General features: G+C 46.5%; 51 protein-coding genes, 2 tRNA genes and 1 riboswitch. Of the genes, 43 read left to right on the top strand and 10 right to left on the bottom strand.

The window, feature by feature from the left end; genetic code table 11:
- Positions 1 to 95: 95 nt before the first annotated feature.
- From tnpC to BM184_RS13265, 3 genes are all read right to left on the bottom strand, one after another.
- Positions 96 to 1697 carry an IS66 family transposase gene (gene tnpC, locus BM184_RS13275; protein ID WP_093365116.1) on the bottom strand — a complete coding sequence of 534 codons (1602 nt, stop codon included), beginning with the start codon at positions 1695 to 1697 and terminating at the stop codon, positions 96 to 98.
- Between the two features lie 100 nt (positions 1698 to 1797).
- Complete coding sequence (gene tnpB, locus BM184_RS13270; RefSeq protein WP_093365113.1) at positions 1798 to 2151, bottom strand: IS66 family insertion sequence element accessory protein TnpB; 354 nt, start codon at positions 2149 to 2151, stop codon at positions 1798 to 1800.
- A complete protein-coding gene (locus BM184_RS13265) occupies positions 2148 to 2342 on the bottom strand; it encodes a hypothetical protein (RefSeq protein WP_086941848.1) in 195 nt (64 codons plus the stop codon). The genes tnpB and BM184_RS13265 overlap by 4 nt, the downstream gene beginning before the upstream one ends.
- Positions 2343 to 2521: 179 nt before the next feature.
- Between BM184_RS13265 and BM184_RS13260 the strand changes: the two genes are divergently transcribed.
- A complete protein-coding gene (locus BM184_RS13260; protein WP_086941849.1) occupies positions 2522 to 3175 on the top strand; it encodes a hypothetical protein in 654 nt (217 codons plus the stop codon).
- Positions 3176 to 3493: 318 nt separating this feature from the next.
- Here the strand turns inward: BM184_RS13260 and BM184_RS13255 are convergent, their stop codons facing one another.
- Positions 3494 to 3901, bottom strand: coding sequence for a PTS sugar transporter subunit IIB (locus BM184_RS13255; protein WP_086941850.1), 408 nt, complete (start codon positions 3899 to 3901; stop codon positions 3494 to 3496).
- Positions 3902 to 4086: 185 nt separating this feature from the next.
- Between BM184_RS13255 and BM184_RS13250 the strand changes: the two genes are divergently transcribed.
- Positions 4087 to 5415 (top strand): DUF2254 domain-containing protein, encoded by a 1329-nt coding sequence (locus BM184_RS13250; protein ID WP_086941851.1) that lies wholly within the window; start codon positions 4087 to 4089, stop codon positions 5413 to 5415.
- Positions 5416 to 5490: 75 nt separating this feature from the next.
- Here BM184_RS13250 and BM184_RS13245 read toward each other — a convergent pair whose 3' ends face one another.
- Together BM184_RS13245 and BM184_RS13240 are read right to left on the bottom strand one after the other, a co-directional pair.
- Entirely contained in the window at positions 5491 to 6906 is a 1416-nt protein-coding gene (locus tag BM184_RS13245) for an alanine/glycine:cation symporter family protein (RefSeq protein ID WP_086941852.1), read from the bottom strand.
- 67 nt (positions 6907 to 6973) lie between these two features.
- Complete coding sequence (locus BM184_RS13240; protein WP_086941853.1) at positions 6974 to 8194, bottom strand: MFS transporter; 1221 nt, start codon at positions 8192 to 8194, stop codon at positions 6974 to 6976.
- Between the two features lie 347 nt (positions 8195 to 8541).
- Between BM184_RS13240 and BM184_RS13235 the strand changes: the two genes are divergently transcribed.
- The gene (locus BM184_RS13235) at positions 8542 to 9204 is read left to right on the top strand and encodes a TVP38/TMEM64 family protein (protein ID WP_245830554.1); all 663 of its coding nucleotides are present in this window, start codon (positions 8542 to 8544) and stop codon (positions 9202 to 9204) included.
- A 47-nt stretch (positions 9205 to 9251) separates the two neighbouring features.
- Here the strand turns inward: BM184_RS13235 and BM184_RS13230 are convergent, their stop codons facing one another.
- The gene (locus BM184_RS13230; protein WP_086941854.1) at positions 9252 to 9839 is read right to left on the bottom strand and encodes an ECF transporter S component; all 588 of its coding nucleotides are present in this window, start codon (positions 9837 to 9839) and stop codon (positions 9252 to 9254) included.
- A 180-nt stretch (positions 9840 to 10019) separates the two neighbouring features.
- Here BM184_RS13230 and yidD point away from each other — a divergent pair, with 180 nt between their 5' ends.
- The 12 genes from yidD (at position 10020) to BM184_RS13170 (ending at position 19044) form a co-directional block, all read left to right on the top strand.
- On the top strand, positions 10020 to 10301 hold the full coding sequence (gene yidD / locus BM184_RS13225; RefSeq protein ID WP_086941855.1) for a membrane protein insertion efficiency factor YidD: 282 nt from the start codon (positions 10020 to 10022) through the stop codon (positions 10299 to 10301).
- 45 nt (positions 10302 to 10346) lie between these two features.
- Entirely contained in the window at positions 10347 to 10628 is a 282-nt protein-coding gene (locus BM184_RS13220; protein WP_086941856.1) for a phasin family protein, read from the top strand.
- 30 nt (positions 10629 to 10658) lie between these two features.
- Entirely contained in the window at positions 10659 to 12242 is a 1584-nt protein-coding gene (locus tag BM184_RS13215) for an ABC1 kinase family protein (protein ID WP_086941857.1), read from the top strand.
- A 127-nt stretch (positions 12243 to 12369) separates the two neighbouring features.
- Positions 12370 to 12453, top strand: a tRNA-Tyr gene (locus tag BM184_RS13210).
- A 1-nt stretch (position 12454) separates the two neighbouring features.
- Positions 12455 to 12526 (top strand) — tRNA-Gln (locus BM184_RS13205).
- A gap of 136 nt (positions 12527 to 12662) precedes the next feature.
- Positions 12663 to 14024: a metallophosphoesterase gene (locus BM184_RS13200; RefSeq protein ID WP_086941858.1), complete on the top strand. Its 1362-nt coding sequence runs from the start codon at positions 12663 to 12665 to the stop codon at positions 14022 to 14024.
- 210 nt (positions 14025 to 14234) lie between these two features.
- Positions 14235 to 14903, top strand: coding sequence for an amino acid ABC transporter permease (locus BM184_RS13195; RefSeq protein WP_086941859.1), 669 nt, complete (start codon positions 14235 to 14237; stop codon positions 14901 to 14903).
- A gap of 17 nt (positions 14904 to 14920) precedes the next feature.
- Positions 14921 to 15679, top strand: coding sequence for an amino acid ABC transporter ATP-binding protein (locus BM184_RS13190; RefSeq protein WP_086941860.1), 759 nt, complete (start codon positions 14921 to 14923; stop codon positions 15677 to 15679).
- 21 nt (positions 15680 to 15700) lie between these two features.
- Complete coding sequence (locus BM184_RS13185; RefSeq protein ID WP_086941861.1) at positions 15701 to 16786, top strand: iron-containing alcohol dehydrogenase; 1086 nt, start codon at positions 15701 to 15703, stop codon at positions 16784 to 16786.
- Positions 16773 to 17837 (top strand): pyridoxal phosphate-dependent aminotransferase, encoded by a 1065-nt coding sequence (locus tag BM184_RS13180; protein WP_177208668.1) that lies wholly within the window; start codon positions 16773 to 16775, stop codon positions 17835 to 17837. The genes BM184_RS13185 and BM184_RS13180 overlap by 14 nt, the downstream gene beginning before the upstream one ends.
- A 20-nt stretch (positions 17838 to 17857) precedes the next feature.
- The gene (locus tag BM184_RS13175; protein WP_086941863.1) at positions 17858 to 18682 is read left to right on the top strand and encodes a transporter substrate-binding domain-containing protein; all 825 of its coding nucleotides are present in this window, start codon (positions 17858 to 17860) and stop codon (positions 18680 to 18682) included.
- 161 nt (positions 18683 to 18843) lie between these two features.
- Positions 18844 to 19044: a hypothetical protein gene (locus BM184_RS13170; protein ID WP_086941864.1), complete on the top strand. Its 201-nt coding sequence runs from the start codon at positions 18844 to 18846 to the stop codon at positions 19042 to 19044.
- Positions 19045 to 19100: 56 nt separating this feature from the next.
- Here the strand turns inward: BM184_RS13170 and BM184_RS13165 are convergent, their stop codons facing one another.
- On the bottom strand, positions 19101 to 19523 hold the full coding sequence (locus tag BM184_RS13165) for a cupin domain-containing protein (RefSeq protein WP_086941865.1): 423 nt from the start codon (positions 19521 to 19523) through the stop codon (positions 19101 to 19103).
- A 221-nt stretch (positions 19524 to 19744) separates the two neighbouring features.
- Between BM184_RS13165 and cdaA the strand changes: the two genes are divergently transcribed.
- The 21 genes from cdaA to BM184_RS13055 all read left to right on the top strand — a co-directional run bounded on the left by cdaA (position 19745) and on the right by BM184_RS13055 (position 43748).
- On the top strand, positions 19745 to 20587 hold the full coding sequence (cdaA, locus tag BM184_RS13160; RefSeq protein ID WP_086941866.1) for a diadenylate cyclase CdaA: 843 nt from the start codon (positions 19745 to 19747) through the stop codon (positions 20585 to 20587).
- Positions 20584 to 21690 carry a CdaR family protein gene (locus BM184_RS13155; protein ID WP_086941867.1) on the top strand — a complete coding sequence of 369 codons (1107 nt, stop codon included), beginning with the start codon at positions 20584 to 20586 and terminating at the stop codon, positions 21688 to 21690. Before cdaA ends, BM184_RS13155 begins: the two co-directional genes overlap by 4 nt.
- A 64-nt stretch (positions 21691 to 21754) precedes the next feature.
- Positions 21755 to 23107, top strand: a complete 1353-nt coding sequence (gene glmM / locus BM184_RS13150; protein WP_086941868.1) for a phosphoglucosamine mutase — start codon at positions 21755 to 21757, stop codon at positions 23105 to 23107.
- A gap of 226 nt (positions 23108 to 23333) precedes the next feature.
- Positions 23334 to 25025: a PTS transporter subunit EIIC gene (locus tag BM184_RS13145; protein ID WP_086941869.1), complete on the top strand. Its 1692-nt coding sequence runs from the start codon at positions 23334 to 23336 to the stop codon at positions 25023 to 25025.
- Positions 25009 to 27042 carry a BglG family transcription antiterminator gene (locus tag BM184_RS13140; protein WP_086941870.1) on the top strand — a complete coding sequence of 678 codons (2034 nt, stop codon included), beginning with the start codon at positions 25009 to 25011 and terminating at the stop codon, positions 27040 to 27042. Before BM184_RS13145 ends, BM184_RS13140 begins: the two co-directional genes overlap by 17 nt.
- Positions 27043 to 27067: 25 nt before the next feature.
- Complete coding sequence (locus BM184_RS13135) at positions 27068 to 27502, top strand: PTS sugar transporter subunit IIA (protein ID WP_086941871.1); 435 nt, start codon at positions 27068 to 27070, stop codon at positions 27500 to 27502.
- Positions 27503 to 27894: 392 nt separating this feature from the next.
- On the top strand, positions 27895 to 29643 hold the full coding sequence (locus tag BM184_RS13130) for a PTS mannitol transporter subunit IICBA (protein WP_086941872.1): 1749 nt from the start codon (positions 27895 to 27897) through the stop codon (positions 29641 to 29643).
- A gap of 16 nt (positions 29644 to 29659) precedes the next feature.
- Positions 29660 to 30097, top strand: coding sequence for a PTS sugar transporter subunit IIA (locus BM184_RS13125; protein WP_068561278.1), 438 nt, complete (start codon positions 29660 to 29662; stop codon positions 30095 to 30097).
- A 12-nt stretch (positions 30098 to 30109) separates the two neighbouring features.
- Positions 30110 to 31258 (top strand): mannitol-1-phosphate 5-dehydrogenase, encoded by a 1149-nt coding sequence (locus BM184_RS13120; RefSeq protein ID WP_086941873.1) that lies wholly within the window; start codon positions 30110 to 30112, stop codon positions 31256 to 31258.
- A gap of 453 nt (positions 31259 to 31711) precedes the next feature.
- Positions 31712 to 33520 (top strand): glutamine--fructose-6-phosphate transaminase (isomerizing), encoded by a 1809-nt coding sequence (gene glmS / locus BM184_RS13115; protein ID WP_086941874.1) that lies wholly within the window; start codon positions 31712 to 31714, stop codon positions 33518 to 33520.
- A 382-nt stretch (positions 33521 to 33902) separates the two neighbouring features.
- A complete protein-coding gene (locus tag BM184_RS13105) occupies positions 33903 to 34706 on the top strand; it encodes a sorbitol-6-phosphate dehydrogenase subunit (protein WP_086941876.1) in 804 nt (267 codons plus the stop codon).
- A 15-nt stretch (positions 34707 to 34721) separates the two neighbouring features.
- On the top strand, positions 34722 to 36602 hold the full coding sequence (locus BM184_RS13100; RefSeq protein ID WP_086941877.1) for a BglG family transcription antiterminator: 1881 nt from the start codon (positions 34722 to 34724) through the stop codon (positions 36600 to 36602).
- A complete protein-coding gene (locus BM184_RS13095; protein WP_086941878.1) occupies positions 36603 to 37055 on the top strand; it encodes a transcriptional regulator GutM in 453 nt (150 codons plus the stop codon).
- 40 nt (positions 37056 to 37095) lie between these two features.
- The gene (srlA, locus tag BM184_RS13090) at positions 37096 to 37644 is read left to right on the top strand and encodes a PTS glucitol/sorbitol transporter subunit IIC (protein WP_068561270.1); all 549 of its coding nucleotides are present in this window, start codon (positions 37096 to 37098) and stop codon (positions 37642 to 37644) included.
- Positions 37645 to 37707: 63 nt separating this feature from the next.
- Entirely contained in the window at positions 37708 to 38715 is a 1008-nt protein-coding gene (gene srlE, locus BM184_RS13085; protein WP_086941879.1) for a PTS glucitol/sorbitol transporter subunit IIB, read from the top strand.
- A 73-nt stretch (positions 38716 to 38788) separates the two neighbouring features.
- Entirely contained in the window at positions 38789 to 39157 is a 369-nt protein-coding gene (locus tag BM184_RS13080; protein ID WP_086941880.1) for a PTS glucitol/sorbitol transporter subunit IIA, read from the top strand.
- Between the two features lie 6 nt (positions 39158 to 39163).
- Positions 39164 to 39826, top strand: coding sequence for a transaldolase family protein (locus BM184_RS13075; RefSeq protein WP_086941881.1), 663 nt, complete (start codon positions 39164 to 39166; stop codon positions 39824 to 39826).
- A gap of 96 nt (positions 39827 to 39922) precedes the next feature.
- Positions 39923 to 40049, top strand: a riboswitch (TPP riboswitch).
- Positions 40050 to 40196: 147 nt separating this feature from the next.
- Positions 40197 to 40871: a thiaminase II gene (tenA, locus tag BM184_RS13070; protein WP_086941882.1), complete on the top strand. Its 675-nt coding sequence runs from the start codon at positions 40197 to 40199 to the stop codon at positions 40869 to 40871.
- A gap of 35 nt (positions 40872 to 40906) precedes the next feature.
- Positions 40907 to 41485 carry an ECF transporter S component gene (locus tag BM184_RS13065; protein WP_086941883.1) on the top strand — a complete coding sequence of 193 codons (579 nt, stop codon included), beginning with the start codon at positions 40907 to 40909 and terminating at the stop codon, positions 41483 to 41485.
- 14 nt (positions 41486 to 41499) lie between these two features.
- Entirely contained in the window at positions 41500 to 42987 is a 1488-nt protein-coding gene (locus BM184_RS13060; RefSeq protein WP_086941884.1) for an ABC transporter ATP-binding protein, read from the top strand.
- Complete coding sequence (locus BM184_RS13055; RefSeq protein WP_086941885.1) at positions 42984 to 43748, top strand: energy-coupling factor transporter transmembrane component T family protein; 765 nt, start codon at positions 42984 to 42986, stop codon at positions 43746 to 43748. Before BM184_RS13060 ends, BM184_RS13055 begins: the two co-directional genes overlap by 4 nt.
- Before the next feature lie 310 nt (positions 43749 to 44058).
- Here the strand turns inward: BM184_RS13055 and BM184_RS13045 are convergent, their stop codons facing one another.
- Positions 44059 to 44415: a hypothetical protein gene (locus tag BM184_RS13045; RefSeq protein ID WP_086941887.1), complete on the bottom strand. Its 357-nt coding sequence runs from the start codon at positions 44413 to 44415 to the stop codon at positions 44059 to 44061.
- 166 nt (positions 44416 to 44581) lie between these two features.
- Here BM184_RS13045 and BM184_RS13040 point away from each other — a divergent pair, with 166 nt between their 5' ends.
- Both BM184_RS13040 and BM184_RS13035 read left to right on the top strand, forming a co-directional pair.
- The gene (locus BM184_RS13040; protein WP_086941888.1) at positions 44582 to 45283 is read left to right on the top strand and encodes a response regulator transcription factor; all 702 of its coding nucleotides are present in this window, start codon (positions 44582 to 44584) and stop codon (positions 45281 to 45283) included.
- Complete coding sequence (locus BM184_RS13035) at positions 45273 to 46811, top strand: sensor histidine kinase (protein ID WP_086941889.1); 1539 nt, start codon at positions 45273 to 45275, stop codon at positions 46809 to 46811. Before BM184_RS13040 ends, BM184_RS13035 begins: the two co-directional genes overlap by 11 nt.
- 18 nt (positions 46812 to 46829) lie before the next feature.
- On the opposite strand, the gene BM184_RS13030 is transcribed toward BM184_RS13035, so the two are convergent.
- The gene (locus BM184_RS13030; RefSeq protein WP_177208667.1) at positions 46830 to 47699 is read right to left on the bottom strand and encodes an Rgg/GadR/MutR family transcriptional regulator; all 870 of its coding nucleotides are present in this window, start codon (positions 47697 to 47699) and stop codon (positions 46830 to 46832) included.
- Positions 47700 to 48491: 792 nt separating this feature from the next.
- Here BM184_RS13030 and BM184_RS13025 point away from each other — a divergent pair.
- The 5 genes from BM184_RS13025 (at position 48492) to BM184_RS13005 (ending at position 52459) form a co-directional block, all read left to right on the top strand.
- On the top strand, positions 48492 to 48713 hold the full coding sequence (locus BM184_RS13025; protein WP_120488146.1) for an ATP-binding cassette domain-containing protein: 222 nt from the start codon (positions 48492 to 48494) through the stop codon (positions 48711 to 48713).
- Between the two features lie 121 nt (positions 48714 to 48834).
- Entirely contained in the window at positions 48835 to 49332 is a 498-nt protein-coding gene (locus tag BM184_RS13020) for a hypothetical protein (RefSeq protein WP_086941891.1), read from the top strand.
- A 2-nt stretch (positions 49333 to 49334) separates the two neighbouring features.
- Positions 49335 to 50579: an efflux RND transporter periplasmic adaptor subunit gene (locus tag BM184_RS13015; protein WP_086941892.1), complete on the top strand. Its 1245-nt coding sequence runs from the start codon at positions 49335 to 49337 to the stop codon at positions 50577 to 50579.
- The gene (locus tag BM184_RS13010) at positions 50580 to 51263 is read left to right on the top strand and encodes an ABC transporter ATP-binding protein (protein WP_086941893.1); all 684 of its coding nucleotides are present in this window, start codon (positions 50580 to 50582) and stop codon (positions 51261 to 51263) included.
- Positions 51260 to 52459: an ABC transporter permease gene (locus BM184_RS13005; protein WP_086941894.1), complete on the top strand. Its 1200-nt coding sequence runs from the start codon at positions 51260 to 51262 to the stop codon at positions 52457 to 52459. Before BM184_RS13010 ends, BM184_RS13005 begins: the two co-directional genes overlap by 4 nt.
- Positions 52460 to 53069 lie beyond the last annotated feature (610 nt).

Here is a 53069-nt window from a genome sequence, read left to right as displayed (position 1 = left end):
GTAAGCCCGAAATATAAAAAAACAGCGCACCTTGTGGTGCGCATCACGAATAGCCGTATACCATGCGATTTTTTCGCGAGTATCCGGCTATTTCTTTATTTGCTGCCACATGTCTCTTGGATATTTTTCGACCAAGGCATGTACTGCTCCAGCACGTCGTTACTTTGATGGATGTCCAGGTTCGGTAAATCCATGAGCAGCTTTTTGAGATATTCATAGAAATCAATCCCATTACTTTTGGCGGTCTCTGCCAGGCTCAAACAAATGGCGTTCGCCTTCGCTCCAGCTTCACTGAAAGAAAAAAGCCAATTTTTTCTCCCTAAAACATTGGGTCTTATGGCGTTCTCGGCAGCGTTGTTGTCGATTTCAATGCGCCCATCGTATAAGAATGCCTTTAATCCATCCGCTCGTTTCAATGTATATTCAGCTGCAGTCACTAAGGCACTTTTGCCAGTAAACCACGAGGTTTCAATCCATTTGAAAAATTCGTCTATGATCGGCTTCGAGTGTTTTTGGCGTTTTTTACGGCGTTTACTTGGAGATAGCTTCTTGAAAGACTTTTCCAGTCGATATAATTTATCGCAGTAATTCACGCCAATCCGTCCTTTTTTACTGTCTACTTTTAACCAGTAGCGGCGCACGTGTGCCCAACAATTCGCAAAAGTCACATCTTGAAGCTTGCCGTAGGCAGAGTAGCCATCACAAATGATCGTCCCCTTGTATCCTTGCGTGAAACGTTCAAGAACCGCACGCGAGCGTGACAAGGCGCTGTCGAACAAGACGATTGTTGGTCCTTGGATAGGTACACTGCGATAGACCCAGTTATAGGCATGCGTTTGTCCCTTTTTTCCGTCGGAACGCTTAATGATTTGGGCATACGTTTCGTCGACATGTAAAATGGATTTGGCCATTAGGCCTGCCTTCATTTGTTCATAAACGGGCAACAGCCAGTCAGTAGATGCCCGGATGACCCAATTGGAAAGATTTTTGTCATTGGTTTGCAGTCCATAGCGGTCCCATTCCTTTACCTGGCGGTAAAGGGGAAGGTATTGCACAAATTTATCATAGATAACTTTGGCGAGGACAGTAGGACCTGCGAGGCTGCGCTGGATTGCTGATTTTGGCGCTTTTCCGCGTTTGATTTTTGCTGACTGTAAGGTATCTCCTTTGCAGTTCTTGCACTCGTAGGCATGTTCAATATGCTGCACCCTCATCATCTTTGCAGGAATAAAGGCAGCTTCTTCACGGGCAAGCGTACTGCCGATTTCAGTCATCTGATGTTGGCAACAGTCGCAAATGGTGTTGTCCGGATGGTGGTGAATCGTCTCCGTCTCGACATCCCCACGAAGGGAGTCGTTTCTTTTCTTGTTGTGGAGTTTTCGTACAACAGTATAAGAAATCTCCTGTTGGCTTTGTTCTTCTGTATGCTCAGAATCTGAAAAAGACGAGGGATGCTCATCTTCAAATAAAGATCCTTGCCCGTCGGGCGTAATGTACTTGGATTTTTCCGTTTTGGATCCATATAAGAGCTTGGTTAACTGCTGTAGCTGTTGGTTTAAAAATTCGATCTGATCCAAGGCTTGATCCAGCTTTTGCGATAATGCTTTATTTTGTTCATTCGCATGGGCTAACTGATCTTCCAGCAATCGGATTAATTTCTCGGATTGATCTTCATTCTTAAAAGAACCATTTGTCACAACACTCACCACTTTCGTTCTGTTTCGTTCTTTCTATTATACGCAATTTCAGAAGTGAAAATAAAGAGTAAATTGACTATAAGTGTGATCTTAGAAGGATTTAGAAGGATCCTTTTAAAGAAGGCGGAATCGCCTTTGGTTGCTGAATGGATAGACCTTCCAATAACCAACGAAGTTCTTTCTGTGAAAGCAACCGCACTTCATTTTCGTCTTTGGGCCATTGCAGTTTCCCCGCATCCAACCGTTTGTAAAGCAAGGCGAATCCGTCTCCATCAAAATACAAGCATTTATAGCGGTCTTTGGATCTCCCAGAGAATAAGAAAATGGTGTCTTCATAAGGATCAAGTTCGTAAACGTCTTGAACAAGTGTAGCTAATCCATCGATGCCTTTCCTCATATCGGTCTTGCCGCAAACGATGTAGATATTTTTTACGCTGGTATAATCATATTTCATCGAGGCTCAATCCCCCTCATAATTACCTGCACGACGTGCGGATCTATGCCATCGAAGAACGATATTTCAACGGTGGGCGTTTTAATCGTACAAATTGGTTGTAAAGGTGGTAACGCAGAATGGGTGACAGGATGAAATTCTTGTTCGGGGTGTAATTGAACGAGGACAATAATGGGTTTTTGTTGTGGCATATGAAAAGCACCTCCTTAAATTGATACGATTATCATACCAGGAGGTGCGGATCATTTATATGCGTCTTTTGAATGCGGGCTTACGATATATCTGTTTTTTTTTTCCATATTTCTGAAAAGGAATTGCCTCCCAAATGCGTATCTATTGAGTGAAAGAAGACATAGGGGAGGCAGCAAATTTGGAAAAAAACGATCAGCAGCACTTATTGGTTAATATGGATAAGAAGAAAATCATGGAACCGGCCCGACTGACTTGGGCAGGGGACAGCACGATTACAGGAATGGCCGGGACGCATCCGCAGTTGGGCAATCCTTTTCAGTATGTGGTGTTCCAATTGTTGATGGACGAATGGAAAGGCGACAGGATCACTTTGGTTGTCGATTCCAAAGAAGTGAGAGAGTACTTGCTGAAGGAAGAGAACTACGCGTTCTACGAAGGAGACAAGAAAAAATTGTTGCGCCGGAACCGGAAAGAAGCGGGAATAGATGTTGTTTCGATTGATCCATCCGAAGCTGTTCGCTGGAAGAAACAGTGGGGGGAGTTCCTCAACCAATATGTGCTGATCAATTATGATTCGCACCTGTTCATGACCATCGATCGCCGTTTGTTCAAGCGTACGAAAAACATGATGCCTTATTTTGTTCTGGCGCAAGCGGAAGAACAAGCCGAACAAAAGGGCAGTTGGGCCGGGAACAGGATCGGGATTGAGCCGATTGATACGGATACGTTTGAAAGTGATGTTTATTTCGAAATGTTTCGGATGATAGGGGACAAATCAGCTTGCCAACTGGGAGTCGCAGATTTTCATCGGCGGCATGGCGGGCTGTGTTAGAACATACAAAGAGAACGCAAGACACTACAGTGAAGTGCATTTTGATGATCAAAATTGAACAGCCCCCACCTCCGCGCGGATGCATAGGCGGGAGCTGTTCAGTTTTTTCCTCGGAAAGAAGGGGACTGCAATCAAATGCCAGTACTCGATTTTTTCCCGTGTTTTCAATATCCACAATAATATTGCCATCAAAGTCTGTTGTGAGAAGCGCCTTTTCGGTTGTGGACTCGATCGATCCCTTCGCTAAGTCATGGCTTAGTGTGTTGGTATCATAATCGCTGATGACCCAACTCACCAAATTGTTGTTTTTAGATTTTTTCAGGAGACGCTGCTGCGGCGGTAGGCCACGGATCGGGTCACGCGCATGACGTTTTCTTCACCCGGAAAATGAACAGGGTTGATTGGGGTCTGTCTGTACATTTCGAGTACATCCAGGACATCGGTCGACAATTCGCGGATATCGATCAGGCCATACATGCGCGGCGACAAAATATAGATTGGTTTGTCGGGATTGGCGTTTTTGACCATCTTTTTGACGTCATAGGTCAGGTGCGGACAGCAAACGACGATATCAAACCGGTCCATTTTTTCTTTGGCAATCATGAATGGGGAGAATTCGATTTCAAATTTATCTTCCAAATGGTATTCTTGGATGTCTTTTTTTACTTTGGCCGCCAACGCACTGGATGAAAATCCGCCGCCGCAGCATAACAGGATATGGATCATATGGGTTCTCCTCCGTTTTTTTGATAGTTACATCATATCACTCGATGGAAGCGCTTGAAATGTTTTTGCGCTTTTTCGGGCGTGGATCCTTCTTTCCATAGCCTCGACTTTTTCAACGCAAGGGGCATATGGTATGATGGAGAAGAGAACAACAAATCGGGTTTTCCCTGAGAGGGGTGAGTGAGATGCTGCAGGCATTTCGACTGACTTTTGAAGAAAAACGGATGTGGATGACTTTGGGAGGCAGTGTCCTCTTTGCGTTCGTGCTGGCTATCGGGGTCATTCTGCTCGACACGCGCTTGATCACGGCGCTTGATTTTTTCCCGCCATTTTTGCTGACGAGCGTCAACTTGGCCAAGTCAATACTGAGCCTGTTGGCGGGGTCCCTCTTCTCGGTGGCTACCTTTACGTTTGCTACGATGCTGTCCGTCATTTCCTTCTACTCATCCAACTTCAGTCCGCGGACGGTGGAAAATTTTCTTCTGCACAAGACCTCTATGCAGACGCTGGGCATTTTTCTTGGTGGCTTCATTTATTGTCTTTCCTCCTTATTTTTTATGCGGAGTTCGGAAAATGAATACCTGGTCATTTCCGCGACGGTCGCCCTCGTTTATGCACTAGCCTGTGTCGTCTACTTCATAAAGTTCGTTTACAATGTCGCGACATCTGTTCAATTGGAAAAATTGGTGGATAAAATCTACAAAGATGCAGATGCGATATGTGAAGAGACGATCCGTTACTTCCGGGAAAAGCCAGCGTTTGACCATCTGCCTCAAATAGAGACTCTGCATCAGTACACAGTCCGTGCTGATAGGAACGGTTATGTTGAATACATCAATTTCGACCGTTTGGTTGAGCTGAGTACAGAATTTGACGGGATTACGGTACTGCGCTTCAGGATAGGCGATTTCCTTTCTGTCAATGAACCGTTGGCCATTTTTTACACGAACCGGAAATTGGAGGATGAGCCGCGGCTTCAGGAAGTGCTGAATCTCAGTTTGACCTACGAAACGGAGCCATCCACGATGTTCGATCCGAATTTTGCCCGTAAAAAATTGATTGAGATTGCGCTGCGGGCAGTTTCACCAGGAATCAATGATCCGAATACGGCGATTCACATCCTGCATTACAAGGCCTTGTTGGATGCCAAATTTGCGCGTTTGCCGGGAAGATTCATTTTGATGGGAAAGGAACAGGAGGGGGTCGATGAGGAAGCGTTGCGCTACAGCGGCTGCGTGTTCTATGATTTCAATAATTTCTCCAAAGACTTATACGAAAGCTACTGGCAGCTGATCCACTACATGAAGACAGATATTTCAGGAGTTGTGGCCCTGTTTGATTCGTTGCTGACGATCGCTTATGCCGCTCATCCGAAGAAACTGAGCTATATAAAGGATTACAGCAATTATCTGTCAAATCTGACGAGTCCGAATTTCACGGAAAGATTGGACCTGCAAAACATTGAGGAGCGGCAACAGCATATTCTGGGGATCACTTGCGATGAACAAAAATAAAGAGGAGGAATTCGAGCGTACTCGAGTTCCTCTTCTTTATGCTGTACGGCATCACTGAAGGGTGGTCTCAGGAATTCATTTCTCGTTCTTGTCGGATAGGTTATCGGGTTTGATTTGAAGGAGAGATGCATAGGATTGGTCCTTCGGCCGGATCGTTTCCGGATCAGCGAAGAAATCATTCGTCAATGCGACGATGGGTCCGACCAGGCCAATCAAAGCGATCAGGTTCGGGATGGCCATCAGCCCGTTGAACAGGTCGGAAATCTCCCAGACGACATCCAGGGTCGCGACTGCGCCGTAGACGATGGAGGCGACGAAAAAAATCCGATAGACAAGGATGGCTTTTTGGCCGGCGATGTATTCGATCGCTTTTTCGGAATAATAATACCAAGCGATGATGGTCGCGAAGGCGAACAGGACGATGCCGATCGAAATGATGTATTCCCCACCCGGGATGACGGCGCTGAATGCCCGGTTGGACATTTCCGTGCCATCGATAGAGGCATCCTTCCAGGTTCCACTGATGATGATCACCAAAGCGGTAATGGTGCACATGATGATTGTATCGAAGAAGACTTCAAAAGCCCCCCAACAGCCTTGACGTGCCGGATGATCGGTATTGGCGGTGGAGTGGGCAATCGGAGCGCTGCCGAGACCCGCCTCATTCGTGAACACGCCGCGTGCGACACCAATCCGGGCTGCATACATCAGCGAAGCTCCCGTAAAGCCTCCGACAGCGGCCGTGCCTGTGAAGGCATCCGTGAAAATCGTAGCGAGAGCGGAGGGAATCTGATTCCGCTGCACAATCAGGATAAAGATGGCCGCGCCTGTATAGATCAGCGACATGAAGGGAATCAATTTCTCCGCTACGCTTGCGATCCGCTTGATGCCGCCCACCACGACCAAGGCCACAAAGAAAGCCAGCAGCAGACCGCTTGCTAAGGCGGGTATGGAAATTGCGTCCTTCAAACTGCCGGCTACGGTATTCGCCTGGACGATGTTGCCGCCGCCGATTGAGGAAAAGGCAGTCAACAGGCAGAAAAGATAGGCCAGTTTCGGCCAACCCAGGCCTTTGCTGATGTAATACATGGGGCCACCTACATATTCACCCTTTGCATTTTTCTCGCGGTAGGCGAGCGCTAGAGTGGTTTCCGCATATTTTGTGACCATGCCGAGGATAGCGGAGGTCCACATCCAAAAGATGGCACCTGGCCCGCCGACGCTGATGGCCACGGCCACGCCAACGATATTGCCGGTCCCGACCGTTCCGGCCAGAGCCGTGCAGACAGCCTGAAAGGGGGTAATCGTGCCGGCCGCGATTTCCTTCGGCTTACGGAAAACCGTCTTCAGTGTGTTGGCCATCACTGTGCCGAAGCGGGTGAAGATAACGGCTCTGGTTTTGAACGTCAGGTACAGCCCTGTTCCCAGCATCAGGACCAGCATAGGGATTCCCCAGATGATCGTGTCATTCAGCCATTTTACGATTTCCATCGTGATTTCCTCCTTTGTCGGAGTGCCGGCAGGAACAATAAGTTACTTCAGCGGAAGGGTAGCTAATTCATATGCCTTTATTGTTGCGCCCATACAGGCTGCTGACGGTGAGCGAAGTTCCGACCAAGCCCAAAATGATGATATAACCGGCAATGAATCCGGCGGAGATGTACCCGCTGAGCGTCAATGCAAAAGCCGCCAACAAGTCAGCGCCTTGGTAAGAGAGCGAACTGAAAGCCAGATAAGAAGCTTGCTTATCTTCAGGCACGAGATCGACTTTGCGGGCATTGATGTTCGGGGAGGAAGCCAACTCGCCGATGGTCGCCAGAACCATCAATGGAATCAGGATGTAAATGTTGTTCATGACGGCAATCAATCCGTAACTGACGACATAGATCAAAAGGCCGTAAAGGATGGTCGCCTTTTCGGATCGCTTTTCGGTAAAGCGCGAGACGAGGAAAGTGAATCCGACGACGAGGAGTGTATTGAGGACCTGCAGCAGGCTGAGCATCCTGACGCCGTCGATCGGAACCGTGAACAGTGTCAGCGTTTCGAACTCTTTTGAAAGCCGGACGGCGGTGTAGGTCTTCAGCGAAAATTCGGCTGTGTTGAACAGCGCCATGCCAAGAATCAAGAAGAGCCAACGGGTATCTTTCGCGGCGATGCGGTAGTTCAAAAACAAGTCCTTCAGCCTGTTCTTATGCCGTTTCTCAGCTGTGGCATTGGTGTAGTCCAACTGGCTTTGAAACAGCAAAGCCATCGCTAGTTGTGCTATCCCGGCCACCAAGAACAGTTGGAACAGGAAGTGCTGAAACAGGAATCCGCCGATCGAAAAACCCAACGCCATGGACAAGTTGAAGGTCCAATATTGCCATTGGTATGCCTGCTTCCGGTTTTCGACGGTTGTGCAGTCCATCAGCACGGCGTCATATGCAGGCGAATAAAGATTGAAGGAAATACCGCAGACAAGGTAACCGAGAATCAACCACCCATCTGCCGAAAACAGCCCAAAAAATCTGAGGGCAATCAGCAAAAGGGATCCTCCGTAAAGGCTCTGGAAAAGATGAAGGATTTTCTTTCTTTGGAAATTATCGGCAAGATAACCCCCAACGATGCCAGCCAAGAAGCAGACGACCACATTTGTCATGACGAGCAGGCCGGTCATCCGTGCATTGAAGATGCCGGCCAGATAGATGACCAGAAAAGGGATCGTGCAGGAATAGATCAAACTGTTTATGAAAGAACTGGCCAAAGTCGATCGGATGTTCTTTGAGAATGTTGTTGCCATAAATCACCTGTCTTATTGAAGATTCTATATACTGAAAGTATCACAGCCAGCGGGATTTTTCCAGCCGGAGCCGCCCAGAGGGCAAGGCGGCCTTACTTTTCCCCATAAGAAAAACTTAACTTACTTTTTTATGGACAAACCGCAAGGAAGTGTTTATAATCGGGGAAGAAAATCCGACTTTAGTCAGAGGCCGATACACGCTGTTTGCGTTATACTGAAAACGCAGAAAAAGGAAGCGCTGCCAACTGACGGTTCACGGAATCGATAAGCTAAATTCACAGAAAATTTATGTTTGTCGGGTATAATCGAAAATAGGGCAACACCAAAAAGTGATAAGAGGTGAAGAAGTGGAATTGGAAAACACCACCCATCAAGGGATTGCATTCAACCGTAAGCTCGTCCAGATTTTGACGGTAGCGGGAACAGTTGCGACACTTATCTTAGGCATTTGGATCTATCGGACAGGCTTCTTTGAAGCTGAAGGCAGTTTTAAAGCATTGTTGGCCGGAATGGGCATTTATGCGCCCGTCATTTTCTTGCTGATCCAAATCATCCAAGTCGTCTATCCCATCATTCCGGGCGGAGTAACGGTCGTAGTGGCGCCGCTTGTTTTCGGTCCGCTTTGGGGATTCACATACAGTTTCATCGGTGTGCTGATCGGTTCGATCATCAATTTCATCTTGGCCCGTAAATACGGGAAGACATTCGTAAGAGCATTTGTTTCGGAAGAAACCTACAGAAAATATTATGGCTGGCTGACGAAAGGCAAACGTTTCGAATGGCTGATGGCTTCAGCCTTTGCTCTTCCGGGATTCCCGGATGATTTCCTCTGCATGGTCGCCGGTCTGACGAAAATGTCCATGAAGCGGTTCCTGGTCATCTTCCTCCTGTTCAAGCCGATCACCCTGTACTTCTACGGCATCAGCGGGGCATCGATTGTGACATGGGTGTTCCTGAATATGCCGACATTCATCAAAGGGTGGCTAGCCATCCAACCGGTATTGCAATAAAATCCAAAATAAAAACGATGAGCCACGGAGGCTCATCGTTTTTTTGCTTATTTTCTTCTGACCTTCATCAAGGCCGTGGCGATGAATGGGGCGATCAATCCGGCTGCGACGGCTTCGCCGATTCCGTTTGTTGCGACGATGCCGGCCAACACCTTCAACAGGTTGGACGGATCGACATTCAGGGCTGTGGCGTATTCATTGCCATAGAAAAGGGCGATGAATCCCAATACAAGCACTGTGTTGGTCAAGGATCCCAAAACGGCAGCGGTGACCATCCCGACTTTTTCCTGTTTGCGTTTCAGGAAAGCATGGAAAACAAGTCCTGCCACAAGCCCGACCATGACGCGCGGAACGACTGCGATGACCGGATTGGTCCAGAGCAGCAGATCCAATGGGGAAGCCGGCAGTGTGTAGGCCTTGACCATGCGCGCCAAGCCCCAGACGAGTCCGACAAGCATGCCGTCCTTCGTGCTCAGGACGAAAGCGGCCACGATGACCGTAATGTGGATGATCGTCGGATTCAATGGCGGAATCGGAATATTTCCAAGGAAGGGAACGAATGTCTGGATGATGATGAACGCAGACAGAATGCCCAAAATGGCGATGCGGTACGTTTTATTTTTTTGTGTTTGCATTTCGGCTCAACCTCTTTTTATATATGCATTTCGGCAAGCGCCGATATATAGGTATTCTACCAAATAGTTCCGGAAAAAAATAGCGGCAGCGGAGGTCCTTTCAATTTCAGGATACGGTATTATTTTATTTTAGGTGAAAAAAGGGTAAAATAGCAGTATAGAGCCAGAAAGGAAGCCGCCATGAAGAAAATTTTTATAGGTTTGATACGTGGTTACCAGAAAGTGATATCCCCGCTGTTCCCACCGAGTTGCCGGTACTATCCGACTTGCTCGAACTATGCGGTCCAAGCCATCCAAAAACATGGCGCAATCAAGGGCAGCCTAATGGGAATCGCACGCATTCTCAGATGCCATCCTTTCGTCAAAGGCGGATACGATCCGGTGCCTGAACAATTCAGCATCCGCCGCAACAAAGAAGACGAACACAGTCACCCAGAGCATGAACATTTCCATGAGCACTAAGATTTTCCGGATTTTCCCATTTCAACAATCAAAGGAGAGATTAAAATGGATGAATTAAAGAAGATTTTCTTAGCAGGTGTCGGCATGACTTCCACTTCGATCGAGAAGGCTGAAAAGCTGATCAATGAGATGGTCGAAAAAGGGCGCGTTACGGTCCAGGAAGGAAAAGAGCTGCAGACGGAGTTGACCCGCAAAGCCTCAGGCATCGTGCCGGCGACGAAAGCGGAGCTTGAGAATCTGCCGTTCGCCAAAAAAGAGGATGTGGAAGCGCTGGAAGCCAAAATGGATGCGATCAACGCCAAACTGGACCAATTGTTGAACAAATAAGAAATCGCAAAAGATGAAGGAGGGGTCAGGATGGCAAGAGACGAAAGGTTGCATGAAATAGTCCGGATCCTGTCCTCTTACGGGCTTCAATTCCTTTATCACAATCAGGTGAAGCCGAGCCGAAAAGATCAAGATCCGGAGAACCTTCGTCTTGCTTTCGAGAAACTCGGGCCGAGCTTCATCAAGATCGGCCAGATCCTTTCCACCCGCATCGATATTCTCCCGCAGGCATTCGTGGAAGAACTTGCCCATCTGCAGGACAAGGCGCCGGAATTCCCGTTTGCGGAAGTCGAACGCATCTTTATGGAAGAAACCAAACTGTCATTAGGCGAAGCCTTCCTTTCCATCGATGAAAAACCGCTCGCCAGCGCGTCGATTGCGCAGGTTCATCGGGCGGTTCTCCGGACAGGGGAGGAAGTGGTCGTGAAAGTGCAACGCCCGATCATCGATGATCTGTTGATCCGGGATTTGGATATCCTGATCCGCCTCAGCAGAAAAATCCCGAAGGAACTGGTTGAGGTAGTCGATCCCAAAGAAGCGTTGAAGCAGGTGAAGGCGAACACCTTGATCGAACTGGATTTCCGCAACGAAGCACAGCTCTTGCAACGTTTCCGGGACCTCAATGCCAACATCGCCTGCATCGGCGTCCCGAAGATCTATTCTGGGCTTACGACGCGCAGGGTATTGGTGGAAGAGTACATCGAAGGCACCAAGATCACCAACCGGGAACAGTTGGACTTGCTTGGCTATGATTCGGATGATATCAGCCGCAAACTGATGTTGGCTTATCTGAAACAAGTATTCCACGACGGCTTTTTCCATGGGGATCCCCATCCCGGCAACCTGATCATCAAAGAAGGCAAAATTTATTTCATCGATTTCGGCATCATGGGAGATCTGTCGGAGACCACGAAAAAATCGCTGAACGACATCCTCCAGGGATTGGCATCGAAAGATCTGGATCGGATGGTGAAAGTCTGTCTGGAATTGGGGACGCCGAAAGGACGGGTTGATAAACGCAATCTGTACGCCGACGTCGAGATGCTGTTCGATATGTACCTTTCGAACAATATGCTGAACGTGAACCTTGGGACGTTCATCACCGATTTCATCAGAATGTTCAAACGGCATAACATTGCCATTCCGAGCGATCTGACGATCCTCGCGAAATCTTTGTCGATACTGGAAGGCGTTTTTCTGGAAATTTCCCCTGAACTGAACCTGATTTCGATTGCAAAGGACTATCTGAAGGAGAGTTTCACGCTCACGACGCTGATGCAGAAATTTTCTGCGGAAAAGTTGGCTTTGAGGGGGTATGCCTTCATCAAGGACAGCAGTGAGATCCCAAGCAGTCTGCTGGCTCTGCTGAAGCAAACGGCAAGCGGCAGGACCATGTTGCGCATCGATGTCGATCAGCTGGACGATAAGTGGAAGGACGTCAAAAAGATGTCCAACCGCGTCGTCATCTCCTTGATTGTTGCCGGATTGCTGCTGTCATCTTCCATCATGTCCGGTACACCGGGAGGGCAATTCCTGGGGCAAGCGGGCTTTGTGATCGCAGGCCTGTTCAGCATCTGGTTGCTGATTTCCATTTTCCGGTCAGGGAACCTGTAAGCTTAAGGGCTTATGCTTTTAAAGAGTTGCGACTACATTAAAATATATTAAAAATTGAAAATAACCTCTTGAAAATCAATTGCCGCTGTTATATTATATGTTGGTCAGCTTTTTAAGGAAAGCTCATGGAGGGATAGCGAAGTGGCTAAACGCGGCGGACTGTAAATCCGCTCTTTCGGGTTCGGCAGTTCGAATCTGCCTCCCTCCACCATTGGGCTATCGCCAAGCGGTAAGGCAACAGACTTTGACTCTGTCATTCGTTGGTTCGAATCCAGCTAGCCCAGTTATAAAAACGAAGAAGCGTTCCGGAATCATACCGATGATTCCCGGGGCGCTTCTTTTTTGATAGCAAATAATTCGACAAGCAGCAAACAGAACAACTATAATGAGTCCAAATGATCCACAAGGAGCCAGAAATTGATGAAAAGAATATTCAGGGCATTGACTGTATTGCTGGTGGGTCTTTTTCTGTTTGGTTTGAACAATCAAAAAGACGAGGAACGCGCGGTGCAGCCGATCGCGCCTTTAGTTGGGAAAGACGAAAATTTAAATATCTGGATAGTGACGGATATCCACTACCTCTCCCCGGATCTGTTCGATGACGGCGAAGCGTTTGCCCGAATGCAAGCAACTTCTGCTGGTAAAGACCTGGAGCACGTCCCGGAAATGATGGAGGCGCTTGTGTGGGAAGCGGCGAAAGAACAGCCGGATCTGCTGATCGTCAGCGGCGATCTGACCTTCAACGGTGAATACCAAAGTATGGTGGAGTTGGCTGCTTTTTTTGAAAGAATCGAAAAAAATGGGACGCAGGTCAGCGTGATACCGGGAAACCACGATATCCACAGCGGCTGGGCCAGGAAATTTGAAGGGGAAGAAATGGCTGTCGTCGAGCAAGCAACACCAGAGGACTTCCAACAAATTTTTGCGGACTATGGCTATGATCTCGCCATCAGCAAAGACCCGGAGTCCTTGAGCTATGTGATGGAGCCGAAAGCGGGATTTCCTTTTTTGATGATCGACACCAATATATACAGCGAAACGAAGAGCACAAAAGCCCCGAAAACGGAAGGCAGAATCAAGGAAGAAACGTACGCCTGGTTGGATGAGTATTTTGCGCTGCAGCAAGAGAACCTGCAGACGATCCAACTGGTCGGGCATCATCCGCTGCTGAACCATACCGGCAGATTAGGCGGAGGGTTTGTCTTGGAAAATGCGGATGAGGCAACCGACTATTTTGCAGAAAAAGGCATCCAAACGAGCTTTGCTGGGCATATCCATGCACAAGATATTTCCGAGGCAACCGATCTGGAGGCTCCTTTCTATGAAGTCGTAACCGGAGCGCTTTCCATATTTCCAAACGCAATCGGGGAAATAACGTTATCCAATGAAGAATTATCCTACCAGCGCAAATCATTGGATGTTGAAGGCTGGGCGGAAGCTACTGGGGTCGAAGCACCTGAATTGCTTGCCTACACGCAGACTTCCCATGCCTTTTTCAAGCGCGATGGCGAGAATCTGGCTTTGCAGATGATGTTTGAAGAACAGTGGCACGAAGAGATCTATGAAGAGGCTGTGATGGATTATGTCGGAAGGATGAATGTCCGCTTTTTTTCCGGGGAGGATTACGTCGAGGATGAGAGTTCTTTGGGAGAATGGACCAGCCATGCCGGCTATCAAATCATTCAACAAAACAGTGATAATTTTCTTAAGAAATACACGAACCAATTGCTGCAGGATAAAAATCTGGATGATCGGCACATTGTGATTCCACAGCGGCAATAAGGAAGAGGTTGGGCGGGTTGCCTAGCCTCTTTCTTATTGCCGTTTTTTCTTTGTGCCGATGGATCGCTTTTGCCTATCACAGTTGTTCGGAAATCGGAATTATACGAAAGACTCCTATGATGGTAAGCTACTGTAAGTTGTTGAGACACACTTACAAAAGGAATGTATTCCAATATAGAGAGTGTTAAATAGAGCGGAAGGAGGAAAAAAATGATTGACTTAGGTTATTTGTTGGAAGCAATCAAAGGCATCATTCCCTTTGTGCCAAAGACATTACTGATTTCATTCACTGCGATGTTCTTTGCCATCATTCTGGGTGTCATCATGGCGCTTCTGCGCAGACAGGACAATAAAATCCTCTCTTCGCTTGCTGGACTGTATGTTTCGGTTTTTCGTGGATTTCCGACAGTTGTGCAACTGTTTATTGTCTATTTTGGTTTGCCGCAGATTTTTCCGGCTTTCAATTCGTTGGACGCCATGTATGCCGTCATTCTGACATTCAGTTTTAAAGAATCTTCTTACCTGACGGAAACATTCCGTGCAGGGCTGGATTCAGTGGACAAGGGTCAAATCGAGGCAGGGCTGGCAGTCGGTATGAAAAAATGGAAAATCTATCAAGAGATAGTCTTTCCGCAAGCGATCGTCAACGCATTGCCTGGCACGACCAACACGTTTGTTTCTCTGATCAAGGAAAGTTCACTTGCTTTTACATTGGGCATAACCGAACTGTTTGCTCAAGGAAAACTGATTGCAAGCGCCAATATGAAGTATTTTGAAACGTATCTGGCAGTGGGCCTTATTTATTGGTTCATGATCATCATACTCGGACGCCTTGAAGCAATTCTCGAAAACCATCTGGCAAAAGCTTATAAGCGATGAGAAAGGAGCAGAGCGATATGATTGAAGTTCGAAATTTATCCAAATCGTTCGGCGCAAACAAAGTGCTGAATGATATCTCCTTTCAGGTCAAGGAAGGGGAAGTCGTCGCCATCATCGGTCCCAGCGGATCGGGCAAATCAACTTTGTTGCGGAGTCTGAATTTATTGGAGGAGCCGGACGAAGGCGTCATCAAGGTCGGCGATGTGACGGTCGACACGAAGTTGTTGACGCACCAAAACCGTTATGAACTCAGACAACAGTCCGCTATGGTTTTTCAGCATTTCAATTTATTCAAAAATAAAACCGTTCTGGAAAACGTGACGCTGGCCTTGACGAGCAGCAAGCGAAAAACTAAAGCAGAAGCTTTACAGATTGCCGAGGATTTGCTTGAACAGGTCGGGCTGTCGGATCAAAAAAAACAATACCCGGCGACACTGAGCGGCGGGCAGCAGCAAAGGGTGAGCATTGCGAGAGCGTTGGCCGTGAACCCGAAAGTGATCTTCATGGATGAACCGACGAGTGCGCTCGATCCGGAATTGGTCGGCGAAGTCTTAAAAACGATCGAGCAACTTTCAAAGCGGAACATTACCTTGGTTATTGTCACGCATGAGATGAAATTCGCTAAGAAAGTGGCCGATAAAATTGTTTTCATGAATAACGGCGTAATCGTTGAATCTGGGGCACCCGAAGCTGTTTTTTCCCAGCCTAAAGAAGAAAGGACCCGGAAATTCTTGTTGTCCACCAGAGAAGATGCAACGCTTGAATATGTCATATAAGCTGTCAGAAGGAGGCAGAGGATGAAAATTATCAGTGGTTTTCCCAAAAAAATTGTTGAATATGCGCATGCATTGGAGCATCTTGCTGACCACCTTCCAAATGATGTGAAGCGCGTGCTGCTGGTGACAGGCGAAAATAGTTGGCAGGCAACCAAAGAAATCATTCAGCCGGCACTCTCAAGAGAGGAACGGATTTTTGAACGGGTGGTAGTGGCTACTTATCCGACACAGAAATTAATCGATGCCTTCAGTTCAGTCGTCAGGGAACAACAACTAGATGCGGTCATTGGGGTCGGTGGTGGCCGCGTGTGTGATGTGGCGAAAGCAGTCGCGAATGAAACATCTTCTTTTTTGATGGCGATCCCGACAATTGCTGCCACGAATGCCGCTTTTCGGAAGAATTCGATCCTGTACGAAGAAAATGGGGCCTATGCCGGCGGCAACCAAAATGCTTCCACGGCGGATGTATTGTTGATTGATACTGCGATCATCGGTGCGGCACCGAGACGTTATCTGATTGCCGGAATGATCGATTCAGTCAGCAGAAGTGTCGATACGCGACCCTACACGATTGATTCGGACAATTTCGTTTTGGCGTTCATTCATCAAAATGCGCAGCTGGCAACCGATTATTTGCTGAAAATTAGCGAAAGGTATGCTGAGGGTGAGTTGAGTGAGGCGGAGTTGGCTCAGGCAGTTGACGCCATCATCAATGTCGTCGGTGTGGCCGGTGCGAAAAGCAAGGGGCGGATGTATAGAGGTGTGACGCATCCGTTGCATAATGAATTGACAAAGCTTGTGCACCATCCGGATATCCTGCATGGCGAAATCATCGCCTTTACGACATTGGTTCAGTTGCTGCTTGAAGGTTCAGATTATGAGTGGTACTTGCGCTTTTTAAGGAACTTGAAGTTCCATTTTGACATCGATACATTGGGGTTGGCGGATGAGGAAACCATCCAAATATTGGCGCATCATTTTGTTGCGCATTTTACGGAGGAAGTGGCGTTCTTCATCACTGATCTGTCGGAAGAACGTGTCGTTGCAGCAATCAAGGAAGCCAAGCAGATATTGGTCACGGAGGTGTTTTCGGATGGTGGAAATTAGAAAAGCCTTGCAGGGCTTGCATCAGCCACAAGCATACCCGGAAAAAATCGCTTCAGAAAGATTGCCGCTCGACAGAAACGAAAGTCCGCTTTTGCCATCCGCTTTTGTTCAGGAAGCGATCATCCAGGAGTTTTCGCAATTGTCGCGCTACCCCGAGAACAGTGCTTTTGCATTGCGGCAGGCATTGGGGGAACGTTGGCAGTTGGCACCGGATCATTTCCTGATCGGCAACGGTTCATTTGAAATCCTGTCATTGTTGGCACAGGTGTTTCTTGACCAAACGAGCCAAGTCATCGTTCCGCAAGGTACATTTGTCTGGCACAAGAAATTCAGCCACTTTTCAGGAGCACAGGTCGAGACGGTTCCGCTTGACCCACATTACCAGGTTCCATTAGCCGCGATAAAGGCAGCCATCATTCCGGAAACAAAAATGATCTGGCTGACGGATCCATTCAATCCGACCGGGACAAAGCTTCGTCCGGAGGAATTGCATCAATTTTGTGGGGAGGTACCTTCGTCGGTAGTCATTGTGATCGATGAGGCCTATATGGAATTCGCGGACGGGGATACGATCGAAAATTCCCGAAAATTGGTGGCGGACTTTGATAACGTCATTCTTTTGAGGACTTTTTCAAAGTTTTATCGCTTGGCATCGGTGAGGATCGGGTACGCAGCAGCGCAACCGGCATTGATCCAAATGATCTTGCCTTACCGGATTCCGCCTAATCATAATCGGCTGGGAGTGGCTGCAGCCGTCGCGAGTCTGGCGGATGACGAAAGCCAACAAGAAACGCTTCGTTTCATGAAGGCGGAGAAAAGTCACTTAACGCAAGCATTCATGGAATTAGGCCTCAAAGTAATCCCGAGCCAAGCCAATTTTTTGTTCGTATCGCTTGAAAAGCATCCAAGTTCGCTGATCGATCAATTGGCCGAACAAGTTATTTTTAAGCCGGGTAAGTATTTTGGCTACCCTAGTCATTTTAGGCTGACAATCGGAACAGCCAATCAAAACCGTCAAGTGATTGAAATAGTAAAACAATTGATTAACTAAAAATAAAGGAGTGTTTATTTATGAAGAAATGGTCAAAACTGATTTTCAAAGCTGCCGCATTAACTGCAGTATTGGGTGGACTGACTGCCTGCGCTGATACGGAGACTGCTGATCAAACAAGTGAAGCGAGCGTGACAGAGGAAAAAGTAACCTTACAAGTAGGCGCAACCGGACAATCGTTCCCTAATTCCTATATGGAAGACGATAAATTAGTCGGGTACGATGTGGAAGTTTTGGAAGCGATCGCTGGCAACTTAGGTTATGAATTGGAATGGACTACGGGTGCGTTTGATGGTTTGCTGGCTTCATTGAATGCCGGAAAATTGGACACAATCGCCAACAACTTTGCGATTACCCCTGAGCGTGCGGAAGCGGTCGACTTCACGACGCCTTATGCCTACACGGCTTCAGGAATTGCCGTAAGGGAAGATAGTGCCTTCGAAAGTACCGAAGATCTGGAAGGCGAAACGATCGGCGGGGTGGCCGGAAGCAACAAACTGACGGAATTGGAAGCCTATATTGCCGAAACTGGGTTAGGCATTGAAATCCGTCAATACGATACACGTGAAGGCCCGCAAGAAGATACACTGAAAGGTCAAGTCGCAGGGTATGCCCAAGATAAGGCAGTGTTGGCTGCAACAATCAAAAAAGATAATCTGGAATTGCGTGTTTTACCAGAAAATATTGCGATCGGCCAAGTGGCTTTTCCATTTGCCAAGGATGAAGCAGGCGAAAAATTGCGTAAAGAGTTTGATGCAGAATTACAGAATCTGCTTGCGGACGGAACAATCAAAGCGTTATCTGAAAAGTACTATGGTGTTGACGTTACAGTAGCAACGGAATAGATCGTTCTTGCGACTTCTGTGTCGATCCGAATGTTTTTCTCGTTTTTGAGATAAAAGTTCATAATTTGGAAAAATGTTTCATCGGAAAAACGTGATATGATGGATGAGGCGTATGTTTCAAAAAAATAGACAATTATCGAAGAGAAAGCAGGGGAAATACAATGGCTAAATGCACAGATTGCAACGTTGATTTGATTGAAGGCTTAGGTTTGTATTCGCAAGGGGTTTATCTTGTTGAATTGGCGAAGGAAAAAACATTGAACGGACATACAAAAGCAGCTTTGGAAGCGGCTGTTTGCCCACAATGCGGCAAAGTGTCTTTCTACTTGCCTGAAGAAGAATTAGCGAAACTGGTTGATTGATCTTAATGAACAGAAAAAACGAGCCCGGGATTAATTTCTCTGGGCTCGTTTTGTATTTAGTGTTCGTTCGGGTCGTTTTTTGCATCTTCATGGGTCAGGTGGACGGTTCCGGGCACATGGTCAGGGCCTGCATAGATCGTATACAGTTTGAGTGGTTTGTCGCCTGTGTTGGTGATGTTGTGCCATTTGTCGGCAGGGACAAAGACAGCGTCATCGTCGGAAACTTTCTGTTTGAAGTACAGATCGTCCTCTGAGTCGCCCATCACGCACACTCCGTCGCCTTCTTCGATGCGGATGAATTGGTCGATGCCATGGTGGACTTCCAATCCGATGTCATCGTTCGGTTGGATTGTCATCACCGTCACCTGTAATTTTTCGCCGGTCCAGATCGTGGTGCGGTAATTCTCGTTCTGCAGGGTTGCATCCTCGATGTTCACTACATAAGGTTTTTTGCCGTGATCCTTAAAATCGATACTCATTTGAATTCCTCCTAATTTAAATTAATTATCTTATTGTAATAACTATAAACTAAGTGTAGCAAAGTGAGCCGGATTTGCAAACGATATGCTTCAGCTGGGATCGATTGCCCATCTGCTTCCATTGTAACGCTACTGAAGCGCTTTCTCAAGGAATCAATGCCATTCGGTCGGATTATTTGTGATATAATTGACGATATAACTTTGAACGTGGAGGTGCGCATGTGTCAATCGATTGGGGAGAAGTGATCACCTGGAGCAATGCCTTTGATATAGTGGATATCCTGTTGGTATGGTATCTGGTCTACAAATTAATCATGATTTTAAAAGGTACGCGTTCCATTCAATTGCTGAAAGGTATCGGGATCATCGTGCTGATCAAACTGGCTGCTGTCACCCTTCAGTTGCAGACCATAGATTGGATCATGAACCGCGTCATCCAATGGGGTGTTGTGGCGGTCATTATCGTATTTCAGCCGGAAATCAGAAGAGGTTTGGAGCATCTGGGAAAAACAGGATTCAGAAAGAAAGCCAAACGGTCGGTCAATATGAGCGAACGCTTGGTGACGGAGTTGGATAAGGCTGTCCAGTATATGGCAAAGCGAAAGATCGGAGCATTGATATCCATCGAGCAGCAAGGTTTGCTGGACGAGTACGCTGCCACGGGGATAAGGATCGGCGGAGAGGTAACCAACCAGCTGCTGATCAATATTTTCATCCCGAACACGCCATTGCATGATGGAGCGGTCATCATCCAGGATTACAAAATCGCGACCGCAGCCAGTTATCTGCCGTTATCAGAAAGTTCCTTCATCCCGAAAGAGCTGGGAACAAGGCACCGTGCCGCAATCGGTCTTTGTGAAGTCAGCGATGCCATCACCATCATCGTCTCGGAAGAAACCGGGGGCGTCAGCATTGCCCATAAGACGAGCCTTTTGCGCGAAATGAACCGTGAGGATTTTGTTGCCTACCTGACGGATCAATTGGTCGTGGAGGAAGAGGAAGAAAAGACTACCAATTTCATTCAGGATTTCTTTGACAATACGAAGTGGGGTGGTTCTGAATGAGAAAGCAGCAAGACGATAAGTTTTTGGAAAACAAGTGGGTCGTCAGAGGCCTCTCCTTCTTGATTTCCTTGTTGTTGTTCGCCTATGTCTACTCAGAAAACTATGGTTGGTCCACGAGCACCAGCAACAGTTCCATCAGCACCAGCAAGCGGGAAACCATTTCGAATGTCCCGATCCAGGTGAATATCGATACGGATGAGTATTTCATTTCAGGATTGCCGGAAACAGTGGTGTTGACCCTGACCGGTCCGGAGAGCGTACTCGTGCAGACGATTTCCGCTGCGGATTACCGCATCGTCACGGAGGATCTGGACGAATTGGGGCCAGGAACCCATACGATCCAATTGACGGCCGAGAATCTATCGAATGAAATCGATTATTCGATTACGCCATCGCGAGTGAATGTCGTCATTGAAGAGCGGGTTGCAATCGAGAGCCCGGTGGAAGTCCGATTCGATGAATCTTTGGTCGATCCGCAATATCTAGCAGGCATTCCGGAACTGAGTACGGATACCGTGACGTTGACCGGACCGGCCTCGACCATAAGCCGTGTGGATAGTGTTTACGTGACGGTCGCAGCTGAAAATGGCTTGACAAATACTGTGAATATGAATACTGTAGTACAAGTAGTGGACGCAAGTGGGAATAAGTTGAATGTTTCCGTCGATCCGCAAGAAATTTCCGTCAGGATTCCGATTTCTCTTTACGGGAAAGAAGTGCCTTTGGTCATCCAACAAATCGGTGTGCCGCTTGAAGGCAAAATCTATACGATTGAAGTGGATGGGGAATCCAGTGTGACCTTGACAGGCGATAGGTCTGTGCTTGCCGATATCGATGAAGTGATTCTGCCGGTGAGTGTTACGGGTGTAGAGAGCAACACCACCCAAACGCTCACGATTCCGGTCCCGAATGACACCTTAACGGCGACGCCGACCACAATCAAGGTAAATATCCGCGTGTCGGATGCTTCCGAGGCCGCAGCCGATTCGGAGGCCAGCAATGATGAAGGAGATTCCTCCTCCGCCGACGAAAGCGGAGCTATCGCATCTTCAGCTTCGGATAATCCAAACAGTGAAGAGGGTCAATCGGAGAGCAGCTCATAAAATTAAAAATCAAACAAATCCATGCAAAGAAAATAAATGAAAAATCTAAAGGAGATTACAGGTAATGGGTAAATATTTTGGAACAGACGGTGTCAGAGGCGTTGCGAACAGCGAATTGACGCCGGAATTAGCTTTCAAATTAGGCCGTTTTGGAGGATATGTCCTAAGACAGCACGCTAAAGATATCGCGCATCCGCTTGTGTTGGTTGCGCGTGATACTAGAATTTCAGGTCAATTGTTGGAATACGCATTGGTTTCCGGTTTGTTGTCAGTCGGTATCGAAGTATTGCAATTGGGAGTCATCCCAACACCAGGCGTCGCTTATCTGACACGTATTCAAGGTGCTGTCGCTGGTGTCATGATCTCTGCATCGCACAATCCTGCAGGCGACAACGGCATCAAATTCTTCGGAGCTGACGGTTTCAAATTGTCGGATGAACAGGAATACGAAATCGAAGCTTATTTGGACCAAGAAGGGGATGATTTGCCGAGACCTTCCGCAGACGGATTGGGTACGGTGGATGAATATCCGGAAGGCGTCCTGAAATACGCTCAATACCTGCAGACGACCATCCCGGATGACCTTTCCGGCATCACAGTCTGCCTGGATGCGGCAAACGGGGCAGCATCACCTGTCGTCAATCGTTTATTCGCGGACTTGGAAACAGACTTCTATACAATGGGTGCAAATCCTGACGGCATCAACATCAACAAAGGCGTCGGTTCGACCCATCCGGATGTCCTTGGTAAATTTGTCGTTGAGAAAAAAGCGGATGTCGGCTTGGCCTTCGATGGAGACGCCGACCGCTGTATCGCTGTGGATGAGAATGGACGCATCATTGACGGCGACCGGATCATGTTCATCTGCGGCAAATATTTGAAAGAGCGAAATAAATTGAACAAAAACACAATCGTCTCGACTGTCATGAGCAACCTGGGCTTCCATTTGGCTGTGGAAGCTGAAGGCATGACTGCCTTGAAGACGCAAGTAGGTGACCGTTATGTCGTGGAAGAAATGCGCAAAAATGGTTACAATTTGGGCGGCGAGCAATCCGGACACGTTGTCTTCCTGGAAATGAACACGACTGGGGATGGCCTTTTGACAGGTATCCAATTGTTGAATGTCATGAAACAGACCGGCAAAAAACTTTCCGAATTGGCTGACGAAGTGACGCTTTACCCGCAAGAATTGGTGAACGTACGCGTCTCCGAAAAAGACGGTGTAATGGAGATTCCGGCTGTGAAAGCTGTCATCGAAGAAGTTGAGGCCGAAATGGCAGGCAAAGGACGCATTTTGGTTCGTCCGAGCGGAACAGAGCCGTTGTTGCGCGTTATGGCTGAAGCTGAAACGGATGAAAAATGTCATGAGTACGTTATGCGCATCGTCGATGTCGTAAAAGCGGAAATCGGCATCTAAGCTAGAGAGCCTGTAAAACATTTTAGGTCGTGGAACACTGTAGCGGTGGTGTTCCACGGCATTTTTTGTTTAGCGGTTGGTGATGGATCATAGACCCCATGAGTTGTTTGGAGCCGTCATTCAGAACAATAATTGCAAATATACACAATCGTAAGTTTATGGTTATAATGTAAGCGAAACCAATGTGGTGCGAAATCGGCAGGTTAGTGATAGGGGAGGTGCAATCATGATAAAACCAAAACGATCCTATGTACAGGAAGACCTTTTTGAATTACCGAAAATAAGGCGGGTTGGTCATTACCTCAGCGGAATGATCATGCCGAACGTGAGTGTCTTCATCACGTGGGGAATCATTACGACGCTTATTCAATATCTTCAGGGTCCGCTCCAAAATTCTTTTCTTGAAATGGATCACCTCATGATTCAATTTCTCCTCCCTGTGCTGATCGCCTATACCGGGGGACGATTGATTGAGAATCGTGCCGGGGTTGTGGCGGCCATTGCGGTGATCGGGATGCTCGTGGAATCAGAAGACCCGCAAATTCTGGGTGCCATGGTAATCGGACCGTTGATCGGCTGGAACGTTTTTCTGTTCGATAAATATCTTTTGCCTAAAGTCAAAGCGGGTTACGAGATGTTGGTCCGTAATTTTTCGGCGGGAATCATCGGTATGTTGTTCGGCTATTTGAGTCTTGTTTTTATCGGGCCTTTCATTGCGGGCGTCACGCAGCAAATCAGTCTGCTTGTTGGCTGGTTGATCCAGCGGAATCTGCTCTTGTTGACGAACATTTTTATAGAGCCGCTGAAGGTTTTGTTCTTGAACAATACGCTCAACCACGGCATTCTGACGCCTTTGGGCATCGAACAGACGGAGACAGCAGGAACGTCGCTTCTGTTTCTGATCGAAACCAACCCAGGTCCGGGATTGGGTGTTCTGTTGGCTTTCATTCTGTTCAGCCGGAAAGAACTGAAGGCCAGCGCCAGTGGGGCCTTTATGATCCATTTGATCGGCGGGATCCATGAGATTTACTTCCCATTTGTCTTGTTGAATCCCAGGTTGTTTGCGGCAGTCATTTTTAGCGGGATGAGCGGCACGCTGATCTTTGAGCTGTTTCAAGTGGGTTTGATAGCACCAGCCTCCCCTGGATCAATTTTGACGATTTTGGCGAATACGCCGCAAGAGATGCTGCTGGGGGTTGCGAGCGGCATTGCAGGAAGCACACTGGTGAGTTTTTTGATCGCTGCCCTCGTGATCAGGAAAGACCAGACAAAAAAAGAAATTTCAGAAAAGGTGACGAAAGTGACGGAAATTCGGAAAATTTTATTCGCATGTGATGCAGGGATGGGTTCAAGCGCCATGGGAGCCAGCCTGATGCGGCAGCAATTGGAAACGAGCGGGATTTCGATTCCGGTGGACTACACGTCCATTTACCACGTGAACGATGATCCCCATCTTTTGCTTATCACCCAAAATGAGTTGAAGCACTTGGCTGAAATCCAAGCCCCGCACGCACAACTTGTCACAATCGGAAATTTTTTGGACCAGGAAGAGTATATGAAAGTTGTGGCACTGCTGACCGATGAACAAGAAATAAAAGGGATCCCGGAAGCGCTCGGAGAAACACTGCCGTATCAAAAAGTCGTCTTTTTGTATGCGGATGGTGTGCGGGGTTCCCAGACGATGGCCGTGCAAGCGTTCCGGAATCTAGCTGAAAAGCAAAATATCAGGGTCGACATCGAAAAGCAACCATTGGAACAGCTGATTGCGGACCAAAGTAATCTGTATGTCGTCACTGAAGACTTTGCTGCTGAGAACAATCTGCCGAAGGCTCCGCTGCTGATTGTTGAACATCTTATCGCAACGAATAAATACGAGAAACTATTAAGGGGAGACTTGTCAGATGTTTCTAACTCCTAGAGAGACCATCATTTTAAAAGAATTGCTGCATTCCGCCTCACCAGTTACCGTGGAACGCTTGATGAGCCTGCTGAAAGTCAGCAAGCGTACGGTCTACCGCGAATTGGCAAATCTTGAGCTTTCTTTGGAATCCATCGGCGCAAAGTTGGAGAAAGAGAGCCGGGGCCGTTTCCGCTTGCTTGCTGAGGATGCCGCAAAAGCAAAAATCCTTTCCATAGTGTCTGAGGATGAGCCTTCCGAATTATCCGCCACGGAACGCCAGCATGCCATTTTGCTGCAGTTATTGAACAGTGACGAGCCGATCAGCATGCAGACGTTTCTGGATGAATACTTGATCAGCAACACCACCTTTTTTGCCGACATCAAACAGTTGGAGCTGCGTTTGGCGCGGCTGCCATTAACGATCGCGAGAAATCGCGGCTATGAACTTGTAGGCAGCGAAAAGTATCGCCGGCTCCTGTTGGCCAATATTCTTGGAATCGAAATCAATGAGTACCACTTCTTTCACTTTTCCGAATTGGAAGATAAAGAAAGTTTCTTTATGCAATTCGTCAATCAGGAGCAGCTGCTTTTTGCTCAAAAATTGGTGCGGGAAATCGTCGAGCCGCGCTTTTCCGACTTGAGTGATCGGAAACTGGAGTTTTTGATTTTGATGTTGACAATTTCCATGGATCGCGTTCCGAGAGGCCGCCAATTGGTGGAAGAGTCCTATGCGGGACAAATCAATAAGGAACTTTTGGATTTGTCGAAGCAAATTTTTGCCAAAATCGCAGCGCATACGAAGCAATTGTATGCGGTCAGCGAAGTCGTCTTCTTCGCTAATCTGTTGGGTGATTTCTTCAGTGACTTGGATAACGATTTTTTTAACGAAAGCTTCGATCCGCGTTTGGCGTACCAAGTGAAGCAATTGATCGAAAACGTCAGCCAGGATGCTGAAGTCAATTTCTTTGAAGACAGCAATCTCTATAAAATGCTCTTGACGCATCTTTCCGCGGCGTTGAGCCGCGCCATCCTGAATCAAGGGAGCCTCAATAATCCCATCCTGGAGCGGATCATGGGGCAATATTCGGAAGTTGCGGGTGCGATCCGCAAGGCCTTGCCGAAGGTGTTCCCGCAGCAGGAATTCTCCGAAGAGGAGATCGCCTATATGGTGCTGCATTTTGCCAATTCCCTGGAACGCAGCCCGAAAGTCATCGCGGTGGATATTGCCGGCATTTCCCCGAGCGGCATGGCCTCTACGCGGATGCTGGAAATGCGTTTGCGGAAACATTTTCCTTTCATCAATGAAATCGTCTTTTTCCGGATAGCCGACCTCGGGAAACTGAATCTGGAAGAGAAGTTTGATTTGACCATCTCCACTTCATTGTTGCCGGGGTACAGCGGGAAATACTTATTGATTTCCCCGTTGCTTTTGGAGGATGAAATCAAGCAACTCAAAGAAGCATTCCGCGCAATCGATCATACGAAGCGGCGTGTTCAACCCGCAGCGAAGCCGCGCTTGCCTGAAAATGACGATTATCAGGAGGTCATGACCTTTATCGATGAAATCAACCAGTTGCTGAAGCACTTTTTCGTCAAGCCGTTGGAAAACAGCGCCAACATTTCCGAAACAGTCGCTTTAGCAGTAAACCATATTTCAACTGAAATCGTAGCCGACCCGGCAAAAGTCCGGGATAAATTGATGAATCGCTACCAGCAAGCGCCGATCGGGATTCCCAATACCCATTTTGCTTTGTTCCATGCTTCGCATGCAGCGGTTCTTCAGCCTTGCTTTTGTGTCTTTGATCTGCAGACGCCGCTGGAAATAGTCGGTATGGATAAGGAACCGATGACCTTGACGCGGATGTTGGTCATGCTGGCTCCAGATCCGATCGAAGAGAATGTCGCTAAGATGCTGGGGAAAATCAGTGGAGCGATCATCATGAACGATTTGGGGATGGAGATTTTCAATTCCGGCAATGAAGCGATCATCTACCAATTGCTGTCCGCCCTCTTGATTGAGGAAGTAAAGAAGTAGAGAAGTAAGGAAGTGAGGAGCCCATATGATTACGATCAAAGATGAGCATATTCTGTTGGATCAAACGTACAGCAACGCCGAAGCCGCGATTGTTGCCGCCGGGGAATTTCTGGTGGCGCAAGGGTTGGTGTCCCCGCCTTACATCCAATCGATGCTGGCGCGCCACCGTAAAGTGAGTGTCTATGTCGGTAATTTTGTCGCCTTGCCTCACGGAGACAGCGAGGGACAGCCCTATATTGAAGAAGAAGGCATCTGCTTGATTCAGGTGCCTGACGGCGTCAACTTCGGCAGCGGCAAGGAACCGCAAATCGCGACTATCCTATTTGTGGTGGCATTGAAGGAAAAACAATTGGAAGCTTTGCAGGACGTCGCTTTTTTCTGCTCGGATATCGAAAACGTGATGGCGTTGAGCGATGCCAAAGATCTGCGGGCGGTCAAAGACATTCTCCAAAACAGCTAGAAGACACAACTCAAAATAAATGCAAAAAGCAAGCAGCATCCCACTCGGTGGAAGGCTGCTTGCTTTTTTTGCGCGCCCGCTAACCTGAGAAGAAGGAAGGAATGAGGGCGCAGCTCCGATGAAGGATCTACTTCCCGGAGGACGCCGTTTATAATCCTTGCTTAACTCCGATGAAGCCATGCTTATCGGAGAACACAAGCAGAATGTGGGCCGAACTCCGGCGAAGCCTCCGTTCCCCGGAGAAGAGTGAAACAGATCTCGGCAACGGAGATCCGGATACGCGAATCAAGACCTGGCACAAATAAACGTGCCAAAGCACGACTATAAACCAGGAAGGGAAGCGCATACAATAAAGACATCAAAAGAAACAGTTTGAAGGGAGAAACAAAAAGATGGAACAGACACAACAAGCCTCGTTGAAGACAAAGGTTCAAAAGTTAGGCAGTACGCTCTCAAGCATGGTGATGCCGAATATAGGGGCACTCATCGCCTGGGGAGTTTTAACGGCACTATTCATCCCGGATGGCTACTTGCCGAATGAATCCTTCGCTTCGATGGTCGGCCCGATGCTTACGTATCTAATTCCCTTGTTGGTCGGCTATACAGGAGGAAAAGTGATCGCAGGCGAGCGCGGTGCGGTTGTCGGCGCCATCGCCACAATGGGTGTGATCGTAGGGACAGAAATTCCGATGATCATGGGTGCCATGATCATGGGACCGTTGGGCGGTTTCACGATCAAGAAATTTGATGCCATTTTCCAGAGCAAAATCAAGACCGGTTTTGAAATGCTGGTCAATAATTTCTCGGCAGGCTTGATCGGATTCGCTTTGGCACTTGTAGGGTTCCAGGCGATCGGACCAGTGGTTGACCGTTTAACACAAGCAATGGCAGCCGGGGTTGAAACGATCCTGAACGCACAATTGATTCCCTTAACAAATATCTTCATCGAACCAGCAAAAATTCTTTTCCTGAACAATGCAATCAACCACGGAATTTTGACTCCGTTAGGAACAGAACAAGTCAGCGAGACAGGTCGTTCGATCCTCTTCCTGCTTGAAGCAAATCCTGGTCCTGGTTTGGGCGTGTTGTTGGCTTTCACTCTGTTCGGCAAAGGCTCAGCGAAATCGACAGCGCCGGGCGCGATGATCATCCACTTCTTGGGTGGCATCCACGAAATCTATTTCCCTTACGTCATGATGAAACCGTTATTATTTCTCGCAGTCATCTCGGGTGGTGTTTCCGGAAGCTTTGTGTTCCAACTTTTAGGCGCTGGTTTGCGGGCTCCGGCTTCACCAGGTTCGATCATTGCGATTTTGGCTATGACGCCGATGGGTTCTTACCTGCCCGTCATTTTGGGGGTTGTCGCCGGTGCAGCAGCATCTTTTGCAGTAGCAACGGTCATTTTGAAGGCAGACTCCAAAGAAGCAGTCGATAATTTCGAAGAAAGCGTAAAAGCGACCCAAGCAGCAAAATTAAGCGCAAAAGGCTCAGCAGGACAAACAAGTCTTACAAACATGTCAGGCATCCAACACATCATTTTTGCTTGCGACGCAGGGATGGGATCCAGCGCAATGGGCGCTTCTATCCTGCGCAAAAAAATCAATGCAGCCGGGTTACCGCAAGACGTCACCAACCGCGCCATCAATAATCTGACGGATGCAGCCAACACGTTGATCGTAACCCAGGAAGAACTGAAGAATCGGGCCCAACAGAAAGCACCGAATGCAACTTTTGTAGCGATCGAGAATTTCCTGAACTCGCCAAAATACGATGAAATCGTAGCTACGCTGTCCGGAACCGATCTGAAAGAAACAGTCGTTGCACCTGCAGCATCACGCCTTGACGTTGACTTGGCGAATATCAATGAAATCGTCTTGGTCCATGATGACCGCAAAGGCTCCGCCACGATGGGACAAAAAGTAGTGGAACGGATTTTGGAGAGGGAAGCGCTGGATATACCTTTAAGAAAAATGCACATTGACGAGCTGAAGGCATCTCCGCAAACATTGGTGATCAGCAAAAACAGTCTGACGCAAGCGGCCCAGCAAAAAGTTCCTGCAGCGGTTCATCTGTCAGTAGACAGTTTGATCACGACATCGAAATACGAGAGCGTCGTCGCCAACTTGAAGCAAATAGCGTAAAGAGAGGAAGAATAAGATGAATAATTTAGATAAAGAAATGATCGTTTTGAATAAAGCGTTCGCTTCAAAAGAAGAAGCTATTCGTTTCTGCGGCCAAAAATTAGTGGACGCAGGCTGTGTGGATTCGGATTATGTGGAGGCTATGGTGCAACGCGATCGGATGTTGTCAGTGTATATGGGGAATTTCATCGCGATTCCCCATGGTACCGATGCAGCCAAAGAGCACGTGAAAAAATCAGGCATTTGTGTGGTGCAAGTGCCTGACGGGGTCGATTTCGGCGACGAGCAGGAAGAAAAAGTGGCAACCGTTTTGTTCGGCATCGCAGGAGTCGGCGATGACCACTTGGAATTGATCCAAAAAATCGCGCTGTATTGCAGCGACGTGGATAACGTCGTTACTTTGGCGGACGCTTTGACAAAAGATGAGATCACTGGCAGCTTAGCCATTGCATAAGGAGAGATGAAAATGAAAGCAGTACATTTTGGTGCCGGAAATATCGGCCGCGGCTTTATCGGGGAAATTTTGAATCACAACGGGTATGCAATCACTTTTGTGGATGTGAACGATACAATCATCGAAGCTTTAAAAACACGTGGCGGCTATACGATCGAGCTGGCGGACGAGTCACGCAAACAGATCCAGATCGAGAACGTCACTGGTCTCAATAATGCCAAAGAAGCAGAAAAAGTTGTGGAAGCGATCGTTGAAGCGGATCTCCTCACGACTGCCATCGGACCGAATATTCTGCCCAGAATCGCGCAATTGATTGCAGAAGGGATCAAGGCACGTGCAGTCCGGAACATCCAACAGCCCATCGACATCATCGCCTGTGAAAACATGATCGGCGGATCGACATTCCTGGCGGGTGAAGTCAAGAAATATTTCACGGACACGGCTTACCTTGATGCGTATGTCGGCTTCCCTGATGCAGCGGTGGACCGGATCGTTCCGATGCAACAACATGCTGATCCGCTCTTTGTGCAAGTGGAGCCATTCAGCGAGTGGGTTGTACAAGGGACAGCCTGCAAAAGCCCGATCCGACTGGAAGGCGTTGCCTATGTGAACGACCTGGAGCCTTATATCGAACGCAAATTGTTCAGCGTCAATACAGGGCATGCTACGGTAGCCTATACAGGCGCTCTGCAAGGCTATGAAACAATCGATGAAGCGATGCAGGATAATCTGGTCGTCATCCAACTGCGCTCCGTATTGCATGAGACAGGCAAATTGTTGATCGCTAAATGGGGATTCGATGCGGCGGAACACGAGAAATATATCGAGAAAATCATCGGCCGTTTCCAAAACAAATACATTTCCGACGCGATTTCCCGTGTGGCGCGCACACCTTTAAGAAAATTGGGCAACCATGAGCGCTTCATCCGTCCGATGGTTGAATTGACCCAAATCGATGAGATGCCTTTCCACTTGCTGGAGACGATCGGCATGGTCTTCAATTATTTCGACCCGGAAGATGAACAATGCCAAGAACTGAAAGAAATGATCCTGCAAAAAGGCTTGGACAAAATCATTCCGGAAATAACCGGGATAGACAATCAAAAAATCTTGGGCAGCATCAAACAGAACGTCGAGAAGTACGCTTATAAGGTGGCTTGATCACTGCCTTTCAATCAGCAACTTTCAACTATACGCGTTGTGCCGGTCAAGGAGACATTTGAGACATCTTGATGAAATCAAACGGCACAACGAGTATAAGTTTTTCTTAAATAATGCTTCAAATCAACATTACAAGTGAAACAGAACAAGAAACATTTTGACAAGGTCACTGCTTGTAGGATAAAATGCATGTATTCTGGAAAATATAAAGCTAGGAGGATAGAGGAAGAAGCAAATGGATAGCGCCAGACTTCAGGGAGCACAGGAAAACAGGCCCTGAAGTGACGAGGATTGGGTTTATCGAAGGATTCGGCGGATGACCCAAGGCAAGTGTAGTCTACAGGATTGAAGCAAAAAAGACCCTTATGTGGCTTCAGAGCCCGAAACGGTCTTACAGAGATCAATCCCCACACCCAGAAAAAAATCGAGATAATAAAGGGGATTTTTACGCTTATGTGTGGAATAGTTGGATATGTAGGACAAGGCAATGTACAAGAGGTATTGTTGCATGGATTAGAGAAATTGGAATACCGTGGTTATGATTCAGCCGGTATTTTTGTCGTAGACGCTGAAAACCAAGGTCATGTATTCAAGGAAAAAGGCCGCATCGCGGATTTGCGCGCAATCGTCGACAGACAGGTAGATGCGCATACAGGAATCGGACACACAAGATGGGCAACGCATGGCGTGCCGAGCGCAGAGAATGCGCATCCGCACCAATCTGCGGATGGACGTTTTACTTTGGTCCATAATGGGGTCATCGAAAACTTCAAAGAAATCAAAGACGAGTACCTGCAGGGCGTTAATTTTGTCAGCCAAACAGATACGGAAATCGTTGTGCAGCTGATCGAAAAAATCGCTGCCGAAGAAAACCTGGACGGTAAAGAAGCTTTGCGTCGTGCTTTGTCGATCGTGAGAGGTTCTTACGCTTTCGCTTTAGTCGATGCACAAGCTCCGAATGTCCTTTATGCAGCTAAAAACAAAAGCCCGTTGTTGATCGGCTTGGGTGATGACTTCAACGTCGTTGCCAGTGATGCAATGGCTACTGTTCAGATCACAAACCAATATGTCGAAATCCACGACGGTGAAATGATCACATTGACCGCTGATGGCGTCACAATCGAAAAATTAGACGGAAAAGCGGTAACACGTAATCCGTATACGGCTCAAATCGATGCCAGCGACTTGGAAAAAGGGACATACCCTTACTACATGTTGAAAGAAATCGATGAACAGCCTGCTGTTATGCGTAACATCATCCAAAAATACCAAAACGCAGAAGGTCGCTTGACTGTTCCAGAAGAATTGGTCACTGCTATGTTGGAGTCTGACCGCATCCACATCGTGGCTTGCGGAACGAGCTACCATTCCGGTTGGGTAGGCAAACATTATCTGGAAAAAATTGCACAGATTCCGACAGAAGTGCATGTCGCCAGCGAATTCTCCTACAACCCGCCGCTATTGAAAGGTAATCCGTTCTTTATCTTCCTTACCCAAAGTGGGGAGACTGCGGATAGCCGCCAAGTATTGGTGAAAGTAAAAGAATGGGGATACCCAGCTTTGACGATCACAAACGTGGCTGGTTCAACCTTGTCGCGTGAAGCGGACTACACATTGCTGTTGCATGCAGGTCCAGAGATCGCAGTCGCTTCAACGAAAGCTTACACGGCACAAATCGCTGTCTTGGCTGTCTTGTCGGATGCGTTAGGCGCGAGAACGGGTCATGATATGGGAATCGACATGGTCCATGAATTAGGGATCGTCGCAAATGCGATGGAAGCGGTCATCGATGACAAAGAGCGCATCGCTGCCTTGGCTGACATCTACTTGCCGAACACCCGCAATGCTTTCTACATCGGACGCGGTCTGGATTACTTCGTATCGATGGAAGCTGCATTGAAACTGAAAGAAATTTCTTATATCCAAACAGAAGGTTTTGCTGCCGGAGAGTTGAAGCATGGCACGATCGCCTTGATCGAAGAAGGAACTCCGGTCTTGGCTATCATTACCCAAGCTGATGTTGCCAGCCATACGCGCGGAAACGTCGAAGAAGTGCGTTCACGCGGCGCAAATACTTGTGTATTCGCAATGGCAGGTTTGGCTAATGAAAATGACCAAATCATCTTGCCGGCTGTTCACCCAGCATTGGCGCCACTGATGACAGTCGTTCCGACACAGTTGATGGCTTACTACGCAACGCTTCACCGTGGCTATGACGTCGACAAACCAAGAAACTTGGCTAAATCGGTTACGGTTGAGTAAAATTCATTAAATACATACTTATAACATCCTTTCGCTTATTATTTAATAAGTGAAAGGATGTTTTTTTGCGTTTGAATAGGCCCGATTAGTTCAAAGATAATAGCACTGCAGTGAAGGAATGGTTGCACTAATTCACTTTTTTCATTGGAAAAAGTGTTGCTGCTCCTGAAACCGCAGGCGTAAAAAACCAATTTTTCCCATTTGTGGCGCGCTTTTTCCGGTTTCGGACACACAAATATGATTTTTATCCCATCCCTCCAAATTCCAACTAATTGAATTAGTTCAAAAACAAGCCCCCTTTTACGGGCCAAGGACTGTATTAATTTATTTTTTATTTGGTCTATACTCTGGACTATAGAGATTGAAAGGGGATACAAACATTATGGCAAACAACTGGTTGGAATTAGACGGAAAAACGGTTATCGTTACAGGAGGAAATTCAGGCATCGGCTTGCACATCGCGGATCACTTGAAATCACAAGGTGCAAACGTCGTTGTGGCGGATTTGAGTGTTGAAACGGGAACAAGCGTTTATGGTAAACTGAATGTGAAGACAGATGTGACTTCCATCGAGAGCATCGAGGCAATGGTCGAAAAAGCTGTTGAGAAATTTGGCAAAATCGACGTTTTGGTCAATAATGCAGGTATGAACCTGCCGCGTTTATTGGTGGATGTCTACAGTGATGAAAGAAAATACGAAATCGATGAAGACTCATTCAACAAAATGACAGCAGTCAATCAAAAAGGAATGGTATTCACTACCCAAGCCGTCGTCAGAAACATGCTGAAGAACAAAGTGGAAGGCACGATCATCAATATCTCTTCCGAATCCGGCATGGAAGGTTCGGTCGGCCAAAGCATCTATTCAGCAACTAAAGGCGCTACGAATTCTTACACGCGTTCATGGGCAAAAGAACTTGGTAAATTTGGCATCAAAGTCGTCGGTATCGCACCGGGGATCAATGAAAAAACAGGATTGACAACTCCTGCCTACAATGAAGCATTGGCTTACACAAGAAACATACCGGTTGAGCAATTGGACACAGGGTATGAAAAGAGCATTCCACTGGGACGCGTCGGAAAATTGGATGAAATCGGCTACTTGGTGGCATTTTTATCTTCCAACAAATCCGCTTATATCACTGGTACAACAATCAACATTACAGGCGGGAAATCTAGAGGATAGTATGGGGGCATTAACATGTCAACGGCAAGCGATAGAGAAGTTTTGCTGAGAAGTTTACTTTCAAATAAAGAAATGGATGTTCAAAGTCTCGAGGAAGCGTCGGGAAAAAACAAATACCAGATCAAAACGATCATTTCGGAATTGAACGATGTCTACGAAGGATTCTTAAAAATCCAACAAAAGGATGAATCGCAAGTAGCCATCGTCAGAAAGGAGGGGACGAACATATTCAACACACTTCATTACAATATCCATCAGGACTTCAATAAGGTAGAATGCAGGATCGCGTATCTGTTGTACCGCTTGATATGCACAGAGGAGTACCTGAATATCGGAGACCTCTCCGAAGAAATGAGTGTAAGCAGGAGTACGGTGAACAACGATCTGAAGAAGCTGAAGCAGCTTTTGGAAAAATACAATGCAAAAGTCGTCGGAATCCCGAACAAAGGCATCACCTTCCAGTGCAGCGAATTCGGCACCCGCTTGGTGCTTATATACGAAGTCTTCGAGTTGTTGCAGATGACCTTTCTGCCGGACCAAGAAATCCAGGCTGCGCTTGACGGACTCGGCCAAGCCTACAAGCTGGATGAGCAGGCAAAAGAACTGCTATATAAGGCTTTAGCTGTAAGCGTTCACAGGGTGGCGCACGGGCATACGATAGCTTCCGAGATTCCGATGTACAAAAACTTCGAGGCGGATTCGGTAAATGTCATCGCCTATATCCAACTGCTGCAAAAGAAATTTGCTGTTGCGTTGAATGACCATGAAATTGCTTTTCTCGCCTTTCCGATCAACACGAGGAATTCAGCTTACGTAAAAGGATCAGAAAATAACGAGAATGAAGAGGTCCTCAGACAAGTCGTTTCCAGCATGCTGAAAACGGTAAGGGACCAAGTCATGATCGAAATCGATGAAGAAGCCTTCTTTGATAAAGTCAAATATCACCTGCTTTTCTTGATAAACAGGCTGGTCTTCCGGATCCCGAACACGGATCTGTATCTGGAACAGATCAAACTCAAGTATCCTTTAGCCTTCGAGCTGGCGAAGATTTCGCTGTCGGAACTGAATCGCCTGTACCAATTGCGTGCAAGCGCGGACGACATCAGCTATCTGGCTGTCTACTACGCACTGATGCTGGACGAAAGGCAAGCGAACGATTCCAAAGGCAAAAGCACAAAGGATGTCGGCATCATCACGAACCTTGGAAGAGGGAGTTTTGAGCTGATCAGCAGACAGATCAAAGAGATCGTCGGGAATGAGATGAATATCGTTCACATCAATACCGACAGCCTGCCGAAAGAAAAATTGAAACGGTTCCGGCTGCTTTTCACAACCGAAGAGATTTCCGTGGACACCGAAGTCCCTGTCATCAAAATCGACAGGTTGGTCAGCCCGGACGATTTGGCCCAAAAGATCTATGCGGTGGAAAAAGATCAATACAACATCAAATACCTGACAAACGAAAACATCAGTTATCACCTCGTGAATCTGAAAGGCCAGATGGGTTACTTTGATTACGTGGAAGAGATCATGTCCTACCTTTCCAGAAGATACCGCCTGTCCGAGGATATTCTGGACCGATTCGTGGAAAAAGAAGAAAGACACACGATGATTTATGAAAACAAGGTAGCTTTCCCGCATTTGACCGACCCCAACATCAACAAGTTGGTGTTTGTCCTGGGGAACATCACGATGGCCAACCGCAACGATGCTTTTTCCTTGATGTTATTTTTAGTGACACCCGAGCAAATTTCTGAGCAGCAAGAAAGAATCTTGATGCAAGTGTATGATTTTGTCTTTAAGGTCATCAACGATACCTCTCTGATCGATGATCTGAAGAAAGTGGATGATGTGCAAGGACTGATTGAGATGCTGGAGAAAAGGGGTACGAAATAGATGAACAATATGCTTGCATTGGGTATTCTGGTTGTCGGCGCTTTTTTGATCCAAAGCGCACTGGGCTTTTTTCAGATCAGACATTTCGGCAATGAATACAACGAATTGAAGGCGGACGGCAGAGTTGCGATAGGCAAACGAGCAGGGAAGCTGACTTCCGGAACGATCATCATGTTCCAATTGGATGAAAAAGGCGTCATCGTCAGAGGCAAAAAGCTGCAGGGAACCACGATCTTGGCCAGGTTCAAACCATACAACAATCTGAACGGCAGACTGATCGAAGCCATCAAGGCAGATGACCCGGATGTGCTGGCTGAAATCAAGATCACCCGCAAAACCATCATGAATGCGGTCACTAATTACCGGATGTTCATAAACGGAGAAACCATTCCGGAGAAAGAATCGCCATTCAAAGAACTGACCAAAAAAATTACAAACATTAAGTTCGGATAAAACGTGTAAGAAATAATACATATAATAAGGAGTGTTACATATGGACTTTCTAGTTAAAGGTGCAGAAAGCTTTATCGGATTATTTCAATTAGGTGCAAACACATTTATGAGCTGGATGACCGGCATCGTCCCAATCGTCTTGATGCTGATGGTATTCATGAACGTAGTGATCAAGCTGATCGGTGAGGAAAAAATCAATGGCCTCGCACAACGCTTCTCTAAATATTCCTTGGTCAGAAACTGTATCTTGCCTTTCTTGGCAGCGTTCATGTTGGGGAATCCCGCTTCATTCACATTAGGCAGATTCCTGCCGGAGTTCTACAAGCCAAGTTTCTATGCGGCACTTGCGCAATACAACCATACAAGTAACGGCCTTTTCCCACATATCAATGCAGGTGAATTGTTCGTATTCCTGGGGATCGCTTCAGGTGTTGAAACGCTTGGATTGAGCACCACGCCACTGGCTATCCGTTATCTGCTTGTCGGGCTTGTGATGAATGCTGTAGGCGCATACGTAACCGACTTCACGACTGCTTACGTCTGCAAAAAATCAGGCATTCAATTGAGCAAAACCGCGAAAGTTCAATAATAACGACCAAGAAGATGTTGCATAAAACAAATAGAATGCATGAGAACGAGAGGGGTATTCATTATGACAAAATATAACAGCATCAAAGTGGAAAAAGGTTCCGGCGGCTGGGGCGGACCACTGATCATCACACCAACAGAGCAAAAACATAAATTCATCTACATCGTAGGCGGCGGAGAAAAACCTGCCATCGTAGACAGAATCGCTGAACTTACAGGGATGGAAGCCGTAAATGGATTCAAAACATCCATTCCGGATGATGAAACAGCTTTGGCTATCATCGACTGCGGCGGAACATTGAGATGCGGCATCTATCCTCAAAAAGGCATCCCGACAATCAACGTCGTTGCCACCGGCAAATCAGGTCCTTTGGCTAAATACATCAACGAAGAAATTTACGTTTCAAATGTTGGTTTGAATCAGATCCAAGTCACCGGCGAGACAGCAAATGTAGCGGGAACAAGCGCAGCAGCTGCAGAACCAGTGGCAGAAGAGAAAGTCGCTTACACTACAGACAAAAAACTGACGCAACAAAATGCAGAAAAAGGCAGCGTAGTGGCAAAAATCGGTTTGGCTGCAGGTAAAGGGATCGCCATCATGCTGCAATCAGCCCGTGAAGCGGTGCAGACAGTCTTGCAGACAATCATTCCGTTCATGGCCTTTGTAGCGATGCTGATCGGTATCATCCAAGGCAGCGGAATCGGTAATATGTTCGCGAAAATGATGATTCCATTGGCCGGCAATGTTTGGGGATTGATGGTCATCGGTTTCATCTGCTCCTTGCCGATCCTTTCTCCGCTATTGGGACCTGGTGCAGTAATCGCGCAAGTAATCGGAACATTGATCGGTGTTGAAATCGGTAAAGGCAATATCGAACCAAGCTTAGCTTTACCAGCTTTATTCGCCATCAACACACAAAATGCTTGCGATTTCATTCCAGTCGGGTTAGGCTTGCAAGAAGCAGAAGCTAAAACAGTAGAAGTCGGCGTGCCATCTGTTCTTTATTCTCGATTCCTGAACGGTGTGCCCCGCGTATTCGTCGCTTGGTTAGCAAGCTTCGGACTATACTAAGAAAAATAAGAAAGGCTGAACGGATTCGTTCAGCCTTTGGTTAAAAACTAATAATCGGAAAAGGTGAAGAAAAATGTCAATTTATTCAACGGTAGTCACAGAAATCGGACCTAATGCTAAGGAGTTTTTAGCTGAGGATATGATGGTATTGTTCGGAGACGATGCTCCGGAAGCATTGCGGCCTTATTGCTTCCTGATCGAACAAAATGCACTGGAGCAGGATATTCAACTAGGACACGCGTTGGTTATCGGCGATGAAAGTTATCGCGTCACAGCTGTGGGTAATGTGGTCAACAAAAACCTCAGGGATCTGGGGCACATCACCATCAACTTCAGCGGGGAAACCGTCGCTGAATTGGCAGGCTCGCTGTATGTTGAAAACAAAACAGTGAACGAAATCGCGGAAGGAACCATCATCAAAATCACTGAAACTGTGGGGTAGTGGCGTATGTACATAGATTCGAACGACATCAAAGCAATCGGAAGTTTTTTGAAAAGCGGATTTCTGAAAGGAGTCACCACCAACCCGACAATTTTGTCGACTGGTTCCGGCAGTCGCTTCAAACAATTACAAGATTTATTGGCTTTGGAGCCGACGGAACTTTTTGTACAATTGCTGGGTACGACTTCTGAAGAAATGTTTGCCGATTATGAAGCAATAAAGACATTTGATGCAAATCACCGACTTTCGATAAAGATTCCCGTGACAAAAGCAGGCTTGGAAACAATCAAAAAAGTGAAAAAGGATGATCCGGAAAGAGCGATCCTGGGCACGCTGATCTACTCTGCGGACCAGGGGATCCTGGCCGCCGCAGCCGGATGCGATTATCTGGCACCGTATGTGAACAGGATGCTGAACAATGCGATCGATCCCTACAAGGCGATCCGTTCGATGCGGACCTTCATCGATGCCAGAGGCTACAGGACCAAAATCATGGCAGCGAGCTTCAAAAACTCCCAACAAGTCATCGATTCTTTGGAGGCGGGCGCCCATACTGCCACAATCCCTCCGGATGTCCTGAATAACATGCTGAACAAAGATTTGGCGCTGCAGGCATTGCAGGTTTTTGAAGCGGATGGACAAGCGTTGTTGACTGCATATGGTGAATAAACACAAGAAACGGTGACGTTTGGTGCAACAGGGCGAGTTGACTTCCGGAAAAATTATGATACGATAGGAACAACAGCAAATGAACTGAATATTCTTTTTAACCACTAGGGGTGCTTTACCGGCGGATGACTGTCCGCCAAAAAGCTGAGATCGAAGTAGGACTTCGAGACCCTTAGAACCTGATCTGGTTTGTACCAGCGTAGGGAAGTGGCAGCCTTTTTTGGCTAAGTAAGTCCCTATTGCATAAGGAACATACAACCACTTTTTTCCGTTGGGAAGAGAGTGGTTTTTTTGTTTGCAAAAATCAAGAGCGGCCGTCCGGATGAGTCGGGACCCTGGCGGATCGCTCACAGCATATGGAGGGAAAGCAATGACATTTTCAGCACAAATCCGCCAAGCGGTTGAACCAATCTGGGCAGCCAGCATGGAGCATCCGTTCGTTAAAGGGATCGGGGACGGCACTTTGCCTTTGGAGAATTTCCGTTTCTATATCCAGCAGGATTCCTATTACCTGACGCGCTTCGCCAAAATTTTGGCCCTTGGTGCAGCCAAAGCACCGGATATCGCGACTACCAACCAGTTCGCCGACTTCGCGAAGCATACGTACAGCGCCGAAATCGGTCTGCATGAACAGTTTTCGAAAAGGCTGGGCATCACCGCGGAGGAAAAAGAGCTTTTCAAGCCCGCGCCCACAACCTATGCCTACACTTCCCATCTCTATCGCGCCGGCCACGCAGGTCACCTAGGCGATGTCGTCGCCGCTGTTCTGCCTTGCTACTGGCTCTACGCCGAGATCGGGGATGCCTTCATTGACGCAGCACCTGAAGAACCGATCTATCAGGAATGGATCGCTACCTATGGCGGGAAGGATTTTCAGGACCGGGTGGATGAGCAGATTGCGCATCTGGACAAGATTGCCGCAGCCGTGAGCGAAGCCGACCGAGAAAGGATGAAAGAGCATTTCATCATCAGCAGCCAGTACGAGTACGCGTTTTGGGAAATGGCCTATCGCATGGAAACGTGGCCGGTACCGTTGGAAAAATAAAAGACAAAATCAAACACAAAGAGGAGACAGAAAAAATGAAAAAAGAATTGAAGCTTACAGATATTTTGGTGACGATCGTCATCGCCATCGCTTTCGGGATTGTCTACATCCTGTGGGGAACAGTCTATTACGCGGTGCAGCCGTTGGGTCTCCATCTTGATCAACTGCTTTACGGCATGTGGTTCATCGCCGGTACCGTCGCCTATTTCATCATCCGCAAACCGGGTGTGGCGCTGTTGGCGGAAATCGCTGCGGCTTCAGGCGAATTCCTTTTGGGTTCGCCATGGGGTCTGACCGTCTTGCTTTCCGGCGTGGTGCAGGGATTGTTTGCGGAATTGGTGTTCATGGCTTTCCGCTACAAACGTTTTGACCTGAAGGTTGCCGCTTTGGCAGCTTCGGCATCTTGTGTGGGTTCGCTTTTGGTGGATGCTTTGAACGGGCAGATCGCTGAGTTGGCTCCTTGGAACTTGGCGCTTTACTTGCTGGCCCGTTTTGCCGGATCGATTTTCTTTGCCGGCGTGCTGGCCTATTATTTGGCGGAAGTCCTGGAGGATACCGGCGTGACGAACCTTGTCCGTCCGCTTTCGACTGAAGATTTCACAGATATGGATTAAGGAGGATGGCGGAAATGGAGCGGCAAGCGTATGTGGAGAAACTGAAACTGAAATTTCCCGGCGATGCCGAGTTGTTGTTCAGGGACCTTTCCTTTTCGGTCGCTGAAGGCGAAAAAGTGCTGCTTTTGGGGCCATCCGGCTGCGGCAAATCCACGCTGCTGCAGGTTTTGAGCGGGCTGATTCCGCAATCGATCGAAGTGCCGATGAAGGCCGATAAGCTTGTGACGCCGGCTTCCTGGGGCTATGTTTTCCAGGACCCGGACAGCCAATTCTGCATGCCCTACGTTGATGAGGAGCTCGCTTTCGTGCTCGAAAATCTCTCGGTTCCACGCGAAGAGATGGCTGCCAAAATAGACTTTGCGCTCCGGCAAGTAGGCTTGGAATTGGCGGACAGCCATATCCCCATCGCAAGCCTTTCTGGCGGGATGAAGCAGCGGCTGGCGATCGCCTCGGTGTTGGCCTTGGATCCGGAGGTGCTCTTTTTGGATGAGCCCTCCGCCATGCTCGATCCGGAAGGGACGGAAACGATCTGGGAGGTCCTGAAGCAAGTCTGCAAGGACAAAACGGTCATCATTGTGGAACACAAAATTGATCATGTGCTGGCATTCGCCGAACGGCTTGTATTGTTCGATGCATCCGGCCGCATCATCGCCGATGGACCGAACGCAACAATCTTCTCGGCCTACAAGGATGAGATGAAGGAGCAAGGCATCTGGTTCCCGGGGGTATGGGACCAACATCTGGCAGAAACGCCGTTGGAACGAGAGCAAAAGGCCTTTAGATTGCAAAGTCCGCTGCTGGAATTGCGCGATTTCAAAGGCTTGCGCAATGGGGAAATAAAAATTCAAGGTGCCGGGCTGGCTGCCTATCCGGGTGAATGGGTCATCATCCGCGGCCAAAATGGAGCTGGGAAAAGCACCTTCCTCCATGCCGTCATGCAGTTCATCAAAACGAGCGGGCACTACGAGCTGGAGGGGAAGCCAATCAGAAAATTGAAGAAGTTGGCCGAACGGGTGGCTTTTGTTTTCCAGAATCCGGAGTACCAGTTTGTGGCGAATACAGTCTACGAAGAGATGGCTTATTCGCTCCGGTTGGACGGCAAGGGAAATTCGGAAATCGAGAAGCTTGTGGAGGAATATCTGGAGCTTTTCCAGTTGAGCGGGCAGCGGGAGAAAAATCCTTTCCAACTTTCGATGGGACAAAAACGGCGTCTGAGCGTAGCGGCGACGATCATCCAAGGCCAACAGCTGATCCTTCTGGATGAACCGACTTTCGGGCTTGATTCCCAAAACACTTTTGCGCTGCTGGAATTTTTGGAGAGCTACCGGAAAAAGGGCGCCGTCATCCTGATGGTGACGCATGATGAAGTGCTCTCACGGAACTATGGCACAACGTTTTGGACGGTTGCAGATGGCAAAATCCGGGACACAACCGGATCGGCTACGGACATGCAGACTGCATTCTCCGCTGAATTGCGATTGGAAGGGGGGATATACGGATGAAGGAATGGGAACAAGCGAAAGAAACCTGGCTTCACCGTGTCAATCCTAGCTTGAAATTAGGCATGGCGCTGCTGCTCTGCATCGCTGTACTGTTTGTCCGCAACCTTGAGATTATGGCCTTCATCGGCAGTGGGCTTTTGGTCCTGTTCCTGCTGTTCACGGGACAGCCGTTGAAGCGGATCTTGTTGCTGTTGATTCCTTTCTGTGCCATTTTCGTGTCGACAGCCAGCGCCATGATCATGTTCGGGAAAGGCGAAACGCTTTGGTTCGAATGGGGGCTGATCCGCATCACTGAGGAGAGTTTTTTGCGGGGCATGCTGATAGGACTGCGCGCCATGGTCTTCGCCGTTTTGGGCTTGACCTTCGCATTGACGACCCGTCCGGTCAATTTGTTCTATTCGTTGATGCAGCAGCTGCGCCTGGATCCGAAATATGCCTACAGCTTCATGGCTGCGCTGCGGTTGATTCCTATCATGACGGAAGAATTCGAAACGATCCGCAATGCTCGCAAGGTGCGCGGAAGCGAAAAGGTGAAAGGCTTGCAGGGTATTCTCTTCAGGATGAAGGTCTACACCATCCCGCTCTTGTCAGGGAGCATCCGGCGTGCGCATCGCATCGCCGTGGCGATGGAAGCGAAAAGGTTTTCCGGCAATGAGAGCCGGACCTACTATTATAAGATAGGTTTTTCCGGCAACGATTTTGTTTTCCTCGCGTACATGGCGCTGCTTGCGGTCATGAGTTATGGGCGAAGCATTGGATAGGTTGAGGAGTTTTTGCATGGAGAAGTTGTGGGGCTACCCAGCTCCGGTTAAGGAGGCTTCGCCGGAGTTGACACCACATTCAGATGCCGTCTTCCGACCAGCTGAAGCTACATCGGAGAAGAGCCCATCTATTTACCGGCTCCTCCGGCGAACGAAAGCCTGGCCGGAGCTGGCGGGTATGTTTTTGCAGTCTTGTTCTCTCGATCTGTGGGATTTCAGCTGCAAAAGTGGAATACGCACAAAAAGGGGCGATCTCATTGCGAGACCGCCCCTTCTTGTCTTATAGTCTTCACTCTAATGTGATGGACTGTTATTCAGTTTGGCAAGATTGATCGCGGACACCGTTTTTGCCGTCATTGTCCGTTTCAGCCGTACCGTATTGGTTGCCGTCGCCGTCTGCTTCGCCCGTAGCGTTTTGGTTACCATCCTGATTGGCTTGCGTACCCGTTCCATCGCACGTGCCGCTTTTCTCGCGGGCACGTTTCATGGTTGCCTCTTCATTGCCTTGTTTTTTTGCTCCTTCATTTGTGCATTCGCCTGACTTGATTTGCTCTTGGGTCATCGTGCCGTTCTGGGCTGCCGTGTCGCTCGCTGCCAGTACCGGTGCTGCACCTCCAACAAAAAAGCCTGCAACGGATAGGATGGTCATGATTCTTGTCTTGTTCATTTTTGTTTCCCCCTGGTATGATTTTTTGTTATTTCTTACTGACCTAAGAATAATCAAAAAGTATGGCAGAAGCGTGTTTTTAAAGGCACATTTGTGTGGTATTATCGGGGTGAAAACATAATCTTGCCATATTTTTGCAGTATGATTTCCCCGAGGAGGGAGTACGATGGTAAAGCTATTGATTGCGGATGACAACAAACAAATAACATCCATCCTGAAGGAGTATTCAGAAAAGGATGGCTACGAGGCGGTCGTCGCCTATGATGGCGAACAGGCGCTGCAGGAATTCGGGAAAGACAAATTCGATTTGATTTTGCTGGATGTGATGATGCCGAAAAAGGATGGCTTCGAAGTGTGCAGGGAAATCCGGAAAGTTTCCTCGATTCCCATCATCATGGTGACCGCCAGAGGGGAAGATTTTGAACGGATCATGGGCTTGGATATCGGAGCGGACGACTACATCGTCAAGCCTTTTTCGCCGGGTGAAGTGATGGCGCGCATTCGGGCAATCCTACGGCGGTTGGATCAGACATCGGACAACAAGGATCACCATAAACTCTACGTCCATGAAAATCTGGAGATCCGATTGGACGAATTCATCGTAAAGGTCGCCGGGCACCAAGTCCATCTCACGAAAAAAGAGATCGAGCTGCTTTGGATTTTGGCGACAAACAAGAACAAGGTGTTCAGCCGCGACAATCTGTTGGATAGTGTCTGGGGCTACGACTATTTCGGCGATAATCGGACGGTCGACTCGCACATCAAGCGCCTGCGGGCAAAGATCGATCAAATTCCCCATCCGTCGTGGGACATCAAAACCGTTTGGGGCATCGGCTACAAATTTGAGGTGAACCCAGATGAAGTATAAGATCACCCGCAAACTGGTCCTCTATTTCACTTCCGTCATCTTGCTGTTTTCCTTGGTTGTCGGAGGGGCCTTCCTGCTGCTGTTCACCCGTCATACCGAACAAATTTACCGGGCGGATATGCAGGAACGGGCTGAGGCGATTGCTGCCGGCGTGGCGGATTATTTGGAAGACGGGAGTACCGCTTTAGATGAGGTTCCGGTCATTGCAAAGGGCAGTGCCAACGGTAAACAAACAGGAACTGCCCTGCTCGCACAAATTGGGGCGACGGGGACAACCGGGCGCAACAATACGAGCGGATACAACACCTATATCACGGCCATTCAGGATATCGCGATGGGCGAGGTATGGATCGTCGACCAATCCGCAGAGACAATCAGTGTCGGAACCGGCAAAAAAGCGATCACCTATGCCGAACTACCAAGCGCTGCGCTTGCGCTTGTCGATGAGGTATTCGAAGGGGACGTCGCCTTCAGCGAAGGCTTCAGCCCGTTGTTGGAGGATACCTCCATCACGGTCGGGGCGCCGGTGCTCTCCGCAGAAGGGGAGGTTATCGCTGCGGTCCTTTTGCACGACTATATCGCAAACATGCAGGCTGCCGTGCGGTCGGGATTTTCGACTTTGGGAATCAGCTTGGCTTTGGCTTTGATCGCCGCGGTCGGGATAGCGGTCCTGTTGGCGAAACGGTTCATCCAGCCGCTGAAGAGGATGGAAGAAACGACACAGCAGTTGGCGGATAACCATTACGAAGCCCAAACGGGGATCATTCAAAATGATGAAATGGGTTCGCTTGCCGCCAACATCGATATCCTGGCGGACAAGTTGGCTGAGGCTGCGCAAGAAAGCGCCAAGTTGGATAAGATGCGCAAGGATTTCATCACGAGCATTTCCCATGAATTGCGCACGCCGGTCACGGTCATCCGCGGCTCGCTGGAGGCCTTGAACGATCATGTCGTCGAGGATCCCGCCAAAATCGATGAATACTACCAACAGATGTTGACCGAAAGCATCCATCTGGAGCGGATGATCAACGATCTGCTGGAGCTGTCGCGGCTGCAGAACCCGGACTATCAAATGGAGATGAGTTCCTTGAATTTTGTGGATGTCGTGGAGAACGCCATCCGTTCCGTGCGCTACATCGCCAGGGAAAAGGAAATCACGCTGACTTTCACAAAGGAGCCGCTGACGTTCATGCTGATGGGCGACTATACCCGGCTGCGGCAGATGCTGCTTGCCGTGATGGAGAATGCCGTCAAATTTTCAGCCGAAAAGAGTGAAATCCGGATCACGTTGACTGGCGCAGGTGAGGGCTGCCGATTGGCTATCACTGACAACGGGCCAGGAATCCCGGAAAAGGATCAACCATACATCTTCGAAAAGTTCTTCAAATCAAACGAAGAAAGCAACAAGCAAGGCACAGGTCTGGGTTTGGCCGTCGCCAAGCAGATAGCCGATCGCCACGGCATCGTTTTGTCGGTCGAAAGCACCCCGGGAAAAGGCTCCACCTTTCTATTTGACCTGAAACAATAAAAATCAGCTGCAGAGTGATCACTGCAGCTGATTTTTTTGTTTGTTTTCTAATATATGTTCTATGAGCCCAGTAGACATAATTGCCATCTTTTCCATATTTAAGAATTGCATGGTCTGAATACAATCCTTAACGACTTCATCACCCTTAGAGTCATCAATCAAAATGAGTTTAACCCCAATCAAAAATTTCTGTAAGAGAGCTTCATAAGCTTGATCTTCATTCAAAGGATGTTTTTCCAATATACGAATATATATCAGCGCCTGATGAATTTCATTTTTACTGATGAATGCAATGATGGCGTTTATTAGTAGTCTGAATCCTTCGTTTGCATAAGGATTTATTTCTTTATAGTAAGCTAACTTGTTGATTGCTTTTGGCAATATTTGTTTTAAAGCTTCGGCATCAAAATAGAACATAGAATTATTGAACATGACAAGTTCGTAACGCGTCCATGTTTCCGTTTTGACCAGGTATTTATATAATTCATTCTCTTTAAGATCTATATTTTTATGTTCAAGCCTTGCCAGAAGGACCTCTGTCAGTGAGGCCAAATGACTATATAATACATTTTTGTCGAGGGCATACTCGTTCCGGCAATGCTGCAGTATAAAATTAAGCTCATGAATATTCTGATCTTCAAACGCATGCTTCAATTCTTTCATTAATTGTTTTTCAACGTTATCTGTATACCCATTACACATAAATTCAATTTCTTCCAAGCTTACATGTAATTTTTCCAATAGTTCCAAAAAATGCGAGGTATACAAATCAGTTTTCCCGTTAATATAACGATTAAAGCTGGCTCTGGACATACTGTTGCCAATCGCTTCTTCAATTTTTATATTCTTATCTTTTCTAAGAGTTGCGACTGCTTCATAAATTTCCATAAGAACTCCTTTTATCAGCACTATAAAACGTCTCATCTTTGCAACAAAAGTTTCTTGTTCGTGTCATTTTTCCGTTAATCACCCATGTAAAAATATACTCCTTATAACAATATTATTTAGGAGGCATTACTATGTGGGGATTTATGATTTTTTTAATTCTATAATTCGCTGTGAATAGATGCACATGGTTTTGCATAAAGAAATTTCTGGCGTGGCAGAAAAAAGTACAATTTTAGGTTTCCAACAGTCTGTTAGCGTTCCATTCTTTTGTCACGATGTAATGGGAGCGTTTGACTTTATCAGTATATCAGAATATGTAAAATATATGAACGATAAACTATTAGATTTTGGTTTTCTGCAAATATATTACTATTCAGCCTGAAGTAGGATTATTAGCAACTATAATCTGGATGTGTGTGGGAGGGGAAACATTGATTAAACATCTTTTCGACAATATACACACCGGGGATATTTTTTTCAATTTTTAATCTATTCATAAGTCAATAAACCATTAAAATAACCCCTTTTATTAATATGTTAGTCGTTCAAATGATTCTATTATTTTCGTTATTGGGATTATACTTAATAAATATATATATTATTAAATATTTAGGAGGTGTTAATTTTGAAAAAAAGTAACATTATTATATTCATATTTGTATTAGTTTTTTTTATTATTACATTTTTTGCTCGTAAATATTTCTCAAATGAAATATCTTCTCTCATATCTATCTTAATAATTTCATTATTTATAGTTATTTATCACTATTTTCAGTAACTCAGGAGGGGAAAATGAATAATACGATAATTGAGGTTAGTAACCTTACCAAAAAATACGGAAATTATATAGCTTTGAATGATTTGAACATTTCTATTAAGAAAAATGAAATTTTTGGATTTTTAGGGCCATCTGGTGCTGGTAAATCTACACTAATAAATGTGATTACTGGACAATTAGGATACGAAAAAGGGAACTCACATATATTTGATAAAAATTGGATGCTGATTTCATAAGGTAACAGAGTATAATGCATAAATTTATAAACAGAAACGTTGTTATATCAATTTTTTGAACTCGTTCTCAAGGTGCGAAAGTTGAGTTAAAATATATCAATGAAAAGGTGTGTATCTAAAAATGAAAACAAAAGACAAACCGCATTATCTTAAAAAGGCTAAAAATTGGAATATGGTGTTATTAGTTTTAAAAGCTCTGGGGCTGCTCACATCAATTATAGGGCTAGCGGGAGTCTTAAATCCTGACAAATCGCTCTACACAGAAGCCGTCTACGGATCTTCAGCCACGCAATTATATGAACAAGCAAATAGTATAGGAACAAAAGCTTATGCCGTTATTGGCGTAATCATCTCGATTACAATCCTGATTATGCTCATCTCTGCACATAAAAAACTAAAAGAAGGCGTCGCAACTGCAAAAACGCCTTACTACCTCCATTTATTTTGGATCGTAACTGGGATTATTTATTCCTTGCTGTTCACTCCCAAAATAGAAATTCAAGGATTTACCGAATTTGCCAGCATGATCTCGATCGTAAGTATTGGTCTACAAGCGCTTGTTTCCCTACCAGCGATTTTGTCCATAATCTACCTATTTAAAGCCGAAACAGAGGCGTAGAAATGAAGAGAGACAAGCTAAAGGAAGAGCACGACATTAAAAAAGGCTTTAAAATGAATCCACTATCCAAAAAGAAGCGCATAATCTTTAGTGCCGTATGGGGAGTGATCGCCATTTTAGCGATCAGTACGGCATTTTTTTTCAAACAAAAACAGCAGCAGGAACCTGCAGTGGCTTCCTATGACGCGGTAACGATAAAAAAAGCCGATGATTTAATTTTTAATGGATCCGTTGCGGCTCAAAATGTAGAGGAATTCTATTTTGATCAGACAAAGGGCGAGGTTTCTGACATTTTAGTAACCAATAATCAAGAGATCAGTGCAGACACGGTAGTCTTGGTTTATCAAAACGAAACCGTACAAGATCAAATAACGGAACAGCAACAAACGCTCGATAAACTAGCTTTAGCGGTGAATAATGCACAAGAAAATCTGGACAACACGTATACAAAAAAACAAAATATCCGGAATAGTTTGAATGAAGCATTAAGTATATTCAATAATGCTGATGCCGATTCAATGGAAGGTCAAACCATTCGCCAAGAAGAACAAGCTAAAATGGATCAGTATAAAGAAGCTATTTATTCTCAGGAAGAAGTCATCTCACAAGCGCAGCAGGCACTGGATTCCGCAAACTTGGATTTATCCACTTCCACTCAAAACATGGAACTTGCCAAGAATAAAATTACAACAAATGTAGCAGCGACAACTGACGGAACCGCCATTGTGGAACCGAAAGGGAAAACAAATGCGAGTGTTCCCGTTATTAAGATTTTAGGCAAAGACACGATCATAAAAGCATTAGTTTCCGAGTATGATTACAGACACTTAGCAACAGATCAAGCTGTGGAAATCCAATTGCTGAACAGTAATAAAAAAATTGCAGGTACGATTACAGAAGTCAGTATATTGCCGGAGTCTACGGCTACTGAGGGGACTGCGACGGCACAATCTAATGTGGCAAATTATTCCTTCAAAGTAAAACCATCAGAAAATTTACAATATGGGTATAGTTGCCAAATTTATGTACCCGTTAATGAACTGCGTATACCCGAAAAGGCAATCCTGAACGAAGAGGATAAGCAGTATGTTTTTGTCTATTCCAAAGGAACTGTCAAAAAACAGCCAATCCTGTCAGAAAATAGAGACGGTGTTTTTGTTGTCACAGAGGGATTAAAAGAAAAAGATCGAATTATTTCCAATCCGTCCCAAGATTTAAAAGACGGCCAAGAAGTGATGGTGAATTAGATGATCAGTTTGGTTAATGTGAATAAATACTATAAGAACGATGAAGAAAGCCTGCATGTCCTAAAAAATATTAATCTGGCGATTGCTCCAGGTGAAATGATTGCCATTATGGGTCCATCGGGATCGGGCAAATCAACCTTAATTAATTTACTAGGATTCATCGATAAACAATTCGAAGGACAGTACTTATTCGAGGGAAAGGCTTTATTGACTTCTTCCGATGAAATCCTCTCAAAAATCCGGAATCAAACTGTGGGCTTTGTGTTTCAAAATTTCAGCTTGATCGAAAATAATACTGTTTTTGAAAATGTTGAATTACCCTTGCTTTATAATGGCTATAAATTTCATCAAACAGAAGAAAAGGTAATGGCTGTTTTGAAAAAAGTTGGCCTAGCCGATAAGGCGGATAAACACCTGAAACAATTATCTGGCGGTCAACAGCAGCGAGTGGCAATTGCCAGAGCGTTGATCAACCAACCTAAATTCCTCATTGCGGATGAGCCAACGGGGGCATTGGATTCGCATACTTCTGAGGAAATTATGAAGTTATTTGTGGATTTGAATACCCAAGATCAGGTTACGATTATTCTCGTTACACATAACCCTGATATGGTCCCTTATTGTTCAAGATTAATAAGTATTCGCGATGGTGAGATTATTGAAGATAAGGCGTTACGCCAATGAACATATACGTTAATTGGCGAACTGCTACTAAAGCAATCTTAAAAAACAGAAAACGAAGCCTGTTAACAATATTTGGCATTGTTATTGGGATTGCCTCCGTCATCACTATTTTATCAATCGGTCGCGGATTTGAGAAAGAAACGTTAAAGAATTTAACCAATGGTGAAACGGATGAAGTAACCATACAAGTAAATTATGCCCCAAGTAACGATAGTCTGAACTCTAGCAGTTTGGATTATTTCACAGATGTAGACATTGCAACCGTAAAGCAAGTTGAGGGTGTACAATCCGCAAATTACCCTGACCCAGATTATTCGAACATTTATAAAAGTATCTATATTAAAGGCAAAAAACAAAATAAACAAGTTTCTTTAATAAATGATCTGGGTAAGGAGCCCATCGCTGGACGCCAGCTAACCTCGTATGAAAACGAGACACTGGGTAAAGTTGCTATGATAGATTCTGTTACCGCAAAAGAGATGTATGGAAGTGTTGAAAATGCATTGGATCGTGGTATTGAATTAGAAGGCCATCTATTTAAAATAATTGGGATTTATCGAGGCTCGGAGTCAGAAAGCATGTTTTCTATGCCAGAAAGCAACATTCAAATTCCCAAAAAAACATATCTGAACTATTTTAATGAGACTGCTGAAAAATCTTCCTTGACCGTAACCTTAGAAAAAGGGGTGTCTCCTAGTTCCGTGACAATGGATGTGATTGAACAACTCGAGGAAAAGGGCGCAATGAAAGCTTTTGGTGAGTATCAAGTATTCGATACCGCCTTATTAACGGACGGGATCAGTAAAATTCTCCGGACAATCACCGTATTTATTTCAGCAGTTGCTGGCATATCACTATTTATTGCAGGTGTAGGTGTCATGAATATGATGTACATTTCTGTCTCAGAAAGGACAAAGGAGATTGGGATTCGACGTGCGCTGGGAGCGACCCAAAATTCCATTCGGATGCAATTTCTTTTGGAGGGCGTCACACTGACCTTGTTTGGAGGGATTGTGGGCTATATTGTAGGCATCGGTTTGGCTTACATCATTGGATCCATCATTGACATTCCAATTTCAATTGAATTTTTCACTGTGTTTTTAGCCATAAGTGTATCGACTGGGATCGGTTTGATTTTTTCTGTCATGCCTGCTTCAGCAGCTGCTAAAAAAGACCTGATCGAAACATTAAGATAATCCAAGAGGTGCCATTTTAGGTGACACTGAATATTTGGAGGTAGGACGTATGAAAAAATCACTTTATATATTTGTTAATTTGATGTTTGGAATAGTGCTCATTTCTTTAGTTTTTATTTTCTTATTAGGTTACCTTGAGAACGTAAGTAAGAATACTTACATTTTTGGAGGAATACTATTAATGCTGGGAATAGCGTTTAACTGGTATATGTTTATTAGAATAGTAAAAAAAAGAGTATAGATACATGGAGAACAGACGAAAAAAGTTAAGGTTATCAGTGACGCTATGCTGTGCTGTTTGTGGCAAGATAAACGTACATACAATTGCAGCGCAAAAGTACATAGCTCCGCAAGCAGCTTAGGGTAAAATAAAAAGCCATTGCGGGCGTCCTGAAATTCCTCTAAAGTTATAGTTCCGACACTGTAACTGGAGGTAAGAAAGGGAATGCTCGCAATGACCGATATTAATACTATCAGAAATCTACGAAACAATCACGATAAATCTATTCAACACATAGCTGACGAATTGGAAATCAACTGGCGCACCGCAAAAAAGTATGCAGATGAGGATCTTTTACCTGAGCCGAAGGTCCGAAAGAAAACGGGCATG

The organism is Trichococcus pasteurii (assembly GCF_900112935.1).
GTDB lineage: Bacteria > Bacillota > Bacilli > Lactobacillales > Aerococcaceae > Trichococcus > Trichococcus pasteurii.
Note: the sequence above shows the minus strand (reverse complement) of the source record. Positions and strands in the feature narration are given on the sequence as shown.

Coding starts and splice junctions, on each gene's coding strand:
- tnpB (WP_093365113.1), bottom strand. CDS start 2,151: ATGAAATATGATTATACCAGCGTAAAAAATATCTACATCGTTTGCGGC.
- BM184_RS13265 (WP_086941848.1), bottom strand. CDS start 2,342: ATGCCACAACAAAAACCCATTATTGTCCTCGTTCAATTACACCCCGAA.
- BM184_RS13255 (WP_086941850.1), bottom strand. CDS start 3,901: ATGATCCATATCCTGTTATGCTGCGGCGGCGGATTTTCATCCAGTGCG.
- BM184_RS13250 (WP_086941851.1), top strand. CDS start 4,087: ATGCTGCAGGCATTTCGACTGACTTTTGAAGAAAAACGGATGTGGATG.
- BM184_RS13245 (WP_086941852.1), bottom strand. CDS start 6,906: ATGGAAATCGTAAAATGGCTGAATGACACGATCATCTGGGGAATCCCT.
- BM184_RS13240 (WP_086941853.1), bottom strand. CDS start 8,194: ATGGCAACAACATTCTCAAAGAACATCCGATCGACTTTGGCCAGTTCT.
- BM184_RS13230 (WP_086941854.1), bottom strand. CDS start 9,839: ATGCAAACACAAAAAAATAAAACGTACCGCATCGCCATTTTGGGCATT.
- yidD (WP_086941855.1), top strand. CDS start 10,020: ATGAAGAAAATTTTTATAGGTTTGATACGTGGTTACCAGAAAGTGATA.
- BM184_RS13220 (WP_086941856.1), top strand. CDS start 10,347: ATGGATGAATTAAAGAAGATTTTCTTAGCAGGTGTCGGCATGACTTCC.
- BM184_RS13215 (WP_086941857.1), top strand. CDS start 10,659: ATGGCAAGAGACGAAAGGTTGCATGAAATAGTCCGGATCCTGTCCTCT.
- BM184_RS13200 (WP_086941858.1), top strand. CDS start 12,663: ATGAAAAGAATATTCAGGGCATTGACTGTATTGCTGGTGGGTCTTTTT.
- BM184_RS13195 (WP_086941859.1), top strand. CDS start 14,235: ATGATTGACTTAGGTTATTTGTTGGAAGCAATCAAAGGCATCATTCCC.
- BM184_RS13190 (WP_086941860.1), top strand. CDS start 14,921: ATGATTGAAGTTCGAAATTTATCCAAATCGTTCGGCGCAAACAAAGTG.
- BM184_RS13185 (WP_086941861.1), top strand. CDS start 15,701: ATGAAAATTATCAGTGGTTTTCCCAAAAAAATTGTTGAATATGCGCAT.
- BM184_RS13180 (WP_177208668.1), top strand. CDS start 16,773: ATGGTGGAAATTAGAAAAGCCTTGCAGGGCTTGCATCAGCCACAAGCA.
- BM184_RS13175 (WP_086941863.1), top strand. CDS start 17,858: ATGAAGAAATGGTCAAAACTGATTTTCAAAGCTGCCGCATTAACTGCA.
- BM184_RS13170 (WP_086941864.1), top strand. CDS start 18,844: ATGGCTAAATGCACAGATTGCAACGTTGATTTGATTGAAGGCTTAGGT.
- BM184_RS13165 (WP_086941865.1), bottom strand. CDS start 19,523: ATGAGTATCGATTTTAAGGATCACGGCAAAAAACCTTATGTAGTGAAC.
- BM184_RS13155 (WP_086941867.1), top strand. CDS start 20,584: ATGAGAAAGCAGCAAGACGATAAGTTTTTGGAAAACAAGTGGGTCGTC.
- glmM (WP_086941868.1), top strand. CDS start 21,755: ATGGGTAAATATTTTGGAACAGACGGTGTCAGAGGCGTTGCGAACAGC.
- BM184_RS13145 (WP_086941869.1), top strand. CDS start 23,334: ATGATAAAACCAAAACGATCCTATGTACAGGAAGACCTTTTTGAATTA.
- BM184_RS13140 (WP_086941870.1), top strand. CDS start 25,009: ATGTTTCTAACTCCTAGAGAGACCATCATTTTAAAAGAATTGCTGCAT.
- BM184_RS13135 (WP_086941871.1), top strand. CDS start 27,068: ATGATTACGATCAAAGATGAGCATATTCTGTTGGATCAAACGTACAGC.
- BM184_RS13130 (WP_086941872.1), top strand. CDS start 27,895: ATGGAACAGACACAACAAGCCTCGTTGAAGACAAAGGTTCAAAAGTTA.
- BM184_RS13125 (WP_068561278.1), top strand. CDS start 29,660: ATGAATAATTTAGATAAAGAAATGATCGTTTTGAATAAAGCGTTCGCT.
- BM184_RS13120 (WP_086941873.1), top strand. CDS start 30,110: ATGAAAGCAGTACATTTTGGTGCCGGAAATATCGGCCGCGGCTTTATC.
- glmS (WP_086941874.1), top strand. CDS start 31,712: ATGTGTGGAATAGTTGGATATGTAGGACAAGGCAATGTACAAGAGGTA.
- BM184_RS13105 (WP_086941876.1), top strand. CDS start 33,903: ATGGCAAACAACTGGTTGGAATTAGACGGAAAAACGGTTATCGTTACA.
- BM184_RS13100 (WP_086941877.1), top strand. CDS start 34,722: ATGTCAACGGCAAGCGATAGAGAAGTTTTGCTGAGAAGTTTACTTTCA.
- BM184_RS13095 (WP_086941878.1), top strand. CDS start 36,603: ATGAACAATATGCTTGCATTGGGTATTCTGGTTGTCGGCGCTTTTTTG.
- srlA (WP_068561270.1), top strand. CDS start 37,096: ATGGACTTTCTAGTTAAAGGTGCAGAAAGCTTTATCGGATTATTTCAA.
- srlE (WP_086941879.1), top strand. CDS start 37,708: ATGACAAAATATAACAGCATCAAAGTGGAAAAAGGTTCCGGCGGCTGG.
- BM184_RS13080 (WP_086941880.1), top strand. CDS start 38,789: ATGTCAATTTATTCAACGGTAGTCACAGAAATCGGACCTAATGCTAAG.
- BM184_RS13075 (WP_086941881.1), top strand. CDS start 39,164: ATGTACATAGATTCGAACGACATCAAAGCAATCGGAAGTTTTTTGAAA.
- tenA (WP_086941882.1), top strand. CDS start 40,197: ATGACATTTTCAGCACAAATCCGCCAAGCGGTTGAACCAATCTGGGCA.
- BM184_RS13065 (WP_086941883.1), top strand. CDS start 40,907: ATGAAAAAAGAATTGAAGCTTACAGATATTTTGGTGACGATCGTCATC.
- BM184_RS13060 (WP_086941884.1), top strand. CDS start 41,500: ATGGAGCGGCAAGCGTATGTGGAGAAACTGAAACTGAAATTTCCCGGC.
- BM184_RS13055 (WP_086941885.1), top strand. CDS start 42,984: ATGAAGGAATGGGAACAAGCGAAAGAAACCTGGCTTCACCGTGTCAAT.
- BM184_RS13045 (WP_086941887.1), bottom strand. CDS start 44,415: ATGAACAAGACAAGAATCATGACCATCCTATCCGTTGCAGGCTTTTTT.
- BM184_RS13040 (WP_086941888.1), top strand. CDS start 44,582: ATGGTAAAGCTATTGATTGCGGATGACAACAAACAAATAACATCCATC.
- BM184_RS13035 (WP_086941889.1), top strand. CDS start 45,273: ATGAAGTATAAGATCACCCGCAAACTGGTCCTCTATTTCACTTCCGTC.
- BM184_RS13030 (WP_177208667.1), bottom strand. CDS start 47,699: ATGGAAATTTATGAAGCAGTCGCAACTCTTAGAAAAGATAAGAATATA.
- BM184_RS13025 (WP_120488146.1), top strand. CDS start 48,492: ATGAATAATACGATAATTGAGGTTAGTAACCTTACCAAAAAATACGGA.
- BM184_RS13020 (WP_086941891.1), top strand. CDS start 48,835: ATGAAAACAAAAGACAAACCGCATTATCTTAAAAAGGCTAAAAATTGG.
- BM184_RS13015 (WP_086941892.1), top strand. CDS start 49,335: ATGAAGAGAGACAAGCTAAAGGAAGAGCACGACATTAAAAAAGGCTTT.
- BM184_RS13010 (WP_086941893.1), top strand. CDS start 50,580: ATGATCAGTTTGGTTAATGTGAATAAATACTATAAGAACGATGAAGAA.
- BM184_RS13005 (WP_086941894.1), top strand. CDS start 51,260: ATGAACATATACGTTAATTGGCGAACTGCTACTAAAGCAATCTTAAAA.